Annotated in this window: 55 protein-coding genes and 1 other RNA gene (1 of these 56 running past the window's edge); 20 read left to right on the forward strand and 36 right to left on the reverse strand. The window is 61.4% G+C overall.

All coding sequences use genetic code 11. The annotated features are described in order from the left end of the window. Positions 1–31 precede the first annotated feature (31 nt). The 8 genes from CFII68_RS08335 to CFII68_RS08300 all read right to left on the reverse strand — a co-directional run bounded on the left by CFII68_RS08335 (position 32) and on the right by CFII68_RS08300 (position 9,197). The gene (locus CFII68_RS08335) at positions 32–919 is read right to left on the reverse strand and encodes an ABC transporter permease subunit (RefSeq protein WP_018610564.1); all 888 of its coding nucleotides are present in this window, start codon (positions 917–919) and stop codon (positions 32–34) included. Beyond that, positions 916–1,836 carry an ABC transporter permease subunit gene (locus tag CFII68_RS08330; protein ID WP_018610566.1) on the reverse strand — a complete coding sequence of 307 codons (921 nt, stop codon included), beginning with the start codon at positions 1,834–1,836 and terminating at the stop codon, positions 916–918. Before CFII68_RS08330 ends, CFII68_RS08335 begins: the two co-directional genes overlap by 4 nt. Further along, positions 1,833–2,975, reverse strand: coding sequence for an ABC transporter ATP-binding protein (locus CFII68_RS08325; protein WP_014340741.1), 1,143 nt, complete (start codon positions 2,973–2,975; stop codon positions 1,833–1,835). The genes CFII68_RS08330 and CFII68_RS08325 overlap by 4 nt, the downstream gene beginning before the upstream one ends. Positions 2,976–3,036: 61 nt before the next feature. Further along, positions 3,037–4,134: a polyamine ABC transporter substrate-binding protein gene (locus CFII68_RS08320; protein ID WP_018610569.1), complete on the reverse strand. Its 1,098-nt coding sequence runs from the start codon at positions 4,132–4,134 to the stop codon at positions 3,037–3,039. Between the two features lie 184 nt (positions 4,135–4,318). Further along, positions 4,319–5,416, reverse strand: a complete 1,098-nt coding sequence (locus tag CFII68_RS08315; protein WP_018610571.1) for a polyamine ABC transporter substrate-binding protein — start codon at positions 5,414–5,416, stop codon at positions 4,319–4,321. A 182-nt stretch (positions 5,417–5,598) separates the two neighbouring features. Then, a complete protein-coding gene (locus CFII68_RS08310; protein WP_018610573.1) occupies positions 5,599–6,963 on the reverse strand; it encodes an aspartate aminotransferase family protein in 1,365 nt (454 codons plus the stop codon). Between the two features lie 58 nt (positions 6,964–7,021). Continuing rightward, positions 7,022–8,380, reverse strand: coding sequence for a glutamine synthetase family protein (locus CFII68_RS08305; protein ID WP_018610575.1), 1,359 nt, complete (start codon positions 8,378–8,380; stop codon positions 7,022–7,024). Positions 8,381–8,420: 40 nt separating this feature from the next. Continuing rightward, positions 8,421–9,197, reverse strand: a complete 777-nt coding sequence (locus CFII68_RS08300; protein ID WP_018610577.1) for a gamma-glutamyl-gamma-aminobutyrate hydrolase family protein — start codon at positions 9,195–9,197, stop codon at positions 8,421–8,423. A 278-nt stretch (positions 9,198–9,475) separates the two neighbouring features. Between CFII68_RS08300 and CFII68_RS08295 the strand changes: the two genes are divergently transcribed. Beyond that, entirely contained in the window at positions 9,476–10,852 is a 1,377-nt protein-coding gene (locus CFII68_RS08295; RefSeq protein ID WP_003177396.1) for a glutamine synthetase family protein, read from the forward strand. Positions 10,853–11,138: 286 nt separating this feature from the next. Continuing rightward, positions 11,139–11,774 (forward strand): TetR/AcrR family transcriptional regulator, encoded by a 636-nt coding sequence (locus CFII68_RS08290; RefSeq protein ID WP_018610580.1) that lies wholly within the window; start codon positions 11,139–11,141, stop codon positions 11,772–11,774. Positions 11,775–12,023: 249 nt separating this feature from the next. Here CFII68_RS08290 and CFII68_RS08285 read toward each other — a convergent pair whose 3' ends face one another. The 10 genes from CFII68_RS08285 to argE all read right to left on the reverse strand — a co-directional run bounded on the left by CFII68_RS08285 (position 12,024) and on the right by argE (position 22,351). After that, on the reverse strand, positions 12,024–12,239 hold the full coding sequence (locus tag CFII68_RS08285) for a molybdopterin-binding protein (protein WP_003177394.1): 216 nt from the start codon (positions 12,237–12,239) through the stop codon (positions 12,024–12,026). A gap of 25 nt (positions 12,240–12,264) precedes the next feature. Then, entirely contained in the window at positions 12,265–13,071 is an 807-nt protein-coding gene (ssuB, locus tag CFII68_RS08280) for an aliphatic sulfonates ABC transporter ATP-binding protein (RefSeq protein WP_003206644.1), read from the reverse strand. Beyond that, positions 13,068–13,850 (reverse strand): aliphatic sulfonate ABC transporter permease SsuC, encoded by a 783-nt coding sequence (ssuC, locus tag CFII68_RS08275; protein ID WP_018610592.1) that lies wholly within the window; start codon positions 13,848–13,850, stop codon positions 13,068–13,070. The genes ssuB and ssuC overlap by 4 nt, the downstream gene beginning before the upstream one ends. A 7-nt stretch (positions 13,851–13,857) precedes the next feature. Beyond that, positions 13,858–15,006, reverse strand: coding sequence for an FMNH2-dependent alkanesulfonate monooxygenase (ssuD, locus tag CFII68_RS08270; RefSeq protein ID WP_018610594.1), 1,149 nt, complete (start codon positions 15,004–15,006; stop codon positions 13,858–13,860). Between the two features lie 24 nt (positions 15,007–15,030). Continuing rightward, the gene (locus CFII68_RS08265; RefSeq protein ID WP_018610595.1) at positions 15,031–15,996 is read right to left on the reverse strand and encodes a sulfonate ABC transporter substrate-binding protein; all 966 of its coding nucleotides are present in this window, start codon (positions 15,994–15,996) and stop codon (positions 15,031–15,033) included. A gap of 90 nt (positions 15,997–16,086) precedes the next feature. After that, a complete protein-coding gene (ssuE, locus tag CFII68_RS08260; RefSeq protein ID WP_018610597.1) occupies positions 16,087–16,680 on the reverse strand; it encodes an NADPH-dependent FMN reductase in 594 nt (197 codons plus the stop codon). Positions 16,681–17,026: 346 nt separating this feature from the next. Beyond that, positions 17,027–17,665, reverse strand: a complete 639-nt coding sequence (locus CFII68_RS08255; RefSeq protein ID WP_018610599.1) for a peroxiredoxin — start codon at positions 17,663–17,665, stop codon at positions 17,027–17,029. A 285-nt stretch (positions 17,666–17,950) separates the two neighbouring features. Continuing rightward, the gene (locus CFII68_RS08250; RefSeq protein ID WP_018610601.1) at positions 17,951–19,282 is read right to left on the reverse strand and encodes an OprD family outer membrane porin; all 1,332 of its coding nucleotides are present in this window, start codon (positions 19,280–19,282) and stop codon (positions 17,951–17,953) included. A gap of 473 nt (positions 19,283–19,755) precedes the next feature. Then, the gene (gene argA, locus CFII68_RS08245) at positions 19,756–21,054 is read right to left on the reverse strand and encodes an amino-acid N-acetyltransferase (protein ID WP_018610603.1); all 1,299 of its coding nucleotides are present in this window, start codon (positions 21,052–21,054) and stop codon (positions 19,756–19,758) included. A gap of 139 nt (positions 21,055–21,193) precedes the next feature. Continuing rightward, entirely contained in the window at positions 21,194–22,351 is a 1,158-nt protein-coding gene (argE, locus tag CFII68_RS08240) for an acetylornithine deacetylase (RefSeq protein WP_018610605.1), read from the reverse strand. 147 nt (positions 22,352–22,498) lie between these two features. Between argE and CFII68_RS08235 the strand changes: the two genes are divergently transcribed. Next, positions 22,499–23,866 carry an inorganic triphosphatase gene (locus tag CFII68_RS08235; RefSeq protein WP_018610607.1) on the forward strand — a complete coding sequence of 456 codons (1,368 nt, stop codon included), beginning with the start codon at positions 22,499–22,501 and terminating at the stop codon, positions 23,864–23,866. 152 nt (positions 23,867–24,018) lie between these two features. Here the strand turns inward: CFII68_RS08235 and CFII68_RS08230 are convergent, their stop codons facing one another. Further along, positions 24,019–24,489 (reverse strand): Lrp/AsnC family transcriptional regulator, encoded by a 471-nt coding sequence (locus tag CFII68_RS08230; RefSeq protein ID WP_018610608.1) that lies wholly within the window; start codon positions 24,487–24,489, stop codon positions 24,019–24,021. A 126-nt stretch (positions 24,490–24,615) separates the two neighbouring features. On the opposite strand from CFII68_RS08230, the gene CFII68_RS08225 reads away from it, so the two are divergent. The 5 genes from CFII68_RS08225 to CFII68_RS08205 all read left to right on the forward strand — a co-directional run bounded on the left by CFII68_RS08225 (position 24,616) and on the right by CFII68_RS08205 (position 28,835). Next, positions 24,616–24,954 carry a hypothetical protein gene (locus CFII68_RS08225; RefSeq protein WP_018610611.1) on the forward strand — a complete coding sequence of 113 codons (339 nt, stop codon included), beginning with the start codon at positions 24,616–24,618 and terminating at the stop codon, positions 24,952–24,954. A 144-nt stretch (positions 24,955–25,098) separates the two neighbouring features. Beyond that, positions 25,099–26,883: a GspE/PulE family protein gene (locus tag CFII68_RS08220; protein ID WP_014340767.1), complete on the forward strand. Its 1,785-nt coding sequence runs from the start codon at positions 25,099–25,101 to the stop codon at positions 26,881–26,883. A gap of 186 nt (positions 26,884–27,069) precedes the next feature. Continuing rightward, positions 27,070–27,990 carry an SPFH domain-containing protein gene (locus CFII68_RS08215; RefSeq protein ID WP_014340768.1) on the forward strand — a complete coding sequence of 307 codons (921 nt, stop codon included), beginning with the start codon at positions 27,070–27,072 and terminating at the stop codon, positions 27,988–27,990. Between the two features lie 9 nt (positions 27,991–27,999). After that, positions 28,000–28,449: an NfeD family protein gene (locus CFII68_RS08210; RefSeq protein ID WP_018610614.1), complete on the forward strand. Its 450-nt coding sequence runs from the start codon at positions 28,000–28,002 to the stop codon at positions 28,447–28,449. A 65-nt stretch (positions 28,450–28,514) separates the two neighbouring features. Beyond that, entirely contained in the window at positions 28,515–28,835 is a 321-nt protein-coding gene (locus CFII68_RS08205; RefSeq protein ID WP_172436019.1) for a DUF2388 domain-containing protein, read from the forward strand. 183 nt (positions 28,836–29,018) lie between these two features. Here CFII68_RS08205 and gcvH read toward each other — a convergent pair whose 3' ends face one another. From gcvH to CFII68_RS08165, 8 genes are all read right to left on the reverse strand, one after another. Beyond that, positions 29,019–29,402, reverse strand: a complete 384-nt coding sequence (gene gcvH, locus CFII68_RS08200; protein WP_018610618.1) for a glycine cleavage system protein GcvH — start codon at positions 29,400–29,402, stop codon at positions 29,019–29,021. A 52-nt stretch (positions 29,403–29,454) separates the two neighbouring features. Further along, the gene (gene gcvT / locus CFII68_RS08195; protein WP_018610620.1) at positions 29,455–30,537 is read right to left on the reverse strand and encodes a glycine cleavage system aminomethyltransferase GcvT; all 1,083 of its coding nucleotides are present in this window, start codon (positions 30,535–30,537) and stop codon (positions 29,455–29,457) included. Between the two features lie 156 nt (positions 30,538–30,693). After that, entirely contained in the window at positions 30,694–32,310 is a 1,617-nt protein-coding gene (locus CFII68_RS08190) for an iron ABC transporter permease (RefSeq protein ID WP_018610623.1), read from the reverse strand. Between the two features lie 217 nt (positions 32,311–32,527). After that, positions 32,528–33,532: an extracellular solute-binding protein gene (locus tag CFII68_RS08185; RefSeq protein ID WP_018610625.1), complete on the reverse strand. Its 1,005-nt coding sequence runs from the start codon at positions 33,530–33,532 to the stop codon at positions 32,528–32,530. A 244-nt stretch (positions 33,533–33,776) separates the two neighbouring features. Then, positions 33,777–34,994, reverse strand: coding sequence for a 2-octaprenyl-3-methyl-6-methoxy-1,4-benzoquinol hydroxylase (locus tag CFII68_RS08180; protein WP_174553539.1), 1,218 nt, complete (start codon positions 34,992–34,994; stop codon positions 33,777–33,779). Between the two features lie 67 nt (positions 34,995–35,061). Then, complete coding sequence (ubiH, locus tag CFII68_RS08175; protein WP_018610627.1) at positions 35,062–36,249, reverse strand: 2-octaprenyl-6-methoxyphenyl hydroxylase; 1,188 nt, start codon at positions 36,247–36,249, stop codon at positions 35,062–35,064. After that, complete coding sequence (gene pepP, locus CFII68_RS08170; protein ID WP_018610628.1) at positions 36,246–37,577, reverse strand: Xaa-Pro aminopeptidase; 1,332 nt, start codon at positions 37,575–37,577, stop codon at positions 36,246–36,248. Before pepP ends, ubiH begins: the two co-directional genes overlap by 4 nt. 25 nt (positions 37,578–37,602) lie before the next feature. Continuing rightward, positions 37,603–38,157: a YecA family protein gene (locus CFII68_RS08165; RefSeq protein WP_018610631.1), complete on the reverse strand. Its 555-nt coding sequence runs from the start codon at positions 38,155–38,157 to the stop codon at positions 37,603–37,605. Positions 38,158–38,286: 129 nt separating this feature from the next. On the opposite strand from CFII68_RS08165, the gene CFII68_RS08160 reads away from it, so the two are divergent. The 4 genes from CFII68_RS08160 to CFII68_RS08150 all read left to right on the forward strand — a co-directional run bounded on the left by CFII68_RS08160 (position 38,287) and on the right by CFII68_RS08150 (position 39,740). After that, positions 38,287–38,496, forward strand: coding sequence for a TIGR02449 family protein (locus CFII68_RS08160; RefSeq protein WP_003177365.1), 210 nt, complete (start codon positions 38,287–38,289; stop codon positions 38,494–38,496). Then, positions 38,493–38,810, forward strand: a complete 318-nt coding sequence (locus tag CFII68_RS08155; protein ID WP_003177364.1) for a cell division protein ZapA — start codon at positions 38,493–38,495, stop codon at positions 38,808–38,810. The genes CFII68_RS08160 and CFII68_RS08155 overlap by 4 nt, the downstream gene beginning before the upstream one ends. 30 nt (positions 38,811–38,840) lie before the next feature. Beyond that, positions 38,841–39,020, forward strand: a non-coding RNA gene (gene ssrS, locus CFII68_RS27005) — 6S RNA. A gap of 114 nt (positions 39,021–39,134) precedes the next feature. Next, positions 39,135–39,740, forward strand: coding sequence for a 5-formyltetrahydrofolate cyclo-ligase (locus CFII68_RS08150; RefSeq protein ID WP_018610635.1), 606 nt, complete (start codon positions 39,135–39,137; stop codon positions 39,738–39,740). A 35-nt stretch (positions 39,741–39,775) separates the two neighbouring features. On the opposite strand, the gene CFII68_RS27750 is transcribed toward CFII68_RS08150, so the two are convergent. Continuing rightward, a complete protein-coding gene (locus CFII68_RS27750) occupies positions 39,776–39,922 on the reverse strand; it encodes a hypothetical protein (RefSeq protein WP_018610636.1) in 147 nt (48 codons plus the stop codon). A gap of 195 nt (positions 39,923–40,117) precedes the next feature. Between CFII68_RS27750 and CFII68_RS08145 the strand changes: the two genes are divergently transcribed. The 4 genes from CFII68_RS08145 to CFII68_RS08130 all read left to right on the forward strand — a co-directional run bounded on the left by CFII68_RS08145 (position 40,118) and on the right by CFII68_RS08130 (position 45,452). Continuing rightward, positions 40,118–40,567 (forward strand): EVE domain-containing protein, encoded by a 450-nt coding sequence (locus CFII68_RS08145; RefSeq protein WP_018610638.1) that lies wholly within the window; start codon positions 40,118–40,120, stop codon positions 40,565–40,567. A gap of 81 nt (positions 40,568–40,648) precedes the next feature. Beyond that, positions 40,649–41,614 (forward strand): HlyD family secretion protein, encoded by a 966-nt coding sequence (locus tag CFII68_RS08140; RefSeq protein WP_018610640.1) that lies wholly within the window; start codon positions 40,649–40,651, stop codon positions 41,612–41,614. Next, entirely contained in the window at positions 41,611–44,334 is a 2,724-nt protein-coding gene (gene rbbA, locus CFII68_RS08135) for a ribosome-associated ATPase/putative transporter RbbA (RefSeq protein ID WP_018610642.1), read from the forward strand. The genes CFII68_RS08140 and rbbA overlap by 4 nt, the downstream gene beginning before the upstream one ends. Beyond that, positions 44,334–45,452: an ABC transporter permease gene (locus CFII68_RS08130; protein ID WP_018610644.1), complete on the forward strand. Its 1,119-nt coding sequence runs from the start codon at positions 44,334–44,336 to the stop codon at positions 45,450–45,452. The genes rbbA and CFII68_RS08130 overlap by 1 nt, the downstream gene beginning before the upstream one ends. A 67-nt stretch (positions 45,453–45,519) precedes the next feature. On the opposite strand, the gene CFII68_RS08125 is transcribed toward CFII68_RS08130, so the two are convergent. After that, complete coding sequence (locus CFII68_RS08125; RefSeq protein ID WP_018610646.1) at positions 45,520–45,936, reverse strand: flagellar basal body-associated protein FliL; 417 nt, start codon at positions 45,934–45,936, stop codon at positions 45,520–45,522. Between the two features lie 151 nt (positions 45,937–46,087). On the opposite strand from CFII68_RS08125, the gene CFII68_RS08120 reads away from it, so the two are divergent. Then, entirely contained in the window at positions 46,088–47,065 is a 978-nt protein-coding gene (locus CFII68_RS08120) for an NADPH:quinone oxidoreductase family protein (RefSeq protein WP_018610648.1), read from the forward strand. A 50-nt stretch (positions 47,066–47,115) separates the two neighbouring features. On the opposite strand, the gene CFII68_RS08115 is transcribed toward CFII68_RS08120, so the two are convergent. After that, on the reverse strand, positions 47,116–47,703 hold the full coding sequence (locus CFII68_RS08115; RefSeq protein WP_235862421.1) for an energy transducer TonB: 588 nt from the start codon (positions 47,701–47,703) through the stop codon (positions 47,116–47,118). Positions 47,704–48,043: 340 nt separating this feature from the next. Between CFII68_RS08115 and glpT the strand changes: the two genes are divergently transcribed. Then, the gene (gene glpT / locus CFII68_RS08110; protein ID WP_018610652.1) at positions 48,044–49,393 is read left to right on the forward strand and encodes a glycerol-3-phosphate transporter; all 1,350 of its coding nucleotides are present in this window, start codon (positions 48,044–48,046) and stop codon (positions 49,391–49,393) included. Here the strand turns inward: glpT and CFII68_RS08105 are convergent. The 6 genes from CFII68_RS08105 to CFII68_RS08080 all read right to left on the reverse strand — a co-directional run bounded on the left by CFII68_RS08105 (position 49,369) and on the right by CFII68_RS08080 (position 55,577). Continuing rightward, positions 49,369–50,037, reverse strand: coding sequence for a gamma-glutamylcyclotransferase (locus CFII68_RS08105; protein WP_018610654.1), 669 nt, complete (start codon positions 50,035–50,037; stop codon positions 49,369–49,371). The two genes, glpT and CFII68_RS08105, sit on opposite strands and share 25 nt — an antisense overlap. Before the next feature lie 322 nt (positions 50,038–50,359). Further along, positions 50,360–51,328, reverse strand: coding sequence for a CDP-6-deoxy-delta-3,4-glucoseen reductase (locus CFII68_RS08100; protein WP_018610657.1), 969 nt, complete (start codon positions 51,326–51,328; stop codon positions 50,360–50,362). Beyond that, entirely contained in the window at positions 51,328–52,794 is a 1,467-nt protein-coding gene (gene ubiD, locus CFII68_RS08095; protein ID WP_014340789.1) for a 4-hydroxy-3-polyprenylbenzoate decarboxylase, read from the reverse strand. Before ubiD ends, CFII68_RS08100 begins: the two co-directional genes overlap by 1 nt. Positions 52,795–52,918: 124 nt before the next feature. Further along, positions 52,919–54,178, reverse strand: coding sequence for a transcription termination factor Rho (gene rho, locus CFII68_RS08090; RefSeq protein WP_003177350.1), 1,260 nt, complete (start codon positions 54,176–54,178; stop codon positions 52,919–52,921). Positions 54,179–54,419: 241 nt separating this feature from the next. Continuing rightward, complete coding sequence (gene trxA / locus CFII68_RS08085; RefSeq protein WP_018610661.1) at positions 54,420–54,749, reverse strand: thioredoxin TrxA; 330 nt, start codon at positions 54,747–54,749, stop codon at positions 54,420–54,422. A gap of 120 nt (positions 54,750–54,869) precedes the next feature. Further along, positions 54,870–55,577, reverse strand: coding sequence for a FadR/GntR family transcriptional regulator (locus CFII68_RS08080; RefSeq protein ID WP_018610663.1), 708 nt, complete (start codon positions 55,575–55,577; stop codon positions 54,870–54,872). Between the two features lie 254 nt (positions 55,578–55,831). Between CFII68_RS08080 and CFII68_RS08075 the strand changes: the two genes are divergently transcribed. Then, positions 55,832–56,617, forward strand: coding sequence for a transporter substrate-binding domain-containing protein (locus CFII68_RS08075; protein WP_018610665.1), 786 nt, complete (start codon positions 55,832–55,834; stop codon positions 56,615–56,617). Positions 56,618–56,638: 21 nt separating this feature from the next. After that, positions 56,639–56,663, forward strand: partial view of an amino acid ABC transporter permease gene (locus tag CFII68_RS08070; RefSeq protein ID WP_018610667.1) — the 5' portion only. It continues 656 nt past the right edge of the window; 25 of the gene's 681 nt are visible here — the first part of the coding sequence; the start codon lies at positions 56,639–56,641; its stop codon lies off the right edge, out of view.

Raw genomic sequence — 56,663 nt, forward strand, 5'->3', positions numbered from 1 at the left:
CGCTTTCGCGAGCAAGCCCGCTCCCACAGATTCAGACCGGCGAGGTCTCGGGCCGGCGTACTTCCGGTTGTTTCCAGGAGTCGGCGGCGCTTTCTTCGATGGCTTGCTGGATCGCGCGCTTGCGATTCTCTTCGGCGCGGCGGCTGAAGTACCAGACCAGGAAAGTCACCAGTGACACCGCCAGCAGGATCAGGCTCGCCACGGCGTTGATTTCCGGTTTCACCCCCAGGCGCACCGCCGAGAAGACTTCCATCGGCAAGGTCGTCGAGCCGGGACCGGAGACGAAGCTCGCCAGTACCAGGTCATCCAGAGACAATGCGAACGACATCATGCCCCCCGCCGCCAGTGACGGCGCGATCATCGGGATGGTGATCAGGAAGAACACCTTCCACGGCCGCGCACCGAGGTCCATGGCCGCCTCTTCGATGGACAGGTCCAGCTCACGCAAGCGTGCCGAGACCACCACCGCCACATAGGCCGCGCAGAACGTCGTGTGGGCAATCCAGATCGTGACGATGCCACGCTCCTGGGGCCAGCCGATCATCTGGGCCATGGCCACGAACAGCAGCAACAGCGACAGGCCAGTGATGACTTCCGGCATCACCAACGGCGCGGTGACCAGGCCGCCGAACAGCGTGCGGCCCTTGAAGTGGGTGATGCGGGTCAGCACGAAAGCCGCCAGCGTACCCAGGGCCACCGCGGCAATCGCCGTGTAGCAGGCGATCTCCAGCGAGCGCACCACCGACCCCATCAGCTGGCTGTTGTCCAGCAGGCCGACGTACCACTTGATCGACCAGCCGCCCCACACCGTCACCAGTTTCGAGGCGTTGAACGAGTAGATCACCAGGATCAACATCGGCGCGTAGATGAACATAAAACCCAGCACCAGCATCAGGCTTGAAAAACTGAAGCGCTTCATTCCTTGCCCTCCATTTCTTTGGCCTGACTGCGGTTGAACAGGATGATGGGCACGATCAGGATCGCCAGCATCACCACCGCCAGGGCGGATGCCACCGGCCAGTCTCGGTTATTGAAGAATTCCTGCCACAGCACTTTGCCGATCATCAGGGTTTCCGGACCACCCAGCAATTCCGGAATCACAAACTCGCCCACCACGGGGATGAACACCAGCATGCAGCCGGCGACGATGCCGTTCTTGGACAGCGGCACGGTGATTTTCCAGAAGCTGTTGAAGGTACTCGAACCCAGGTCCGACGCGGCCTCCAGCAAGCTGGAGTCGTGCTTCACCAGGTTGGCATACAACGGCAGGATCATGAACGGCAGATAGGAGTAGACGACCCCGATATACACCGCCAGGTTGGTGTTGAGGATCTGCAGCGGTTCGCTGATCCACCCCATGCTCAGCAAAAAGCCGTTGAGCAGGCCGTTGTTGCTGAGGATCCCCATCCACGCGTAGACCCGGATCAAAATCGCGGTCCAGGTCGGCATCATGATCAGCAGCACCAGCACCGTCTGCATCTCTTTGCGCGCATTGGCGATGCCATAGGCCATCGGATAACCGATCAGCAAGCACAGGACGGTGCTGATCAGCGCCATCTTCAGCGAGCCTAGGTAGGCGGCGATGTACAGCTCGTCCTCGCTCAGCATCGCGTAGTTGGCGAGGTTGAGCAGCACCTGCAGCTTCTGGTCGACGTAGCTGTAGATCTCGGTGTACGGCGGAATGGCGACGTCGGCTTCGGCGAAGCTGATCTTCAGGACGATGAAGAACGGCAGCATGAAGAACAGGAACAGCCAGATGAAGGGCACCCCGATGACCAGTTGGCGGCCACCGGGAGTTATTCGATCGAGTCGGCGTTTGAGTTTGCGCAGGTTCATGAGCGAAGCACCACGCCGCTGTCGTCTTCCCACCAGACGAACACCTGGTCGCCCCAGGTCGGACGCTGGCCACGGCGTTCGGCGTTGGCGACGAAGGACTGCACCAGCTTGCCACTCGGCAACTCGACGTAGAACACCGAGTGGCCGCCCAGGTAGGCGATGTCATGGACCTTGCCGCTGGACCAGTTGTGCTCACAGGTCGGCTGCTCGGACGTGACCAGCAGCTTTTCCGGGCGAATGGCGTAGGTCACGGACTTGTCCTGCACCGAGGTGCTGATGCCGTGGCCCACGTAGATGTTGCGGTCCAGGTCCTTGCAGGTCAGCACCGCGTGGCCTTCGGCGTCGTCCACCACTTCGGTCTCGAAGATGTTGACGTTGCCAATGAACTCGCAGACCAGCCGGCTGGTCGGGGTTTCGTAGATGTCGATCGGGCTGCCGATCTGGGCGATCCAGCCCAGGTGCATGATCGCGATGCGTTCGGCCATGGTCATGGCCTCTTCCTGGTCGTGGGTCACCATGACGCAGGTCACGCCGACCCGCTCGATGATCTCCACCAGCTCAAGCTGCATTTGCGAGCGCAGCTTCTTGTCCAGGGCGCCCATTGGCTCGTCGAGCAACAACAGCTTCGGGCGCTTGGCCAGGGAACGGGCCAGGGCCACGCGTTGACGCTGGCCGCCGGAGAGCTGGTGCGGCTTGCGCTTGGCGTATTGGCTCATCTGCACCAGCTTGAGCATTTCAGCCACGCGGGCATCGACCTCGGCTTTCGGGATCTTGTCCTGCTGCAGGCCGAAGGCGATGTTCTGCGCCACAGTCATGTGGGGGAACAAAGCGTAGGACTGGAACATCATGTTGATCGGCCGCTCGTAAGGCGGCATGTCGGTGATGTCCACGCCATCGAGGAAAATCCGTCCCTCGGTGGGCCGCTCGAAACCGGCCAGCATGCGCAGCAAGGTGGATTTGCCCGATCCCGAACCGCCGAGCAAGGCAAATATCTCGCCTTTCTTGATTTCCAGGGACACATCGTCCACGGCAATCGTCTCGTCGAACTTTTTCGTGACCCGGTCGATTTTGACCAACACCTGCTTGGGTGTCTGGTCGCCCTCGAGGGCTTTCTTATAGGCGCCGGAGGCAACTGCCATTTACGAAACTCCCACAGAATTTGCAGTTCGCCCCACGTGGACGAACCTAAGAGTGTTGACGTTATTTACCCGACTTGACCTTGGTCCAGCTGCGGGTCATGAGTCGTTGGATCTTGGGCGGCAACTCGGAGTTGACGTAGAGCTTGTCGACGACCGCTTGCGGTGGGTAAACCGCTTCGTCGGTGCGTACTTTCTGATCCATCAGCTCGCCAGCCTTCGGGTTCGGGTTGGCATAACCGACAACGTCGCTGACCTGGGCAATCACCTCAGGCTTGAGCACATAGTTGATGAACGCGTGCGCTTGCTTGACGTTGGTGGCGTCACGCGGGATCGCCAGCATGTCGAACCAGAGGTTGCCGCCTTCCTTGGGGATCACGTAGGCGATTTCGACGCCCTTGCCGGCTTCGCTGGCGCGTTCACGGGCCTGGAAGATGTCACCGGAGAAACCGGCGGCCACGCAGATCTCGCCATTGGCCAGGTCGGAGATGTACTTGGAGGAGTTGAAGTAGGTCACGTAAGGCCGGATCTTGAGGAGCTGAGCCTCGGCCTTCTTGTAGTCTTCAGGGTCTTCGCTGTTGGGGTTCAGGCCCAGGTAATTGAGCATCGCCGGGATCATCTCGTCGCCCGAGTCGAGGAACGAAACACCGCAGCTGGACAGCTTCTTGATGTTTTCCGGCTCGAACAGCATGGCCCACGAATCGATCTTGTCGACGCCCAGGACTGCCTTGATCTTCTCGACGTTGTAGCCAATGCCGTTGGTGCCCCATAGGTAAGGCACGGCGTACTGGTTGCCCGGGTCGTTCTTTTCCAGGCGTTTGAGCAGCACAGGGTCGAGGTTGGCGTAGTTGGGCAACTGCGCCTTGTCGAGCTTCTGGAACGCCCCGGCCTTGATCTGCTTGCCCAGGAAGTGGTTGGACGGCACCACCACGTCATAACCGGTACGCCCGGCCAGCAACTTGCCTTCCAGGGTTTCGTTGGAGTCGAACACGTCATACACCGGCTTGATGCCAGTGGCTTTTTCGAAATCCGCCAGGGTGGTCTCGCCGATGTAGTCCGACCAATTATAAATATGCACGGTGGAGGCGGCCTGGACGCTGACGGCGAGCGTCAGGCCGGCACCGACCAGCAAGGCGTTACGTAACAAAGAAAAGACTGGCACGTGGAGGTCCTCTTAAATAGTTGGGCCCAAGTTGCCCCCGTTACTTGGCCAAGAGAGGCCCTGCAACAAAACCGGCGCGCAACTTACCCTCGATAAACCGATCCAGCAAAACTTTTAGTTATTTAATTGCTCCTGTTGCCGCCGCCGCGATGGCAGCGACAACAGGAGGATGCTTCAGGCCGGCTTATTTACCGGATTTGATCTTGGTCCAGCTGCGGGTCATGATCCGCTGGGTCGCGGCGGGCAGGTCGGCAATCGCGTAAAGCTTGGCTTGCACGTCTGCCGGCGGGTAGATGCCCGGATCGCTGGTGATTTCCTTGCTGACCAGCGGCGTGGAGGCCGCGTTGCCGTTCGGGAAGCTCACGGTGTCGGTGATTTCAGCCATGATTTCCGGCTTATGCAGGAAGGTCATGAACTTGTAGGCACCCTCGACGTTCTCGGCATCCTTGGGGATGGCGACCATGTCGAAGAAGCTGCCAGCACCTTCCTTCGGAATGTTGTAGCTGACTTTAACCTTGCCGCCGGCTTCGGCCGCGCGGGACTTGGCCTGGTAGATGTCGCCCGAGTAGCCGACCGCTACGCAGATGTTGCCGTTGGCCAGGTCGGAGATGTACTTGGAGGAGTGGAAGTAGCCGATCGAAGGACGGATCTTGAGGAACAGTGCCTCGGCTTCAGCCAGTTGTTTCTTGTCCTGGCTGTCGGTCGGGTAGCCCAGGTAGTGCAGTGCCACCGGGATCATCTCGGTCGGCGAGTCGAGGAAGCTGATGCCACAGGCTTTCAGCTTGGCCGCGTTTTCCGGTTTGAACAGCAGGTCCCACGAGTTGGTCGGTGCGTCGGCACCCAGCGCGGCCTTGACCTTCTCGGCGTTGAAACCAATGCCGATCGAACCCCACATGTACGGGAAGGCGTGTTCGTTACCCGGGTCGCTCACGGAAACGGCCTTGAGCAGGTCGGTGTTCAGGTTTTTCCAGTTGGGCAACTTGGACTTGTCGAGTTTCTGGTAGACCCCGGCCTTGATCTGCTTGGCCAGGAAGTTGTTCGACGGCACCACGATGTCGTAACCGGATTTGCCGGCCAGCAACTTGGCTTCCAGGGTTTCGTTGCTATCGAACACGTCGTAGACGACTTTGATCCCCGACTCTTTCTCGAACTTGGCGACGGTGTCCGGCGCAATGTAGTCGGACCAGTTATAGACGTGCAGCACTTTGTCGTCCGCCTGAACAGCGCCCGCCATCACGCCCATCAGGGACATGGCGAGGAGGGTCTTGCCAGCTATCTTCATACCTAATGCCTTCATGAAAAAATGCTCCAGTTATTCTTCTTAGCCACAGTTCAGTAGCCAGCTCGCGGGCAACTTGAACGGTCGGTAGTCTGGCAAGGTACAGGCCAGGCTTTCAACACAAGCCCAGCCTTTTATTCTCGCTGGGCGAGGCCCTTGCAGGCACCTCGCTCAGAGCCTAGCACTTAGCCTTGCAACGCACTGAGCGTCAGGTCCAGGCACTGCCGCGCCTTGGTCACCAATTCATCGATCTCGGCCTTGCTGATCACCAGCGGCGGCGCAATGATCATGGTGTCGCCCACCGCGCGCATGATCAGCCCGTTATCGAAGCAGAACTGCCGGCAGATCATGCCCACGCCCTTGCCTTCGTAGCGCTTGCGCGTGGCCTTGTCCTGAACCAGCTCGATCGCCCCCAGCAAACCGACACCGCGCACTTCACCCACCAGCGGATGATCGTTCAGTTCCCGCAAACGCTGCTGCAAATAGGGTGCCGTTTCAGCATGGACGCGCTCGATGATTTTTTCGTCGCGCAGGATGCGGATGTTTTCCAGGGCCACTGCCGCGGCCACCGGGTGACCGGAATAGGTAAACCCGTGGTTGAAGTCGCCGCCTTCGTTGAGCACCGCGACCACGTCGTCACGCACGATCAGCCCGCCCATGGGGATGTAGCCGGAGGTCAGGCCCTTGGCGATGGTCATCATGTGCGGTTTCAACCCGTAATGGTCGGTACCGAACCACTCACCGGTACGGCCGAAGCCACAGATCACTTCGTCGGCCACGAACAGGATGTCGTACTTGGCGAGGATTTCCTTCATGCGCGGCCAGTAGCTGTCCGGCGGCACGATCACGCCGCCGGCGCCCTGGATCGGCTCGGCGATGAAGGCACCGACGTTGTCCACGCCGAGCTCCAGGATCTTTTCTTCCAACTGGTTGGCCGCCCACACGCCGAACTCTTCGGGGCTCATGTCGCCGCCTTCGCCGAACCAATAAGGCTGGGCGATGTGGACAATGCCCGGGATCGGCAAGTCGCCCTGTTCATGCATATAGGTCATGCCGCCCAGGCTCGCGCCGGCCACGGTCGAACCGTGATAACCGTTCTTGCGGCTGATGATGACTTTCTTGTTCGGTTGGCCCTTGATCGCCCAATAGTGGCGGACCATCCGCAGCATGGTGTCGTTGCCCTCGGAGCCGGAGCCGGTGAAGAACACGTGGTTCATGCCTTCAGGGGCGATGTCGGCGATGGCTTTGGACAATTCCAGCACCGGCGGGTGGGCGGTCTGGAAGAACAGGTTGTAGTACGGCAGCTCGCGCATCTGTTGGCTGGCGGCGTCGGCCAGTTCCTCGCGGCCATAACCGACAGCCACGCACCAGAGGCCGGCCATGCCGTCGAGGATCTTGTTGCCTTCACTGTCCCAGAGGTAGACGCCCTTGGCGTGAGTGATGATGCGCGGGCCTTTCTCTTTGAGCTGCTTGAAGTCGCTGAACGGCGCCAGGTGGTGATCGTTGCTCAGGGCCTGCCATTCACGGGTTTGCGGGTTATTGCGGGTCATGCCAATTCTCCTGTTATCGGTGAGGGCGAAGCTGCCTGAAGCAGCCCCGCCCGGCGCTTCAGACGGCAAAGAGCAGGAATTCCCGCTCCCACGAACTGATCACGCGCTTGAAGTTTTCATGCTCGGCCCGCTTGACCGCGACGTAGCCTGTGATGAATTTCTTGCCCAGGTATTTCTCGATGGTGGTGCTGTTTTCCATGCGTTCCAGGGCGTCTTCGATGGTCAGCGGCAAACGCAGGTTGCGGCGTTCGTAGCCTCGGCCCACCACCGGCGCGCTCGGGTTGATGCCTTCGACCATACCGATGAAGCCACACAGCAGGCTGGCGGCAATCGCCAGGTACGGGTTGGCATCGGCGCCCGGCAAGCGGTTTTCCACCCGACGGTTCTGCGGCCCGGCATCCGGCACGCGCAAGCCCACGGTGCGGTTCTCTTCGCCCCACTCCACGTTCACCGGCGCCGACGTGTCCGGCAGGAAGCGGCGGAACGAGTTGACGTTGGGGGCGAACAGCGGCAACAGCTCGGGGATGAATTTCTGCAGGCCACCGATGTGGTGCAGGAACAGATCGCTCATGGTCCCGTCTTCATTGGAGAAGACGTTCTTGCCGGTTTCCTTGTCGATGATGCTCTGGTGCAAGTGCATCGCACTGCCCGGCTCGCCGGTCATGGGCTTGGCCATGAAGGTGGCAGCCACGTCGTGCTTGAGTGCCGCTTCGCGCATAGTGCGCTTGAACACCAGGATCTGGTCGGCCAGGGACAGGGCATCGCCATGACGGAAATTGATTTCCATCTGCGCCGTGCCGTCCTCGTGGATCAGGGTATCGAGGTCCAGCTCCTGCAGTTCGCACCAGTCGTAGACGTCTTCGAACAGCGGGTCGAATTCGTTGGCCGCTTCGATCGAGAAAGACTGCCGGCCGGTTTCCGGGCGGCCGGAGCGGCCAACGGGCGGTTGCAGCGGAAAGTCCGGGTCGTCGCTGCGCTTGGTCAGGTAGAACTCCATTTCCGGTGCGACGATCGGCTGCCAACCCTTGTCGGCGTAGAGCTTGAGTACTTTCTTGAGCACGTTGCGCGGCGACAGCTCGATGGGGTTGCCCTGCTTGTCGTAGGCGTCGTGGATGACCTGGGCTGTGGGCTCGATGGCCCAGGGCACAAGGAATACTGCGTTCTCGTCCGGGCGGCAGATCATGTCGATGTCGGCAGGGTCGAGCAGTTCGTAATAGATGTCGTCTTCGACATAGTCGCCCGTCACGGTCTGGAGCAGAACGCTCTCGGGCAGGCGCATGCCTTTCTCGGCGATGAACTTGTTGGTCGGCGAGATCTTGCCCCGGGTGATACCGGTGAGGTCGCCAATCATGCATTCGACTTCTGTGATCTTGTGGTCTTTCAACCAATCGGTGAGCTGGTCGAGGTTGTTACTCATAAATGCCTCTAGGCGTGAGTTTCCTGACTGCTATTAGTCGTCAGGCGTTGTTTGACGCATCGGCGTCGCGTTGTGCTGCCCTTGCTCGGCAGGCATCGCCAAATGCCTGGAAAATCGCAAGGTAGTGCGGGTTAGAGCTTACCTCCCATTCGGGGTGCCATTGCACACCTAAAGCAAAAGCCTTGCCTTCTGGCACCGAAACAGCCTCGATCAGGCCGTCGGGGGCCACCGCTTCGGCTCGCAACCCAGGTGCCAGGCGCTCGATGCCTTGGCTGTGGATCGAGTTGACCTCCATTAGCTGGGGCAGCCCCAGGCCTGCCAGTACACCGCCAGGCTGGATATGCACGGCGTGGGCAGGACCGTATTGGACATCCACCGCTTGAGTATCGTCTTCACGATGATCGATGAAGGTTCCGACTTCGTGAACTTTCTGATGCAGGCTGCCGCCAAAGGCTACGTTCATCTCCTGGAAACCTCGGCAAATGCCCAGCAACGGGATGCCCGCATCAACAGCGGCGCGGATCAGCGGCAGGGTGGTGGCGTCCCGTGCAGGATCATGAGCAGTGCCTGGCGCACTGGCCGGGCCCTGGTAATGAAAAGGTTCTACATTGGAAGGAGAGCCGGTAAAGAGAATACCGTCCAGGGCGTCCAGAATATCGGACGGCGGGAACAGATCCGCCAGGGACGGAAGCAGCACTGGCAGGCCCTTGGCGGCTGTCGCGACAGCCCGGGAATATTTATCGCCACTGATGTGATAAGCATGCAGACCAATCTGCCTGGAGCAGGTGGTGACGCCGATTAACGGCAGGCGAGACATGAAGCACCCCGGTATTATTGCTGTTATGGGTTTGAATCGAGCTTAGCCTTGTTCATTTTTTTACACAACACCCCCGTAAAAAATACAACACGGCCCGCTCAAGCCCGCGGGCGCCAAGACCCTTAAAGGGAAAAAAACGCCCTAAATTGCCTCAAAAAAGCCTTGAAGGTGCTTTTTTAGGGCAAAAAAGGCCCTGCTTGACTTCGGCATGCCGTTCGGGTTGACTGGCTTTCGAAGAGATCAATGATTGATATTTTTAACAACAAAGGTGTTGCATCATGTCGGTACCCCCGCGTGCCGTTCAGCTTAACGAAGCGAACGCGTTCCTTAAGGAACATCCTGAGGTTCTGTACGTTGACCTTCTGATTGCGGATATGAATGGTGTGGTGCGCGGCAAGCGCATAGAACGCACCAGCCTCCACAAGGTTTACGAGAAAGGCATCAACCTGCCGGCCTCTTTATTTGCCCTGGATATCAACGGCTCTACGGTGGAAAGCACCGGCCTGGGTCTGGACATCGGCGATGCCGACCGGATCTGCTATCCAATCCCTGACACCCTGTGCAACGAGCCTTGGCAGAAGCGCCCCACTGCGCAACTGTTGATGACCATGCACGAACTCGAAGGCGAGCCTTTCTTCGCCGACCCGCGTGAAGTCCTGCGCCAAGTCGTGACCAAGTTCGATGAACTGGGCCTGACTATCTGCGCCGCATTCGAGCTGGAGTTCTACCTGATCGACCAGGAGAACGTGAATGGACGCCCACAACCGCCTCGCTCGCCGATCTCCGGCAAACGCCCGCACTCGACCCAGGTCTACCTGATCGATGACCTCGACGAATACGTCGATTGCCTCCAGGACATTCTGGAAGGGGCCAAGGAGCAAGGCATTCCCGCCGACGCCATCGTCAAGGAAAGTGCCCCGGCGCAGTTCGAAGTGAACCTGCACCACGTGGCCGATCCGATCAAGGCCTGCGACTATGCGGTCCTGCTCAAGCGTCTGATCAAGAACATCGCCTACGACCATGAAATGGACACCACCTTCATGGCCAAGCCTTATCCGGGCCAGGCGGGTAATGGTCTGCACGTCCACATCTCGATTCTTGATAAAGATGGCAAGAATATTTTTGCCAGCGAGGATCCCGAGCAGAACGCCGCACTGCGTCACGCGATCGGCGGTGTGCTCGAGACCCTGCCCGCGCAGATGGCTTTCCTCTGCCCTAACGTCAACTCCTACCGTCGTTTCGGCGCACAGTTCTACGTGCCGAACTCGCCGACCTGGGGCCTGGACAACCGCACCGTGGCCTTGCGCGTCCCTACCGGTTCGGCCGATGCCGTGCGCCTGGAACACCGCGTCGCCGGCGCCGATGCCAACCCGTACCTGCTGATGGCCGCCGTGCTGGCGGGCGTACACCATGGCCTGACCAACAAGATCGAGCCCGGTGCGCCGGTGGAAGGCAACAGCTACGAGCAGAACGAGCAAAGCCTGCCGAACAACTTGCGCGATGCCCTGCGCGAGCTGGACGACAGCGAAGTCATGGCCAAGTACATCGACCCGAAATACATCGATATATTCGTGGCCTGCAAGGAAAGCGAGCTGGAGGAGTTCGAACACTCCATCTCCGACCTCGAGTACAACTGGTACCTGCATACCGTGTAAGCGGTTGCGGTAAACAAGAAACGCCGCAGGCCTTATGGCCTGCGGCGTTTTTTTGTATCTGGGGGGATGGCCGCCTTCGGCGGATCGCGAGCAAGCTCAGCTCCCACAGGGGTTCTTCGTGATCATTTGGTCTCATTCACAAAGCTCCCACAGGGGGGCTTTGTGATCATTTGGTCTGATTCACAATGTATTGCTCTGTGGGAGCAAGGCTTGCCCGCGATGAGGGCCGGGAAGACAACACAGGACCCGACTCGTACAATGCCCGGCAGCCCCGCAGGAGACGTCCATGACGCGCATCGCCACCCCCCGCAAACCCCGCGCACGCAGCCAGGCCCGGATCGACACCATTCTTGATGCCGCCCGTACGCTGCTTGCCGCCGAAGGTGTGGCCAGCCTGTCGATCTACAGCGTCGCCGAGCGCGCCGGGATCCCGCCCTCTTCCGTGTACCACTTCTTCGCCAGCGTCCCGGCCCTGCTCGAAGCCCTGACCGCCGACATCCACGCCGCCTTTCGCGCCGGCCTGCAAGCACCGATTGATCATGCGGCGTTGAACCACTGGCACGACCTGTCACGGCTGGTGGAGCAGCGCATGCTCACCATCTACAGCCAGGACGCCGCCGCTCGCCAACTGATCCTGGCCCAGCACGGCCTGACCGAAGTCATCCAGGCCGACCGCCAGCACGACCTCGAGCTGGGCGACCTGATGCATAAGGTGTTCAACCACCATTTCGAGCTGCCGAGCTTGCCCAAAGACGTCGACGTATTCGCCCTGGCCATGGAACTGGGCGACCGCGTCTACGCCCGCTCGGTACAACAACACGGCCAGATCACCCCGCGCATGGCCGAAGAAGGCATGCGGGTGTTCGATGCGTACCTGGGGTTGTACCTGCCGCCGTATCTGCCCAAGCGTGAAGCGCCCTGATCCATGTGGCGAGGGGATTTAGCGAAACGTCGCACCGCCCCGTTGGGCTGCGCAGCAGCCCTAAAGCAGTGAACTCATCTTCCTGGCACATCGAGTTGCCTGGTTTGGGGCCGCTTCGCAGCCCAGCGGGGATAAATCCCCTCGCCACAAAGTCCCCCTCCAGCTTCACCAACGCTAATTCACAAGCTGCCAAAAAACCAAAAAGCCCCGAAGGGCTCACGCCGTCCGGGGCTGCGGGTGACGCATCGCTCACAACTTGGCGATAGACACCTCGGTGGATTTGACGAAGGCAATCACTTCGCTGCCGATCGCCAGTTCCAGCTCCTTGACCGAGCGGGTAGTGATGACCGACGTGACGATGCCCGACGCGGTCTGCACGTCGATTTCCGACAGCACGTCGCCTTCGACGATTTCCTTGATGGTGCCTTTGAACTGGTTGCGTACGTTGATGGCTTTGATAGTCATGGTGTCGATTCCTGTCTGGATGAAGTTATTGCGCCCAACGCAGTTGCGTGGGCAAGGGTGAAACGGGTTCGGGTTCCGGCGGTTGGCCGGGCAAGGACAGAACACGGTTGAGAACTTCGGTTTCCAGGCTCGCCAGGCGATGAGAGCCGCGGACCCGTGGGCGTGGCAGGTCGATGGGCAGGTCGAGGCCGATCTGGCCGTCCTCGATCAGGATCACCCGATCGGCAATCGCTACCGCCTCGCTGACGTCGTGGGTCACCAGCAACACCGTGAAGCCGTGCTGCTGCCAGAGGTTTTCGATCAGTTGCTGCATCTCGATACGGGTCAGTGCATCCAGCGCCCCCAAGGGTTCGTCGAGCAACAACAGGCGTGGCTGATGAATCAGCGCGCGGGCCAGGGCCACTCGTTGTTTCTGCCCGCCGGACAACGCCGCCGGCCACTCATGGGCGCGGTCGGCCAAACCGACGGCTTCCAGTGCCTGCAACGCCTGCGGGCGCCAGTTGCCCTTGAGCCCGAGGCCGACGTTGTCGATGACTTTTTTCCAGGGCAGCAAACGCGCTTCCTGGAACATCAACCGCGTGTCCTGTTGCGCGGCACTCAGCGGCGCCGAGCCCGCCAACAGTTGACCATCGGTGGGTTGATCGAGCCCGGCCAGCAACCGCAGCAAGGTACTTTTGCCACAGCCGCTGCGACCGACCACGGCCACGAACTGCCCGGCCGGGATATGCAGGTCGATGTCGCGCAACACCTGGCGTGTGCCGAAGGTTTTTTGCAGCTTGCGCACCGCCAGCGGAATGCCACGCAGCAGGCGCGGAGGTTGTTGGGCGGTCATGCGGCACCTCCCTTGTTCACTTGGTAGGCCGGGTGCCAACGCAGCCAGACCCGCTCAAGCCCACGAGCGGCAAGGTCAGCCAATTTGCCCAGCACGGCATACAGAAGAATCGCCAGCACCACCACATCGGTCTGCAGGAACTCCCGGGCATTCATCGCCAGATAGCCGATGCCGGCGCTGGCCGAGATGGTTTCCGCCACGATCAGCGTCAGCCACATGAAACCCAGGGCAAAGCGCACGCCCACCAGGATCGAAGGCAGGGCGCCAGGCAGGATCACCTGGCGAAACAGCCTGAAGCCGGACAAGCCGTAGCTGCGGGACATTTCCACCAGCGCCGGGTCGACGTTGCGAATGCCGTGGTAGGTGTTGAGGTAGATCGGGAACAGCGTGCCCAGGGCCACCAGGAAAATTTTCGCCGACTCATCAATGCCAAACCACAGGATCACCAACGGAATCAGCGCCAGGTGCGGGATGTTCCGGACCATTTGCACGGAACTGTCCAGCAGACGTTCGCCCCATTTCGACAAACCGGTGATGAAGCCCAGGGCCAGGCCGATGCCACCGCCGATCAGAAAGCCCACCGCAGCCCGCCAACCGCTGATCGCCAGGTGCGTCCAGATCTCGCCGCTGCGCACCAGGTTGACCCCGGCCTCGATCACGGCCACGGGTGCTGGCAGGATCCGCGTGGACAACCAACCGGCCGACACCGACAGTTGCCATACCGCCAGCAACAGCAGTGGCACCGCCCAGGGCGCGAGGGTGTGGATGATTTTCTTCATGGCCGCCTCAGCTCTGGGACGCGGCTTTGGGAAGAATATCGTTGGCGACCATTTCACCGAACGGGCTCACATAGCCCTGGCTTTTCGGTAATTCCGGGCGCTCGACGTCCAGGTGGGGGAACAACAGTTCCGCCACGCGATAGGACTCTTCCAGGTGTGGATAACCGGAGAAGATAAAGGTGTCGATGCCAAGGTCAGCGTATTCCTTGACCCGCGCCGCCACGGTCGGACCATCGCCCACCAGCGCCGTACCGGCCCCGCCGCGAACCAGGCCGACGCCGGCCCAGAGGTTGGGGCTGACTTCCAGCTTGTCGCGACGGCCACCGTGCAGGGCGGCCATGCGTTGCTGGCCCACCGAATCGAAGCGCGCCAGGGACGCCTGGGCACGGGCGATGGTGTCGTCGTCCAGGTGAGAGATCAGCCGGTCGGCCGCTTGCCAGGCTTCGGCGTTGGTTTCCCGCACGATCACATGCAGGCGGATGCCGAAGCGTACCGTGCGCCCCAATTTCGCAGCCTTGGCCCGTACTTGTTCGATCTTTTGCGCGACGGCTGCTGGCGGCTCGCCCCAGGTCAGCACCATTTCCACCTGCTCGGCTGCCAAATCCTGGGCGGCTTCCGACGAGCCACCGAAATACAGCGGCGGACGCGGTTGCTGAATCGGTGGGTAGAGCAGCTTGGCGCCCTTCACACTGATGTGCTCACCGTCGTAATCCACGGTTTCGCCTTCCAGCACCCGGCGCCAGATGCGGGTGAATTCCACCGACGCCTGGTAGCGTTGCTCGTGGTCGAGGAACAGCCCATCGCCGGCCAACTCATCCGGGTCGCCACCGGTCACCAGGTTGAACAGCGCACGTCCGCCGGACAACCGGTCCAGGGTCGCAGCCTGACGCGCTGCCACCGTCGGGGAAATGATCCCGGGGCGCAGGGCAACGAGGAACTTCAGGCGTTGGGTCACCGGAATCAACGAAGCGGCCACCAGCCAGGAGTCCTCGCAGGAACGCCCGGTGGGGATCAACACGCCGCCGAAACCCAGTCGATCCGCCGCTTGGGCGACCTGCTGCAGGTAACCGTGATCAACGGCACGGGCGCCTTCGGCAGTGCCAAGGTAATGGCCGTCGCCGTGGGTAGGCAGGAACCAGAAAATATTGAGGCTCATGGAGTGGTCTCCTAAGGGATCGAATTACTGCGCGTTCGCAACGGCCGCCGGCGGCGTCCAGATCACGTCCTTGATGCTCAAGGGTTTGGGAATCAATTTGAGCTGATAGAAGCTGTCGGCGATTTTCTGCTGCGCCGCCACCACCTCCGGCGTGAGGAACAACGCCCCGTAGCCTTGGCGTTTCACCGCCGTCAGGGTGATGTCCGCCGGTAGGCCAAGCAGCGGCGATACTTGCTTGGTCACGTCTTCAGGGTTGGCCTTGGACCACTCCCCCACTGCCCGCACCTCCTCCACCAGCGTCGTGATGACCTGGGGATTTTTTTGCGCATAGGGTTTGGTGGCGAGGTAGAACTGGTGGTTATCGACGATGCCTTTGCCGTCACGCAGGGTGCGTGCCTGCAACTGCTGTTCCGCGGCCGCCTGGTACGGATCCCAGATCACCCAGGCGTCCACGCTGCCACGTTCGAACGCGGCGCGGGCGTCGGCCGGCGGCAGGAAAATGGTCTGGATGTCGGAATATTTCAGGCCGGCATCCTCCAGCGCCCGCACCAGCAGGTAGTGGACATTGGAGCCTTTGTTCAGCACGACTTTCTTGCCCTTGAGGTCTTGCACCGACTGGATGGCAGAGCCTTTGGGCACCAGGATCGCTTCGCTGGTGGGCGCCGGTGGTTCGTAGGCGACATAAAGCAGGTCGGCCCCTGCGGCCTGGGCAAACACCGGCGGGGTTTCACCGGTCACGCCAAAGTCGATGGAGCCGACGTTCAAGCCTTCAAGCAGCTGCGGGCCGCCGGGGAACTCGGTCCATTGCACGTCCACGCCTTGGGCTGCGAGGCGTTTTTCCAATGTTCCCTTGGCTTTGAGCAGCACCAGGGTGCCGTACTTCTGATAACCGATCCGCAAGGTCTCGGCTTGAGCTTGAGTAATGACGCCGAGGGACACAGCCGCAGCAAACAGAGCGACCAGCCCGCGACGCAAAATGACAGTGCGCATGGCGCCTCTCCTTTTTGCTGTGGGGTTTTGGCTGCACCTGCTGGGCCGTTGGCGGCTGAGTAAGGTGAGTTGAATCAGGGTGTTCGGGGTTCAAATGCTCCAGCGAGCACTCAACAAACGTTCGTTCAATACACTGGGGTCCAGCGGCCTGGGCCGACGGGCCATGGCGCTGAAAAACTGTTCCAGCGCCTCGTCCAGACGCTGTTGCAATGCTGGTGTCAATTGCGCCTGGGCACTGCCTTCGCCATAAGCGATCTGGCTGTCCTCGGCAAAGATCCCATGGAGCATTTCCTGGGCCTTGAGCGCAGACAACACCGGCTTGAGGGCGTAATCCACCGCCAACATGTGGGCGATACTGCCGCCGGTTGCCATCGGCAACACCACTTTATGGGCCAGGGCGCGCTCAGGCAGCAGATCCAGCACAGTCTTCAGCGCACCGGAAAAAGACGCCTTGTACACCGGCGTGGCAATCACCAAACCGTCGGCATTTTCGATCTGGGCCAGCAGGTCGACCACCTTCGGGCTGTCGAAGCGGGCATGGAGCAGATCTTCGGCCGGGAAGTCGCGCACCTGATAGCTCACCACTTCCACACCTTGCTGCTGCAACCAGCGTTGCGACCGCTCCAGCAGCACCCCGGAGCGGGAGCGTTGGCTGGGGCTGCCACCGAGTAAGACGACCAACATGCCTGCTATTCCTTAACTGTCACGTGCGATTCGCGGTGGGCGATCTCGCTGCATGGGTCAAACCATAACAGGGGATTCATATATCTTTAAATCATATTTATTCATTTGGTTATGCAATTGGGAGATATAGAACTCGTTCTCTTTAAGCAATAAAAAAAGGCCGTCGAAACGGCCAAAACCCTTGGTGCACAGTCATCTATGCAGGAGCGCGCTTGACTGATCGTTCCCACGCTCTGCGTGGGAACGCCTCAACGGACGCTCCGCGTTCGGCTTTGGGACGCAGAGCGTCCCTGGCTGCATTCCCACGCAGAGCGTGGGAACGATCATTGCGGGCTCAGGTTTTGCTTCAGCGGTTGGGCTGCGGGGTCAGGCGCAGGTAAGGCTTCACGGCGCGGTAGCCCTTGGGAAAGCGCTGCTTGAGTTCCTCTTCATCCTTGAGCGACGGCACGATCACCACTTCATCACCGTCCTGCCAGTTGGCCGGGGTGGCGACTTTGTAGTTGTCGGTCAGTTGGAGCGAGTCGATCACCCGCAGGATTTCGTTGAAATTGCGCCCGGTGCTGGCCGGGTAGGTGATGGTCAGGCGGATTTTCTTGTTCGGGTCGATCACGAACAGTGAGCGCACGGTCAAGGTGTCGCTGGCGTTGGGATGGATCAGGTCGTACAGGTCCGACACCTTGCGGTCGGCATCGGCCAGGATCGGAAAATTGACCACGGCGTTCTGGGTCTCGTTGATGTCCTCGATCCACTTGTGGTGCGAGTCCACCGGGTCGACCGAAAGGGCAATGGCCTTGACCCCGCGCTGGGCGAACTGGTCCTTGAGCTTGGCGGTCAGGCCCAACTCGGTGGTGCACACGGGTGTGAAATCCGCCGGGTGGGAAAACAGCACCCCCCAGCTGTCGCCGAGCCATTCGTGAAAGCGAATCTTGCCGGCGCTGGAATCCTGTTCGAAGTCGGGGGCGATATCGCCGAGTCTGAGGCTCATGGTGCGGCTCCTGGATGAGGTTGTTGTGAGCCCAACTTTGCACCGGTTTGGATTGCTTTAAAAAGAATAAATATCCATTTATCTAGATCTATAGGGAATATAAAAAACTGTTCACTGGCGCCACAACGCATAGCGGCCCAAGATCATTTCCGAGGTTTCGAGAAGGCCTCGAGTTGCTGAAAAGAGGAGAAGGTTCGGGGAAGGCTACAGGGGTGGGCCAGACCCGAAACGCAAAAGCCCCGCCCGGCGAGCTGCCGGGCGGGGCTTTTTTTACTTCGCTACGTCTTACATGAAGTTGTAAGTGTAGTTGAAGATCAGGCGGGTCTGATCACGGTCGGCGCCAGAACCGCTACCGGTACCGCGATAAGAACCATGACGCAGGGTGGTGCCGAAACCTTTCAGAGCACCTTGCTGGACGACGTAATCCAAGCGCATGTCGCGTTCCCACTCGGACGAATCGCTTCCACCTGCGGTGCGGGACTTAATGTCGTCGCCACGCAAGTAGGCGACTGCAGCCTTAAGACCCGGAACGCCGAGACTAGTGAAGTCGTACGAGTATTGACCAAACGTAGTGTTCTCACCTGCACGGATGAACTGATGGATCATGCTGTCGGTGAACAGGTAGAAGCTCGAACCACCGGCGCCTTCGTTGCGACCGCTGTCATTGAGCAGGCTACCCTGGCTCAGGTAGACGAAACCGCCGTCATCACCGACTTGCTGGTGACCCAACAGGAACGCACTGCCACCCAGGGTGTAGGTGAACATGGCACTCCAAGTCTTGTTGTCGACCACACCTCGTTCTTTCTCGTAACCACCGTTGTTATCAAACTGATAGCCCGCATCGCCGTTGCGGCCATCCGAGCTACTGTCGAAGTAACGCAGGTCAGTCTTGAACGACTGTCCTTCGCTGATCGGGAACACGTGGACCGCGCCCAAGAAGTGCTGTTTGTAGTAATCCTGCAGATTGGCGTAGTAGTACTGCAGGGTCAGGTCCTTGGTGACCTTCCAATCAGCACCGGCGTAACGGAACTGGTTGCTGTCTTCAGTACCGCCTGCCACAGCCAGGCCAGTGCTGTTAGTCCCGGCACGGCCCACGGCGTGTTCCAGCTGGCCGGCGTTGAACGTCACGTTGTCCAGATCCTTGGAGGTGATGGTGCCACCTTCAAAGGTTTGCGGCAGCAGACGGCCATCGTTGGCGACCAGGATCGGCAGGTTAGGCTGCAGTGCGCCACCTAGGTGAGCCTCGGTCTTGGAGAACAACGCCTTCACGTTACCCGACACACGGCTCCAGCTGTGTTCGGCAGAACCGTCGGAGTCGCTTGGGGAGAAAGAGTTGTTGTCCGGGTGCTGACCTTTGCCACCATCGAGGTGAAGACCAACCAACGCCTGGGCATCGAGACCAAAACCAACGACACCTTGGGTGAAGCCAGACTTGTAGTCGAACTTCAGGCCAGTGGCCGCTTCACGCTGATCGTTAACGCCTTCTCGGTTATCGTTGTCAAAATACATGGTGCGAGAACTGACAGACGCCTTGCTGTCTTCGATAAAACCGGCGGCGCCTGCCTGCTGCGCCAGAACCCCAACGGCCACAGCCAGGGCCAAGGTGGACTTGTTCATGCTTCGCTCCTCTCGTTTTCTAATTCTTGTGTGTCTTTGGCTCCGGATCGAACGCCCGGAATCCGCGGATGCGCGATTAGCGCCAGACCGTGACTAACAAGTCAATCGTAAGCATTTATCACTACGACTATGGTCTAACCCCTCTACATCGGCCCGCAGGATAATGGATTCTTTATAATCCCAAAAAGAATTGTTTCAGCAGTTTTCAGCTCATTTGGAAATATAGCCGCCATCCAAGCTTCGTCAACCGTGACCCGGCGTATCGGCCAGCCTGCTGATTACTGAATGGTTTTCTGTCGGGGCCTCCCAAAAAGGAAATCCCCGGCGTAGAGGCATGCTCTTGATGCTCATTGGCTACGCGCCGGGAACTGCGAAGGTTGCGATCTTGATCGCTATGCGTCTGACGATTCATTGTCTGAAATCAAAAAGACGCAACCTGCGACAGTCCCACGCAGGTAGGAATGACCAGGGGGTTACAGGGCCTTTTCGAAGATCTTCGAATTACGCTGATAGTTGTAGAGCGACGCCCGCGCCGCCGGCAGGCGCTCGACACTGCTGGGTTCAAAGCCACGTTCGCGGAACCAGTGGGCAGTTCGGGTCGTCAGTACGAACAGCGTTTTGAGCCCTTGGGCGCGGGCCCGGGTTTCGATCCGTTCCAGCAGTTCATCGCCGCGGCCACCGTGGCGGTATTCCGGATTCACCGCCAGGCAGGCCAGTTCCCCGGCGTCCGAATCGGCAATCTGGTACAACGCCGCACAAGCGATGATCATGCCTTCGCGCTCGACCACGCTGAACTGTTCGATTTCGCGCTCCAGCACTTCGCGGGAGCGACGCACCAGAATCCCCTGTTCTTCCAGCGGGCTGATCAGGTCCAGCAGGCCGCCGACGTCTTCGATGGCCGCTTCGCGCACCACCTCGAATTGCTCCTGGGCCACCAGCGTACCGCTGCCATCGCGGGTGAACAGTTCGGCCAGCAGCGCACCGTTCTCGGCATAGCTGACGATATGGCTGCGGGCGACGCCGCCCCGACAGGCCTGGGCCGCCGCGTCCAGCAATTCGGCCTGATAGTCGCTGCCCAGGCGTTGCATGTGGGCCGGGACCTGTTGCGGGCGCAACTCGCGCACCAACCGCCCGTCTTCACCAATAAGCCCCTGCTCGGCACCGAACAGCAGCAGTTTGTCGGCCGCCAGGTCGATGGCTGCGCGGGTGGCAACGTCTTCACAAGCCAGGTTGAATATCTCGCCGGTGGGCGAATAACCCAACGGCGACAGCAGCACGATGGAGCGCTCGTCCAGCAGGCGATTGATGCCCTTGCGATCGACCCGGCGCACTTCACCGGTGTGGTGATAATCCACGCCTTCGAGCACACCGATGGGACGCGCGGTGACCAGGTTGCCGCTGGCGACCCGCAGCCGCGAGCCCTGCATGGGCGAAGAGGCCATGTCCATGGACAGGCGCGCCTCGATGGCGATGCGCAACTGGCCGACCGCGTCGATCACACACTCCAGCGTCGCCGCATCGGTGATGCGCATGCCGTGGTGGTAATGGGGCGTGAGGCCCCGTGCAGCAAGGCGGGTCTCGATCTGCGGGCGCGAACCATGGACCAGCACCAGGCGCACGCCGAGGCTGTGCAGCAGCACCAGGTCATGGACGATGTTGCCGAAATTAGGGTGTTCCACCCCGTCGCCGGGCAGCATGACGATGAAGGTGCAATCGCGGTGGGCGTTGATGTAGGGCGAAGCGTGACGAAGCCAATTGACGTATTCGGGCATGAACCTGGACCTGTAATAAATAACAGCCAAAACAAAGACGAAACAGAACGCACAACGGGGCTGGTGGTTATCGTCGGAACAGGCTTGGCGACACGCGCGCTCTCCTCATGTGATGAATACGGCCCCGCAAGGGCGCAATTTAACCGGCCGTGGCCGGCGTCAGGCAGTAATGGCCGATCAACTGCCGCAACAACTGTACGGTAGGTTGCAAACGTGACATTTCAAGGTACTCGCCCGGCTGGTGGGCGCAGGCGATATCGCCAGGGCCGAGCACCAGGGTTTCGCAGCCAAGGCGCTGAAGATAAGGCGCTTCGGTGCCAAACGCCACTGCTTCGGCACGATGGCCGGTGAGTCGCTCGGCCACCCGTACCAGCTCGCAGTCTTCGGCCTGCTCGAAGGGTGGCACTTCGGGGAACAGCGGTGCGTAGTCGATCTTGACTTTATGGCGTTCGGCGATGGGGTCCAACTTCTGTTGGATCGCCGCCCGCAGCACCTGCGGATCCATGCCCGGCAACGGGCGCAGGTCGAATTCCATGGAGCACTGGCCGCAGATGCGGTTGGGATTGTCGCCACCATGGATGCAACCGAAGTTCAGCGTCGGTTGTGGCACGGTGAACTGCGGATTACGGAACTCACGCTGCCATTGCAGGCGCAGGCCGCGCAATTCGCCCATGGCATCGTGCATGGCTTCCAGCGCGCTGTGGCCCAGGCTCGGATCGGAGGAATGGCCGCTGCGCCCGAGAATGTCGATGCGCTCCATCATCACGCCTTTGTGCAGGCGAATCGGCCGCAGGCCGGTCGGCTCACCGATCACCGCCGCGCGCCCCAGTGGTCGGCCGGCATCGGCCAGGGCCCGGGCGCCGGCCATGGAGCTTTCTTCGTCACAGGTCGCGAGGATCAGCAGCGGTTGCTTGAACGGTTGGTCCAGCAGCGGCTTGACCGCTTCGATGACCAAGGCGAAAAAACCCTTCATGTCACAACTGCCCAGGCCCACCCAGCGGCCATCGACCTCGGTGAGCTTCAGCGGATCGGTCTGCCACAACGCGCCGTCGAACGGCACCGTGTCGCTGTGGCCAGCCAGTACCAGGCCGCCGGGGCCGCTGCCGAAGCTGGCCAGCAGGTTGAATTTGCCAGGACTGACCTGCTGGATATCACAGCAGAACCCCAGCTCAGTGAGCCAGCCTGCCAGCAGCTCGATCACGGCACTGTTGGACTGGTCCAGCCCAGGCTGGGTACAACTGACCGAAGGTGCGGCGATCAGGGCAGCGAATTGATCTTTCATGGATGGCAAAGGCATCGCTGACTCCGGGCTTACAGATTGACGTTCATCATAGAACCATCTGGCCCCAGGAATAAACCTAGGGCGGGTGAGTCCTGTACACTGCACGGCCTTGGCAGCCACACCTTCCCCCGGCTGCACACCCGATCCCTGGATTTTCCGGCCATGCAGAAAGAAACCGAAATCAAACTCCGCGTCAGCCGCGAGACCCTGGCAGCCTTGCGCGAGCATCCGCTGCTGAAAAAACGCAACAAGAGTGGCTGGGAACGCCACGAACTGATGAACCAGTATTTCGACACGCCGGAGCGTGACCTGGCCCAGGCCAAGGTCGCCCTGCGCCTGCGTCGCGACGGCGAAGAGGTGATCCAGACCCTCAAGACCCGCGGCCAGAGCGTCGCCGGCCTGTCCGAGCGCAACGAATACGACTGGCACCTGCCCAAGGCCAAGCTCGACCTGAAGAAGCTCGACGGCGAATGCTGGCCCGAGGCCTTGGCCGAACTGGACAAGAAAACCCTCAAGGCCATCTTCACCACCGATTTCGTTCGCGAGCGCGCTGAAATCGCCTGGGGCCGTGGCAAAAGCAAGGTGGTCATCGAAGCCGCCCTGGACCTGGGCCACGTGGTGGTCGGCAAGCAGAAGGAAGAAATCTGCGAACTGGAGCTGGAACTGCGCGAAGGCGAGCCTGCCGCCCTGCTGGAACTGGCCGCCGAGCTGGCCGCGACCCTGCCCTTGATGCCCTGCGACATCAGCAAGGCCGAGCGTGGCTATCGCCTGTATGACGCGGGTAGCTACGCCCTGAGCCTGCCGGCGCCACAACTGACCGCCGAAACGCCGCTGGATGACGCCTTCGCCGCGCTGAGCTGGCATCTGCTCGGCAGCAGCCAACGCCTGGCCGAGCAATACCGTTTCAACGGCCACTGGCGCCTGCTGCAGGACTGGGTGGAAAACCTCGCCGAACTGCGTGCCCTGCTCAGCAGCCTCGGCCAGGCCGCGCCGCGCCAGTCGACCCACGACTTGCGCCTGGCCCTGGACGCGCTGCTGGAAGACTGGCGCCCACTGGTCCAAGCCGGCCTGGATGACGAAGACGTGCGCAAGGCGGCGCCGGAACAGTTCCTTGAAGAGCTGCAAGACCCGCGCTGGGGCCTGTTTTCCCTCAACACTTCACGCTGGCTGCTGGCGCGCAGCTGGGCCGCCGAGCGCAACACCCGTGGCAATCGCCAGGGCGCGGCGCAACTGGGCAGCTGGCTGCCGCGCCTGCTGGGCGAAGAATCCTCGTCCCTGCAACTGCAACGCTATCAGCAGCAGCCGGAAGACCTCGCCGAGCAACTGCCGCGCATCGAACGTATCCAGGGCTGGCTACACCACGCCCGCCATGTGCTGGAGATCCCGGAAATGGATCGCCTCTATGGTGAACTGAACAAACTGGCGCAACTGGCCAACCAACCGATCACCGACGAAACGCTGGATGCCCGCAAGCAACAGGCGATTGCGGTTTACCAGAATCGGGCCTGGAAGACTTTGCTGCGCCTGTAACCGAGATATCTTCGGCGTCGGGCATATTGCTTTCGCGAGCAAGCCCGCTCCCACACTGGATCTTCAGCGAACACAACATGTGTGTACGGTAGAGGCCCATTGTGGGAGCGGGCTTGCTCGCGAAGGGGCCGGTGAATTCACCTCAGATTCAACTACCGCAGCACCGGCAAACTCGTCGTCGACTTGATCTCCGACAGCGCCACGATCGAGTTCACTTCCTGGATCCCCGGCACCATCGACAGCTTTTCGAAAAAGAATCGCTCATACGCCTCGATATCCGCCGTGACGATGCGCAACAGAAAATCCACCGCCCCCATCAGCACGTAACACTCCAGCACTTCGGGGAAGCCGCGGATCGCCTCGGTGAATTCGGTGAAGTTCGAACGGCCGTGGGCGTTGAGTTTGATTTCGGCGAAGATCTGCGTGTTGAGGCCGATTTTCTTGCGATCCAGCAGGGTCACCTGGCCGCGAATGATGCCCTCCTCCTTCATCCGCTGGATCCGCCGCCAGCACGGCGATTGAGACAAGCCGACCTGCTCGGCGATCTGCGCGCTGGACAGCGAGGCATCCTCCTGCAGCAGCGCCAGTATCCTGCGGTCGTAGCTATCCAGTTCGCTGTGCATGATCAAACCCGAAATGATTGATTTAGAGAATCAAGCGATTCAAAACATCGCCAGAATCACTCATCTTAGATAAGAAATACCCCGCCTCGCATGTAAATATTTCTCCCGCCACCAAGGAGATCGAACATGCCCTCACTCGAAGCCGTTGCCATCGCCCCGACCCGCGCCGACGTCTGGCACGCCGCCAATACCCATTGCCGGGTGCAGTACCAGATATTGGCCGAAGCCGAGCCGGATTTACTGTGCCGGGCGTTGAACCTGTTTGCCTTGCAGGGCCTGACGCCGCAGCGGGTTCATGTCGAACGCCAAGGCGATATGCTATCGCTGGACATCGTCATGGACGGGCTGAGCTGGCACCGTGCCCAGGTCATCGCTGAAAAATTACGTAACCTGATCAGCGTCTGCTCGGTGGACCTGCAAGACGCTGATATTGCGCACGTTGGGCCGGCCCACGCAGCGGGATGAGCGTCCACGGGCAAAATTTCGCAACGCATTGGTCGGGTAGTGGCCCAACGGTCTACAGCGTCGGGACTATTCTTTTGCAGACCGAGCGAGGACGCCGAGGCGTCTGTATCGCGGCTTTGCTGCAATTGTCCAATAGGAACCCGCATGTCCACCAAACACGCCACTCAGGACCGCTGGCTGGACCTCAACGATCTGCTGCGCCAACTGGTCACCCAGGGCCTCATCAGCCAGGACTCAGCCGAAACCGCGCTGAACGCCCGCCGACGCCACAGCGCCAATAGCCAGTTGCATCCGCTGGAGTTCATCGCCAACCAGCACCTGGACGACCTCAGCCGGCCCGGCAAGCGCCTGGACCTGGAGAACCTGACCCTGTGGTTGTCCCAGCAGGCCGACCAGCCCTACATGCGCATCGACCCGTTGAAAATCAACGTCGCGGCCGTGACGCCCTTGATGTCCTACGCCTTTGCCCAGCGCCACAAGATCCTTGCGGTGGCGGTCGATCGTGACGCCGTCACCGTCGCCAGCGCACAGCCCTACGTCAACAGCTGGGAAGCCGACCTGACCCACGTGCTCAAGCTGCCGATCAAGCGGGTGATCGCCAACCCGGTGGACATCCAGCGCTTGAGCGTGGAGTTCTATCGCCTGGCCAAATCGGTCAGCGGCGCCACCACGGTCGACCAGCAGCCGAGCAACCTGAGCAATTTCGAACAGTTGCTCAACCTGGGCGCCAGCGACCAGGAGCCGGACGCCAACGACGCCCACATCGTCAATATCGTCGACTGGCTGTTCCAGTACGCCTTCCAGCAGCGCGCCAGTGACATCCACATCGAACCGCGCCGCGAACAGGGCACCGTGCGATTTCGCATCGACGGCGTGCTGCACACCGTCTATCAGTTCCCGCCGCAGGTCACGATGGCAATCGTCAGCCGCCTCAAGAGCCTGGGGCGGATGAACGTCGCGGAAAAACGCAAACCCCAGGACGGCCGGGTCAAGACCAAGACCCCGGACGGCGGCGAAGTGGAATTGCGCCTGTCGACCTTGCCCACCGCGTTCGGCGAAAAAATGGTCATGCGGATTTTCGACCCGGAAGTGCTGCTCAAGGACTTCGACCAACTCGGCTTCTCCGCCGACGACCTGCGCCGCTGGCAGGACATGACCCGCCAGCCCAACGGCATCATCCTGGTGACCGGGCCTACCGGTTCCGGCAAGACCACCACGCTCTATACCACCCTCAAGAAGCTGGCAACGCCGGAAGTGAACCTCTGCACCATCGAGGACCCGATTGAAATGGTCGAGGCCTCTTTCAACCAGATGCAGGTCCAGCACAACATTGACCTGACCTTCGCTGCCGGGGTGCGGGCGCTGATGCGGCAAGACCCGGACATCATCATGATCGGTGAGATCCGCGACCTGGAGACCGCCGAGATGGCGATCCAGGCGGCGCTCACCGGGCACCTTGTGCTGTCGACACTGCACACCAACGACGCGCCGAGCGCCATCAGTCGCCTGCTGGAGCTGGGAGTGCCCCATTACCTGATCAAGGCCACCGTGCTCGGGGTCATGGCCCAGCGCCTGGTGCGCACCTTGTGCCCGCAATGCAAGGCCCCCCTGACCCTGGATGAAGATGACTGGCAAACCCTGACGCGGCCCTGGCAGGCGCCGCTGCCGAGCAATGCCCAACAGGCCGTCGGCTGCCTGGAATGCCGTGACACCGGTTACCGCGGCCGCGCCGGCGTCTACGAAATCATGCAACTGACCGACAGCGTCAAGGCCTTGATCCACCCCGACACCGACCTGCTGGCCGTGCGCCGCCAGGCGTTCAAGGAAGGCATGCGCAGCCTGCGGCTGTCGGGGGCGCAAAAGGTGGCGGCAGGCTTGACCACGGTCGAGGAAGTGCTGCGGGTGACGCCGCAGAGCGAGCAGAAGTAGCTGTGGCAGCACCTGTGGCGAGAGGCTGTGGGAGCAAGGCTTGCCCGCGATGAAAATGACGCGGTCTCCCGGGGAAGCAAGGCGCCTGCCTCGCGAGCAAGCTTTGCTCCCACAGAGTGATGATACTGGCCGCGTGCCCTACACTCAGGGCTCGCAGGTCCATCTCAATTCGCACAGGGAACCGTCATGCAGATCGGTAGCGTACTTTTACTTTTCATCGGCCTCGTGGTCGCCATCCTGTTCATGGGTTTCAAGGTCGTGCCCCAGGGCTACCAATGGACCGTCGAGCGGTTCGGCCGCTACACCAATACGCTCAAGCCCGGCCTGAACATCATCATCCCGGTGATGGATCGCATCGGGCGCAAGATCAATGTCATGGAAAGCGTGCTGGACATCCCGCCCCAGGAAGTCATCACTGCCGACAACGCCACGGTACAGATCGACGCCGTGTGTTTCTTCCAGGTGGTCAATACGGCCCAGGCGGCCTACGAGGTCAACAACCTCGAACACGCCATCCGCAACCTGCTGCAAACCAATATCCGTACCGTGCTGGGGTCCATGGAGCTGGACGCGATGCTGAGCCAGCGCGACGGTATCAACGAAAAACTGCTGCGCACCGTCGATGAAGCCACAGCGCCGTGGGGGATCAAGATCACCCGGATCGAGATCAAGGACATCAGCCCGCCGGCCGACCTCATGGCCGCCATGTCGGGGCAGATGAAAGCCGAACGTATCAAGCGTGCCCAGATCCTCGAAGCCGAGGGCCTGCGCGCGTCGGCGATTCTCACCGCCGAAGGCAAGAAGCAGGCGCAAATCCTCGAGGCCGAGGGCAGCCGCCAGGCCGCGTTCCTGGAGTCCGAGGCCCGCGAGCGCCAGGCACAAGCCGAAGCGCTGGCCACCCAGGTGGTGTCCCAGGCGATTGCCGACGGCAACGTCCAGGCCGTGAACTACTTCGTCGCGCAGAAGTACATCGATGCGCTGGGCAAACTGGCTTCCGCCAACAACAGCAAGGTGATCCTGATGCCGCTGGAAGCCAGCCAGGTCATCGGTGCGGTCGGCGGCATCGGCGAGATCGTCCGGGCCACCTTCGACAGCAAGAAAGCCTGAGGCGCGCGTATGTGGATGTTCCTGCAAAACATGTCGTACTGGGACTGGCTAGCGCTGGGCGTCATCCTGCTGATCCTTGAAGTGTTCGGCGCCGGCGGCTACTTGCTGTGGATCGGCATGGCCGCCGCGGCGGTCGGCGTGCTCACGTTCATCCTGCCGCAGATGCCGTGGGAGCTGCAGTTCCTGTTGTTCGGCCTGTTCGCCATCGCAACAGCGCTGTACTGGTGGCGACGCCAGCGCAGCGCGGTGCGCGAAAGCGATCAGCCGCACCTGAACCTGCGCGGGCAAGAGCTGATCGGCAAGGTCTTCCAGGTTCATGAGGCGATTGTCGATGGCCGCGGCAAGATCAAGGTGGCCGACAGCGTCTGGTTGGCCAAGGGGCCCGAGTCGTCCGTGGGCACGCGGGTCAGGGTGGTGGCGCAAGATGGCGCGGTGCTGCAGGTGGAACGGGCTGACTGACAAGGCATGGAACTGAATAGAGGCGCAGGTAATCCAACGTCATAGTTAACCCAGTGGAGTCACCTATCATGCGTCTCAAACTTGCTGTCGCTACCCTAGCCTTGCTGTCTCTTCCTGTTGGCTCGGCAATGGCCGACACGTTTTGGCGTAACGTCATCTCATCCGGTGCGACCACCGGTTCCACCTACCTGACCTTCAAGGATAACAAGCTGATCGTCGCGGCTCAGGACGACGCCGGCAGCTTCGTCGCCAGTGACGGCGGTATTCGTGGCCCTTACCTGGAAGCGGCGATGCAGAAAGTGCGTGCCGACAACCCAGGCCTGCAAGCCACCGACATGGAACTGGCCAACGCGATCCTGGCGAAAAACGCCGTCGCCCAGGACTGATTCCCGGCCAATAAAAAATGCCGCTCGATGGGAGCGGCATTTTTTTTGCCCGAAAATATTATCAGGCTGTACGCAGTACCCTGTGTGGGAGCGGGCTTGCTCGCGAAAGCGGTGTATCAGTCAACAACACTGAAACTGACACACCGCTTTCGCGAGCAAGCCCGCTCCCACATTGGATCCGGGTTATTCGCCGATAGCGGCCTGGTAACCTGCCGCATCGAGCAGCTTGTCCAGCTCATCCTTGTCGCTTGGCTTGAGCTTGAAGATCCAGGCGCCGTACGGATCAGAGTTGAGCAGCTCAGGCGAGCCGCTCAGCTCTTCGTTGACCGCGATCACTTCACCTGCAATTGGGGAATAGATATCGGAAGCAGCTTTGACCGACTCGACCACACCGGCCTGGTCACCTGCGCCAAAGACCTTACCGACTTCAGTCAGCTCGACAAATACCACATCGCCCAAGGCTTCCTGCGCATGATCGCTGATGCCTACGGTGACGGTACCGTCAGCTTCCAGGCGTGCCCACTCATGGCTTTCGGCAAAACGCAGTTCGGCAGAGATATCACTCATATTCTGTGTCCTCAAGAGAAAGTGTCAGCGGCCAGCGGCCCGCCGCAAAAGGTTAGATCAGGGTTTTGCCATGGCGGACGAAGGTCGGTTTGACCACCCGTACCGGGTACCACTTACCGCGAATTTCCACCTCGGCCCGGTCAGCCGTAGCCATCGGAACACGTGCCAGGGCGATCGACTTGCTAAGCGTAGGAGAAAAACTACCACTGGTGATCTCCCCTTCGCCAACATTGGCGATGCGAACCACCTGATGGGCGCGCAAGACACCCCGCTCTTCCAGCACCAGCCCGACCAGTTTGTGCTGCACACCGCTGGCAAGCTCGGCTTCCAGCGCACCGCGCCCGATGAACTGACGGCTCGCCGGTTCCCAGGCGATGCTCCAGGCCATGTTCGAGGCCAGCGGCGAAACGTCCTGGTTGATGTCCTGACCGTAGAGGTTCATGCCGGCCTCCAGGCGCAAGGTATCACGGGCGCCGAGGCCAATTGGCGAAATGCCAGCACCTACCAGGTCATTGAAGAAACTCGGGGCCTCCTGGGCGGGCAGGACGATTTCCAGGCCATCTTCGCCGGTGTAGCCGGTCCGGGCGATGAACCATTCGCCGTCGACGCGACCTTCGAAAGGCTTGAGTTGCTGGATGATTTGCCCACGCGGCTGGGTCACCAGTTCGGCAATCTTCTGCCGGGCCTGGGGGCCCTGGATCGCCAGCATCGCCAGCTCGGGGCGCTCATGCAGTTGCACGTCGTAATCACCGATCTGTGCCTGCATCCAGGCCAGATCCTGATCGCGAGTCGAGGCGTTGAAGACCAGCCGATAGCCGTCCTCGACCCGGTAGATGATCATGTCGTCGACGATGCCGCCGCGCTCATTGAGCATCGCGCTGTACAAGGCACTGCCTGTGTCTTGCAAACGATCGACGTCATTGGCCAGCAAGCGCTGCAGCCAGACCTTGGCCTGGACGCCCGCGACATCGATCACGGTCATGTGGGAGACATCGAACACTCCGCAGTCGCGACGCACCTGATGGTGTTCCTCGACTTGCGAGCCGTAGTGCAAAGGCATATCCCAACCGCCAAAATCGACCATCTTCGCGCCAAGGGCGAGATGAAGGTCATACAGAGGCGTACGCTGTCCCATGGGTTTCTCCTTCCGGGCTTGGCGAAGGTGCGGACGGACACTGCGTAGCGTGAGCGTCTGAAAAAAAGGAGTTTTCTGACGTTCTCAGTTGCCCGGTCCGACAGACGGACCGCACCGAATGCCGCGCATTGTAGCCGCATGAGGTGGGACTGACACCTAGCTGTTTCGATGGGCCGAACGTCGTATCAATCCGATGACCGGTAACAACCCCACCAGTACCAACGTCAGCGCCGGCAGCGCGGCGCGGGCCCACTCCCCTTCGCTGGTCATCTCGAAGATCCGCACCGCCAGCGTGTCCCAGCCGAACGGGCGCATCAGCAGGGTGGCGGGCATTTCCTTGAGCACATCAACGAACACCAGCAACGCCGCGCTCAAGGTGCCGGGCAACAGCAACGGCAGATACACTTTGAAAAACAGTCGTGGCCCACTGACCCCAAGGCTGCGTGCAGCCTCGGGCAAAGACGGACGAATTCGCGCCAGGCTGCTCTCCAGCGGACCGTAGGCCACGGCCAGGAAGCGCACCAGGTACGCCAGCAGCAGCGCCGACAGGCTACCCAGCAACAACGGCTTGCCTGCCCCGCCGAGCCAGCTCGACAGCGGGATGACCAGCTCACGGTCCAGGTAGCTGAACGCAAGCATGATCGACACCGCCAGCACCGAACCGGGCAAGGCATAGCCCAGGTTCGCCAGGCCGACACCGGCACGAATCGGCCGGGTCGGCGCCAGCCGCCGGGCGAACGCCAGCAGCAAGGCCACGCAAACGGTGACCAGCGCCGCCAGGCCGCCGAGGTAGAGGGTGTGGACGATCAGCCCGGCATAACGCTCATCCAGGTCGAAACGACCGCGTTGCCAGAACCACACCACCAACTGCAGCACCGGAATGACAAAGGCACAGGCGAATACCAGGAAACACCAACTGCTGGCTGCCACGGCCTTGAGACCGCGCAACGTGTACAACGCCTTGACCCGGGGCCGCTCGTTGCTGGCTCGATGAGCGCCGCGAGCCCGGCGTTCGCCGTAGAGCACCAGCATCACCGCCAGCAACAGCAGGCTGGCCAACTGGGCTGCGCTGGAGAGGCTGAAGAAGCCGTACCAGGTCTTGTAGATGGCGGTGGTGAAGGTGTCGAAGTTGAACACTGACACCGCGCCGAAATCCGCCAGGGTTTCCATCAGCGCCAGCGCCACGCCCGCACCGATGGCCGGTCGGGCCATCGGCAGCGCCACGCGCCAGAACGCCTGCCACGGCGATTGCCCGAGCACCCGGGCGGCTTCCATCAAGCCCTTGCCCTGGGCCTGGAAGGCACTGCGCGCCAGCAAATAGACGTAAGGGTAAAAGACCAGCACCAGCACCAGGATCACCCCGCCGGTGGAGCGAACCCGGGGCAGGCGCAGGCCGCTGCCGAACCATTCACGCATCAGCGTCTGCACGGGGCCGGCAAAATCCAGCAGGCCCACGAAGACAAACGCCAACACATAGGCCGGAATCGCGAACGGCAGCATCAACGCCCAGTCGAGCCAACGTCGTCCGGGGAACTCACACAGACTGGTGAGCCAGGCCAGACTGACACCCAGCAACGTCACACCGACACCCACGCCAAGGATCAACGTGAGGGTGTTGCCCAACAAGCGTGGCATTTGCGTATCCCACAAGTGGGACCAGATCTGTTGGTCGATGCTCTGCCAGGACAGTAACAAGACGCTAAGGGGCAGCAGGACCAGCGCGGCGATGGCGAAGACCAGGGGATACCAGCGGCGTTGGGCGGGGTGGGCCAAGGAATACTCTCGTTAAACAAACGGTCATGTGGCGAGGGAGCTTGCTCCCGCTGGGCTCTGTAGGAGCTGGCGAAGCCTGCGATCTTTTGATCTTTTGATCTTTTGATCTTTCGCTTGAGATTCAAGTGTCTGGGGAAAGATCGCAGCCTCGTTACACTCGACAGCTCCTACACAGCTCCTACAGGCCCGGCGGGAGCGAGCTCCCTCACCACAGGTCTCAGTTCCAGCCAGCGCGATCCATCAGGCGAATGGCTTCGGCCTGGCGCTTACCCGCGACTTCCACCGGCAGGGTATCAGCCTTGAACTTGCCCCAGGCTGCCACTTCCTTGGACGGCTCGACTTTCGGGTTGGCCGGGAATTCCTGGTTCACGTCGGCGAAGATGTTTTGCGCTTCCGCCGTAGTCATCCACTCCACCAGTTTCTTCGCGGCTTCCGGATGCGGTGCATGCTTGGTCAGGCCAATGCCCGAGAGGTTGATGTGCACGCCGCGGTCGGCCTGGTTCGGCCAGAACAGCTTCACCTTCAGGTCCGGCTTCTGCTGGTGCAGGCGGCCATAGTAGTAGGTGTTGACGATGCCGACATCGCACTGGCCAGCGTTGATTGCTTCAAGCAGCGCGGTGTCGTCGGAGAACACGTCGGTGGACAGGTTCTTGACCCAGCCCTTGAGGATTTCCTCGGTTTTTTCCGCCCCATGGGTTTCGATCAGCGTGGCGGTCAGGGACTGGTTGTAGACCTTCTTCGAGGTCCGCAGGCACAGGCGGCCTTCCCACTCTTTGCCAGCCAGCGCTTCATAGGTGGTCAATTCGCTGGTTTTGACCCGTTCGGTGGAGTAGACAATGGTCCGCGCCCGCAGGCTCAAGCCGGTCCAGGCGTGGGAAGAGGCGCGATACTGGGACGGGATGTTGGCGTCGATCACCGGCGACGTGAACGGCTGGAGAATGCCCATCTGCTCGGCTTGCCAGAGGTTGCCGGCGTCGACGGTGAGCAGCAGGTCGGCAGTGGCGTTCTCGCCTTCGGCCTTGATCCGCTGCATCAGCGGCGCTTCCTTGTCGGTGATGAACTTCACCGACACGCCGGTTTTCTTGGTGTAGGCATCGAAGACCGGCTTGATCAGTTCATCGATACGCGAGGAGTAGACCACCACCTCATCGGCGGCCTGGGCGGCAGTGGTGCCGATCAGGGTCAAGGCGAGGGCGGACAGCAGGCGCTTGGTTGCCAACATGGTAGCGGTCTCTGGATGGTGAGCGAAGCGCAAATGATAAGGACTCACATTTGGCATCTCAATCGAACAATGGTTGGACACATTTCCAAATGTTGCAGCTTTGAGATCTGCCGTGTTTTGCGTCCGCCATCGCGGGCAAGCCTTGCTCCCACAAAAGCTTGTCCCACATTGCACACCTGTGGTGTGCAAGAGTTTGTGGGAGCAAGGCTTGCCCGCGATAGGGCCATAAGCCCCAATACACCTCTCAGGCCTTGGCCAAATCCGGCAAATCCCCAATCAACCCCAGCGCCTCGCGCACGAACAACGCCTTGGCCTCAGGCATGCGGTCCACCAGCTTCAGCCCGGTGTTACGCAACCAGCGCACCGGCAGTGGATCGGCCTGGAACAAGCGCTCGAACCCCTCCATCGCCGCCATCAGCGCCAGGTTATGGGGCATGCGTCGCCGCTCGTAGCGGCTCAGCACCTTCACGTCTGCCAGTCGTTCGCCACGCCCGGCGGCCTGCAACAGCACTTCGGCCAGCACGGCGGCATCGAGGAAGCCCAGGTTCACGCCCTGCCCGGCCAACGGATGAATGGTATGGGCCGCGTCGCCGATCAACGCCAGCCCTTCGGCCACATAGCGCTTGGCATGTCGTTGGCGCAGCGGCACGCACAGGCGCGGGTCGGCACTCAGTACCGTACCGAGCTGGCCTTCGAAGGCCCGTTCCAGTTCGCTGCAGAATTGAGTTTCATCGAGCGCCATCAAGCGCTGCGCTTCACCGGGGGTGGTGGACCAGACGATCGAGCACCAATCGTGCTGACCGTCACGCTCAAGTGGCAGGAACGCCAGCGGACCGTTGTCGGTAAACCGTTGCCAGGCCGTCATTCGATGCGGCCGGGCGCTGCGCACGCTGGTGACGATGGCATGGTGCAGGTAATCCCATTCGCGCGTGGCGACGCCGGTCAGGCGGCGCACAGCGGAATTCGCGCCATCGGCAGCGATGACCAGGGGCGCGCGCAACGTGCGGCCATCGGCCAGGGTCAGCAGCCAGTCGTCACCGGAACGACGCATCTGTTCCAGCCGGGCATTGGCCAGCAGGCCCAGGTCGCAGTCATGCAGTCGATCCAGCAAGGCGTCCTGCACAACACGGTTTTCAACGATGTGCCCAAGCGCCTCGGCGTGCAGGCTGGCGGCCGAGAAATGGATCTGCCCGGTGCCGCTGCCGTCCCAGACGTGCATGTCGGTATAGGGGCTGGCGCGGCGGGCGGTGATGCCGTCCCAGACGCCCAGGCGATCGAGGATCCGCTGGCTGGCCGTCGACAAGGCACTGACCCGGGGCTCGAACGCGGCCTGGGGATCGAAGGGTTTGACGCTCATCGGGCTGCCGTCGAGCAACAGCACTTGCAGGCCACTGCCCTGCAACGCCAGCGCCAGGGCGCTGCCGACCATACCGGCGCCGACAATCAGCAGATCTGCACGCAATTCCATGCTCTAAGCCTGTTTTGCTGGCGACATCAGCCGCCCATGAAAAGAAATGACAGCCCCAGCCTCAAGCATCGGGACGCGTCCCCAGCCCCATGGCCTGACGGGCGAACCAGCGCTTGGCCGGCGGCAGCAAGTCGAGGCCCAACAGGCCGAGGTTACGGCCCAGGGACACCAACGGCAGGTTGCTGGCGAACAGCCGCGTGACCTGGTCGGAAAAGCCCACGGTCAAGGCCTGATCCATTCGCTGACGCTCGCGATAGGCTTGCAACACGGCAAAATCCCCCGGCTCGCTTTCGCTGTCGAGCAGAGCATCGGCAAGAGCCTGGGCATCGCGCAGGGACAAGTTGAACCCCTGCCCGGCAATCGGGTGCAGGCTGTGGGCGGCGTTGCCCAGGATCGCCAGGTGCGGACGGACCTGTTCTTCGGCCTCCACCAGCGCCAGCGGGTACAGATGTCGCACGCCCACCTGTTTCAGGGTGCCCAGGCGATAGCCGAATACACCCTGCAATTCACTGAGGAAACTGTGCTCGTCGAGGGCCGCCAGCCGTTGTGCGTCCATGCCCTGGCGGGTCCAGACCAGCGCGCAACGATTCTCCGGCAGCGGCAGCAAGGCCATCGGGCCGTCATCGGTAAAACGTTCGAAGGCCATGCCGTTGTGGGCTTCGCTGGGGGTGATGTTGGCGATCAAGGCGCTCTGGTCGTAGGGTCGACTGCGCACGCCGATACCCAACTGCTCGCGCAGGCCGGAGCGGCCGCCATCGGCCAGTACGGCAAGGTCGCATTCCAGGGTGGTTTCGTCGTCGAGGGTCAGGCGATAACCGCCGACCAGCGGTTCCATCCGGGTGACCTGCGCCGGGCAACGCCAACTGACCACCTCCGGGTCCAGGCCTTGCCACAGGCACTGGCCGAGCCAGGCGTTTTCCACCACGTAGCCCAGCGCCGGCACGCCCTCTTCCATGGCCGACAACCGCGCCGTGGAAAACCGCCCGCGGTCGGACACATGGATCTGCTTGATCGGCTCGGCGCGGCGGGAAATTTCCTGCCAGACACCCAGGCGTTGATAAATCTGCCGGGCGCCATAGGACAATGCCGAGGACCGGGCATCGTAGCTTGGCTGCCAAGCGTCGCCGGGGGCGAAGGGCTCGATCAACATGATCTTCCAGCCCCGGGCCTTGGCACCGGCCTGCAGGGCCAGCGCCAGGCTCGCGCCGACCAGGCCGCCGCCGACGATCGCCAGATTGACCCGGCTCATGCCGCTTGCGTCCGGGCGGCCATCAGGGCCTCGATGTCGGCGACCGTCTTCGGTACGCCGTGGCTCAGGATTTCACAACCGGTTTTGGTCACTACCACGTCATCCTCGATACGCACGCCAATGCCGCGCCATTTTTTCGCGACGCTGCGGTTGTTCGGGCCGATGTAGATGCCCGGCTCCACCGTCAGCGTCATGCCGACCTCAAGTACCCGCCACTCGCCGCCCACCCGGTATTCACCCACGTCGTGCACGTCCATGCCCAGCCAGTGGCCAGCGCGGTGCATGTAGAACGCCCGGTAGGCTTCGCTGGCGATCAACGCGTCCACCTCACCCTCCAGCAGCCCAAGGCGCACCAACCCCTCGGTAATCACCCGCACCGTCGCTTCGTGGGCCTGGTTCCAATGTTTGTCCGGCGCGATCTGGGCAAACGCGGCTTCCTGGGCAGCCAGCACTACTTCGTAGATTGCCTTCTGCTCGGGCGAAAACTTGCCACTGACCGGCCAGGTACGGGTGATATCGCTGGCGTAGCAGTCGATTTCACAGCCGGCGTCGATCAACACCAGGTCGCCATCCTTGAGCAGCGCGTCGTTCTGCTGGTAGTGCAGGATGCAGCTGTTGCGCCCCGCCGCGACGATCGAACCATAGGCCGGCATCTTCGCCCCGCCCTTGCGGAACTCATAGTCCAGCTCGGCTTCCAGGCTGAACTCATGCAGCCCCGGGCGCGCCGCCTGCATCGCTCGGATGTGCGCCTGGGCGGAAATCCGCGCCGCTTCGCGCATCACTTTCACTTCTGCCGCCGATTTATACAGGCGCATGTCATGCAGCAGATGATCCAGGGCAACGAATTCGTTCGGCGGCTGGGCGCCGAGGTGGGCCTTGGAGCGAATCACGTTGATCCATTCCATCAGGTGCCGGTCGAATTCCGGGTTGCTGCCCATGGCCGAATACACCCGGTCGCGGCCTTCGATCAGGCCCGGCAGGATGTCGTCGATGTCGGTGATGGGAAACGCGTCGTCGGCACCGTAGTCACGGATCGCCCCTTCCTGGCCGGCGCGCAGGCCGTCCCACAACTCACGTTCGGCGTTGCGCTCGCGGCAAAAGAGGATGTATTCGCCATGGGCGCGGCCCGGCATCAGCACCAGCACCGCTTGCGGCTCGGGAAAGCCGCTGAGGTACTGGAAGTCGCTGTCCTGGCGGTAGACGTGCTCGACGTCGCGGTTGCGGATCGCAACGGCGGCGGCGGGCAGGATTGCGATGCTGTTGGGTTCCATCTGCGCCATCAGGGCCTTGCGGCGACGGCTGTATTCCGATTTCGGGATATGAATCATGGGCAGACGGGGTTCCCTCTAAAAATTAATGCAAGGACGGCTTGGCGGCCGCTGCATCGGTTTTCTTGGTCTCGGTGAACAGCAGCAACGGTGCGACCCGCAGGTACTCCATCACTTCCATGTAGTCGCTTTCGCCGTCATCGGATTCTTCCAGGGCATCCTGGACCTGGGAGATCGCGGCCAGGTCCTGCAACACTTCCTTGGCCTCTTCACTCAGCGCGTATTCGCGGCGGGTCAGGCCGAAGCCGGCGAGGAAGCCCTGGCACCACTGGCCCAGCGCCGCGGCGCGTTCAGCCAAAGGAGCGTCGTCAGTGGGCAGCAGCAGGACGACGGTCATGTCGTCGCTGGTCAGCTCGCCCTTGACCATTTCCTGCAGGCCGATAAGCGCGTTGCGGACGTTGTCCGCTGGCTCGCCTTCCAGCAGTTCGGCGGCGTCGGCCAACCAGCCGGCGGCATCGAAACCGGCGCCGGCGCAACTGCGACCGAGCAGCAGGCCATGCAGTTCGGCGGGCGAGACAGGATGACCGCTGGTGCTCAGCAGGGTGGCGAATGCTTGATACGGGGAATTCTGAATGGGCATGGGCAGCTAGGCGCCAGACGGCGCTATGTCTAGAATGGAGGCCTTGTATCCTACATCGACAGACTCGCCAAGACTATCAGAGGCTGTGCGACTCATACCCTCCATCAGACACAATCTTCAGTGGACACAATGGAAGACACCGACCTGCAAGCGCTGATGGCCAGACTCGAACTGCTAATTGACCGGGTCGAGCAACTTAAGAGCCAAAACGGACTCCTATTAGCTCAGGAAAAAACCTGGCGCGAGGAACGCGCGCACCTCATTGAAAAAAACGAAATCGCCCGGCGTAAGGTCGAATCGATGATTTCGCGCCTCAAGGCCCTGGAGCAAGACTCATGAGTTCAAGCAATAGCGTTACCGTGCAGATCCTCGACAAAGAATATTCAATCATCTGCCCCCAGGAAGAGCGTAGCAACCTGGTGAGCGCCGCCCGTTACCTGGACGGCAAGATGCGCGAGATCCGCAGCAGCGGCAAAGTCATCGGTGCCGACCGCATCGCGGTGATGGCCGCCTTGAACATCACCCACGACCTGTTGCATCGCCAGGATACGCCTGACCTGCAGGTCAGCGGCTCGACCCGTGAACAGGTGCGCGACCTGCTCGATCGGGTGGATCTGGTGCTCGCCACCGATCCAGACGTCAGCAAAGGCTGATTCGCGAGACTGCCTGGGGTATACTCGCATCACTCCCTGGGGTGCTTGCCAGTTGGTGATGTCCCTGAGCCGATACGCACAACCACGGGGGTTGCACGTTGGGGCCGGTGTGCATGTCCGCTTGACGGAAAGCCTTAACGCCCCCTGCAACTTCCACCTTGAACTTTCGGGTTCAAGGGCTAAGCCGACAGCGGTTCATCCGGGGAGCCTGATTCCAGACAATGCCAGTCCATGTGGACTGGCATTGTCGTTTCCGGCGCCGGCATTTCTGAGCAGCCTGTTTTGCGGTTACGCTGTGGCATCGCCACTGCGTGAAGCACTGATATGACCGAACCTGCGCTGCTGCCCCGCCCGCAACTTCGACGCCTGCTGCGCCAGGCCCGTCGTGCCCTGACGCCCGCCCAGCAACGGCAAGCCGCCCGCGGACTGTACAAACAACTGGCCCAGCATCCGCTGTTTCGCCGCGCGAAGCACATCGCCCTGTACCTGCCCAACGACGGCGAGATCGACCCACGCCTGCTGCTGCGCGCAGCCCAACGCCGGGGCAAGGCCACTTACCTGCCGGTGCTCAGCCCGTGGCCGCAGACCAAGATGGTGTTCCAGCGCATCCACCCCGGCGAAAAAATGCAGCCCAATCGGTTTCGCATCCCCGAGCCACGCAAGAACATCGCCCGGCAACGCAAGGTCTGGACGCTGGACCTGGTGTTGTTGCCATTGGTGGGGTTTGACGATGCGGGCGGGCGGCTGGGCATGGGCGGCGGCTTTTATGACCGCAGCCTGGCGTATCTGGCGCGACGCAAGCAGTGGCGCAAGCCGACGCTATTGGGGCTGGCCCATGAATGCCAGAAAGTCGAACGATTGGCGCAGGCAAGCTGGGACGTGCCGCTGCAGGGAACGATCAGCGACAGGCATTGGTATATCGCAGGATAGACGCCGCGGTAGTCAGCGGCGCCAGGAAAGCGGGTTCAGCGTTTGAGCGATGGCGCGGGCTGGGTGATTTCCACCGGCGCATCGGCCTTGTTGGCCCACAGGCTTTGGGCGTAACCCGTGGTCACGACACCCAGACCGAACAGAATGACCAAGATCCACAACAAATCCGGTTTGCGTTTCATCGATTGCCCCCCTCAAGGCACATCACACACGATGACAGCAGCGGTTTTCTTATTGGCCGTGCAGCAGCGTCAAGCTTGGAAGGCCGGCATTTTGCGGCAACCGGCCCCGACACGCAAACTCTGGCGTCAACCGACTGTCGGTTTGTCATAAAATCGCTGAACTATTTTTTTCAACACCGCCAAGGAGTAGCAATCATGGCCTATTGGCTGATGAAATCCGAGCCCGACGAATTATCCATCCAAGGTTTGGAAACGCTCGGCCAGGCACGCTGGGACGGGGTTCGCAACTACCAGGCGCGCAATTTCCTGCGGGCCATGGCGGAGGGCGATGCGTTCTTTTTCTACCACTCCAGTTGCCCCGAGCCAGGCATTGCCGGGATCGGCCGGATTGTCCGCGCAGCCTACCCCGACCCGACAGCGCTGGAACCCGACAGTCATTACTTCGACCCCAAGGCCGGCCCGGACAAAAACCCCTGGAGCGCGATCGACGTGGCCCATGTCGAAACGTTTCCCCATGTGCTGAAGCTCGACTACCTCAAGCAACAGACCGCCCTGGCTGAAATGCCACTGGTGCAAAAAGGCTCGCGACTGTCGGTGATGCCCGTCACGGCCGAACAATGGGCCGCGGTGATTGCCCTGCGCTGATCGCCAATGAGTTGATGGATATCAAGCTGGATCGGCCATTGATCGCGCAGACTTCGATGCTATAGCCGCAGGATGCCGGACATGTCGACGAACCATCGTACCTCGCGTTTTTTTGCCTTTGCCTTGATGGCCGTGTTGCTGGCCGCCGGCGGTTTCGGCTACTGGAAGTCACGCCACGATCGCCTGCCGGAAGGCTTGAGCATGGGCAACGGCCGCCTTGAGGCCACCGAGGTCCAGATCGCCAGCAAGACGCCCGGGCGCCTGGCCGAAGTTCATGTCGACGAAGGCGACAACGTCATCAAGGGCCAAGTGCTGGCGCGCATGGACACCCGCACCCTGGAGGCCCAGCGCAACCAGGCCGAAGCCGAAGTCGTGCGTGCCCGGCAGAACCTCGCGGCCACCGAAGCCAACGTGCAGTTGCGCCAGAGCGAACAATTGCTCGCCCATCAGGAGCTCAAGCGGACCCAGGAACTGTTCAAGCGCGGTTACGCCAGCGGCCAGGTCATCGACCAGCAACAAGCCCGCGTCGACACCGCCAACGCCGCGGTCAACGCCGCCCGGGCCCAGGTATCGGCAGCGAATGCGGCCATCGGCGCGACCCTGGCCCAAGTGGCGCAGCTCACCAGTGAAATAGATGACAGCACGTTGCGGGCACCCCTCGACGGCGTGATCCAGTTGCGCCTGGCCGAGCCGGGTGAAGTACTGGGCGCCGGCGGCCGGGTGTTGCTGATGATCGATCCGAACGACCAATACATGAATCTCTACCTGCCGGCCTCGGTGGCCGGGAAACTCGCGGTGGGCGATCAAGCGCGCCTGCTGCTCGACGCCCTGCCCGAGCGACCGCTGCCGGCCAAGGTCAGCTTCGTCGCGGCCAAATCCCAGTTCACCCCGAAAGAAGTCGAGACCCGTGATGAGCGCCAGAAACTGGTGTTCCGCGTCAAGGTACACCTGACCCAACCCGGCGAAGTGCCCCAGGCCAAACCCGGCATGCCCGGCGCCGGCTATGTGCGCACCGCCCCCATCGATTGGCCGGCCAACCTGCAATGAGCAGCGCCCTCGGCGAGGCATTGCACGCTTCGGGCATCGAGCATCGCTACGGCCAGCAGGTAGCGTTGAGCGATATCGCCTTCAGCCTGCCCGTCGGCACTCGCTGCGGCCTGATCGGCCCGGACAGCGCCGGCAAATCGAGCCTGTTGGGGCTGATTGCCGGGGTGAAAAAACTCCAGCACGGCCAACTGGACGTGCTCGGCGCCTCGATCGACGACCGACGCCATCGCAATACCCTCTACCGACGCATTGCCTTCATGCCCCAAGGGCTGGGGGGCAACCTTTACCCGGACCTGTCGATACGCGAGAACATCCGCTTCTTCGGCACGCTGTTCGGGTTATCGCGGACAGACTGCGAACAACGCATGGGCACCTTGCTGCTGGCCACCGATCTGCAGCGTTTTGCCGATCGTCCGGCGGGCAAACTGTCCGGCGGCATGAAACAGAAGCTCGGCCTGTGTTGCGCGCTGATCCATGAACCGGACCTGCTGATTCTCGACGAACCCACCACCGGCGTAGACCCGCTGTCCCGGCGACGCTTCTGGGAACTGATAGAAGACGTGCGCCGACAACGCCCGCAACTGACCCTGCTGGTCGCCACCGCGTACATGGAAGAGGCCGAACAATTCGAGCATTGCCTGATGCTCGACAACGGTCGCCTGATCGCCAAGGGCTTGAGTGCGGAGCTGGCCAAGGTCACCCCGGACGGCAAGCTCGACTCGGCCTTCACCCACTTCCAGGGCGACAGCGGCCGCGATGCCGAACCGCTGGTGATTCCCCCCAGGAGCGCCGGCACTGCCGACATCGCCATCGAAGCCCACGACCTCACCTTGCGCTTCGGCGATTTCACCGCCGTCGACAACGTCAGCTTCGCGATTGGTCGCGGTGAGATCTTTGGCTTCCTGGGTTCCAACGGTTGCGGCAAGACCACCACCATGAAGGTGCTGACCGGGCTGATCCCCGCCAGCGAAGGCAGTGCCCGGCTGCTGGGCAACCCGGTCAACGCCAAGGACCTCGCCACCCGCAAGCGGGTGGGTTTCATGTCCCAGAGTTTCTCGCTGTACGGCGAACTGAGCGTGCGCCAGAACCTGGAACTGCACGCCAAGCTCTTCGACCTGCCCACGACGGACAGTCGCCAGCGCATCGACGAACTGATCCAGCGCTTCAATCTCCAGGCACTGGCGGAGCAGCCTTCCGGCGCGCTGCCACTGGGCCTGCGCCAGCGTTTGTCCTTGGCGGTGGCGGTGCTGCATCGCCCGGAAGTGCTGATCCTCGATGAGCCGACCTCGGGTGTCGACCCGGCTGCGCGGGATGATTTCTGGCGGCTGCTGATCGAGTTGTCTCGCGAACAGGGCGTGACGATTTTCCTTTCCACGCATTTCATGAACGAGGCCCAGCGCTGCGATCGCATTTCGCTGATGCACGCCGGCAAGGTCCTGGCTTGTGACACGCCGGCAGCCTTGCAGGCGCAGTTCAACGGCCAGACGCTGGAAGCCGCGTTCGTCACCTGCCTGGAAAAAGCCCAGGGCGAGACGCAGCAAGACGCCGCCCCCGTGACCCTCGACAGTGCCGACGCCCCCCGGGACCGGCGCGGCCTGAGCCTCGGTCGCCTGTGGGCCGTTGCCAGCCGGGAGGGCAAGGAGCTGCTGCGCGACAAAGTGCGGATGGCGTTCGCCCTGCTGGGGGCGTTGTTCATGATGGTGGTGTTCGGCTTCGGTATTTCCCTCGATGTGGAGAAACTGGCCTTCGCCGTGTATGACCAGGATCAGAGCCCGCAAAGCCGTGCCTACCTGGAAGCGTTCCGCGGCTCACGCTACTTCGAAGAGCAGCCGATCATCCGCGACGCAAAGGAGCTGCACCGACGCTTGCAGCGCTCGGAGATCAAACTGGCCCTGGAAATCCCTCCCGGTTTCGGTCGTGACCTTTACGCCGGCCGCCAGCCGACGGTGGGCGCCTGGCTGGACGGCGGCATACCGTTTCGAGCCGAGACCAGTCGCAACTACGTCCAGGCCGTGCACCAGGCCAACCTTGAGCAATTGACTGAATTCAGCAACCGCGCGCCGACCCGGCAACCCGGCGCGACACTGGAGACACGCTTTCGTTATAACCAGGACGTGGTCAGCGTCAACGCCATTGGCCCCGGGGTCATGGCGCTGATCCTGGCGTTCATCCCGGCCATGTTGACGGCGCTGGGCATCGTGCGGGAGAAGGAACTGGGCTCGATCACCAATTTCTACGCCACGCCGCTGACCCGCCTGGAGTTCCTGCTCGGCAAACAAGTGCCCTACCTGGCGGTCAGCCTGATCAACCTCGCCCTGCTGACAGCGATGAACCGCTGGCTGTTCGGTGTGCCGTTCAAAGGCAGCGGCCTGACGCTGGCGGTGGGCGGCCTGCTCTATGTGCTGGCAACCACCAGCATGGGAATGCTGATCTCGGCGTTCACCCGCACCCAGATCGCGGCGATCCTCGGCACCATGATCATCACCAGCCTGCCGACCATCCAGTTTTCAGGGCTGATCGTGCCGCGTTCGTCCCTCGAAGGGGCCGCCTCGGTGATGGGCCAGTTGTTTCCCGCCGGTTACTTCCTGGATATCGCCGTCGGCACCTTCACCAAGGCCCTGGATCTGCGCCAGCTATGGCCGCAATGCCTGGCGCTGGGCGGGTTTTTCCTGGGCTTCACCGGGCTCAGCCTGATCATGCTGAAAAAGCAGGAGGCCTGATGCACACGCTTTCACATATCTGGCGTCTGGGGCTCAAGGAGCTGACCAGCCTGCGCTACGACTCCGTCCTGCTGCTGTTTTTGGGCTACGCCTTCACGGTGGCGATCTACATGCCGGCCGCCGGCTCGGTGATCGGCGTCCACAACGCCAGTGTCGCAATGGTGGACGAAGACCAGAGCCATCTTTCGCGCCAATTGGCCCAGGTCCTGCAACCGCCGGAGTTCCAGCACCCGGCGGCCTTGCCCTATGCCGAACTGGACAAGGTCATGGACAGTGGCCGCTACACTTTTGTCATTAACGTGCCCGCCAACTTCCAGGCCGACCTGCTCGCCGGACGCGAACCAACGCTGCAACTCAACGTCGACGCCACGGCCATGAGCCAGGCGTTCATGGGCGCCGGCTACATCGGACGGATTTTCCAGCAGGAACTGACGACCTACGCCGGCCAGGCACAAACGAGCGAAGCAACACCCGTGAGGCTGACCACGCGTTCGCTGTTCAATACCAACCTGGAAGGTGGCTGGTTCCTGGCGGTGATCCAGATCGTCAACAACATCACGATCCTGGCGATCATCCTGACGGGGACCGCGCTGCTGCGCGAGCGCGAACACGGCACCCTCGACCACTTGCTGGTGCTGCCGCTGACGGCATTGGAAATCATGCTGGCGAAAATCTGGAGCAACCTGCTGGTGGTGGTGCTGTGCACCTGGGTGTCGCTGGAAATCATCGTCAAGTTCGCCCTGGGGGTTCCACTCGCCGGCTCCATGGTGCTCTTCCTGCTGGTGACCGCACTCTACCTGTTCGCCAGCACCTCACTGGGCATCTTCCTCGCCACCCTGGCCCGTTCGACGCCGCAATTCGGTTTGCTGGCGATCCCGGTCATCATCCCGATGCTGCTGTTGTCAGGCGGCAGTACACCGCTGGACAGCATGCCGCAATGGTTGCAATGGGTGATGCAGGGCTCGCCCTCGACGCATTTCGTCAGCCTCAGCGCGGCGATTCTGTTCCGAGATGCCGGCACTGGCGTGATCTGGCCGGACCTGCTGGCGCTGGCGGCCATCGGGCTATTGTTCTTTGCAATCGCCCTGGCCCGGTTTCGGAAAAGCCTGGCGTCTTGACGAAAAAAAGCAGCCTTGGGCAGCGCCAGGAGATCCGGGCACTGCCAAAGGCTGCGATCGAGCCGGTTTACTGAATGATCAGGTTGTTGAACAACAGGTCATCGACCATCGGCTTGCCGGTTTCGTCGTTCATCACCTGCTGGGTCTGCTTCAACGCTTCCTGGCGCAGCTTTTCCTTGGCTTCCAGGTTATTCATGGCCTCGGTGGTCTGCTGGGCGAACAGCGCCACCAACTGGTTGCGAATCAGTGGCTCGTTGGCCTTGACCGCCGCAGCGGCGGCGTCACCGGTCACGCGCAGGGCCACGTCGGCCTTGTAGACCTTCAGTTTCGCCGTACCGTCGAGCCCATAGTTGCCGACAAAGGGTGGGCTGAGGGTGATGTAGCTGACCTTCGGCGCCTCGCCTTCCTTCGCTTCCTTGCCCTCTTCGGCCATCGCTGCCACAGGCAACGACAGGGCCAGCATCAACATGATCCACGCTTTCACAATTGATTTCCTCATCCGGTTTGCGGCCCAGCATACCGACCCGCCGTTCAAGCACAAGCTTATGGCCGGCTATCAGGGCGGGGCATGCTCGTTGACCCGTTGTCTCTCACACCTACACTTATCGGCCATCACTCCCAAAGGAATAGCCCTGATGAAAGCCGTGCTGTGCAAAGAATTCGGCCCCGCCGAATCGCTGGTGCTGGAAGACGTCGCCAGCCCCGTCGCCAAGAAGAACGAAGTGCTGCTGGACGTGCATGCCGCCGGGGTGAATTTCCCTGACACGCTGATCATCGAGGGCAAATACCAATTCAAGCCACCCTTCCCGTTCTCCCCCGGCGGCGAAGCGGCGGGCGTCGTCAGACAGGTGGGTGAGAAAATCAGTCATTTGAAAGTCGGCGACCGGGTGATGGCGTTGACCGGCTGGGGTAGCTTTGCCGAGCAGGTGGCGGTACCTGGCTACAACGTGTTGCCGATCCCTGCGTCCATGGACTTCAACACCGCCGCCGCCTTCAGCATGACGTACGGCACCTCGATGCATGCCCTCAAGCAACGGGCGAACCTGCAACCCGGCGAAACCCTGCTGGTGCTCGGCGCATCCGGTGGTGTCGGCCTGGCGGCAGTGGAGATCGGCAAAGCCATGGGCGCCCGGGTGATCGCCGCTGCCAGCAGCGCGGAGAAACTCGCCGTGGCGAAGGCGGCCGGCGCCGACGAATTGATCAACTACAACGAAACCAGCCTGAAGGATGAAATCAAGCGCCTCACCGACGGCCAGGGTGCCGATGTGATCTACGATCCGGTGGGTGGCGACCTGTTCGACCAGGCCATCCGCGCCATCGCCTGGAACGGCCGGTTGCTGGTGGTGGGCTTTGCCAGCGGACGCATCCCCGAACTGCCGGTGAACCTGGCCCTGCTCAAAGGCGCCGCCGTGGTGGGCGTGTTCTGGGGCTCCTTCGCCCAACGCCAGCCCCAGGACAACGCCGCCAACTTCCAGCAATTGTTCGGCTGGTTTGCCGAGGGCAAGCTCAAGCCGCTGGTGTCCCAGGTCTATCCGCTGAGCAACGCTGCCCAGGCGATCAATGACCTGGGGCAGCGCAAGGCGGTGGGGAAGGTGGTTGTGCAGGTGCGCTGAATGCGTCAAAGCGGTCAGGCCTCCAACCGCCGGACCGCTATTGACCCGCACTAAAGCAACTCACGAATCTCCTCCGGCAGCATCCGCACATACCGTGCCGCCGGAAAACTCCCGCAACGCTGCACGATCGAGGGCAGGAGCCTGTTGAACCGGGCGATCAAGGCCAGGCGCTCGGTTTCCGGTAGCTGTTTGACGAGAAATACATTGGATAAATAGAGGCGTGTGTAGTGGAACGGGAGCAAGTCCTGCACCCATAGCTGGCCCTTGGCGTGTGCGTTGATGTCCGAGCACTTCCAAGTCTTGATCCATTTATTGGCATCCAGTGGTAAGCCATCCAGGCGGAACTCGAAGGGCACTATAACGTGCGTCTGCGCTGGGTGTTCGTGATCCACCGTCCATGGCTTGAAGCGCCATTGGCTCACGGCCTCCCGTGCGGCCTCGGCGAAATCCGGATGATCGCTGTGCAGAATCGCGATCTCATCGACACGACCATCGGCATGCACCGTGAAGCCGACCCGGGCCACACCCGCGATGCCCTTCCCGACCAGAGTCGTCGGGTAATCCGGCTTGGGATTGTGTTCGGGCACCAACAACACATCCGCTGCCCCGCTCGTACCGGACAAGCACAGCAACAGCATCACCACACACCACCTCATGCCCTTACCCCTCACCTGAATGCCAGACCTGGCAAAGATATAAAGAGTAGAGGCCGCGGCCTTGGGGCTGAATAGCGAGACTTCCCATTTGGGTGAAGGACGTTTCCCACTGTCCTGCCCCGCAGCCACCGATGCGCCGCATGAAAAAAGCCTGTGGCGACATTTCCTACAACGGCGTTCGCCGATGCCTGAGCGACATGTTCGTTTAAGAACATTCAATCAGAAAAATTTCGCTTTTTAAGCGATAAGAACCAATGCTATTTTCGGTAACGAAACTGTAACATTCGCATCCGCCGCCATAACAAGAACCAGGAGCACTTGAATGTTTGCTTTCTTTCGACCTGCTGTACACCAGGCAACCCTGCCTGAAGAAAAAATAGACAGCACCTACCGACGCCTTCGTTGGCAGATCTTCGCCGGGATCTTCATTGGCTACGCCGGCTATTACCTGCTGCGCAAGAACTTCTCCCTGGCCATGCCATACCTGATCGACGAGGGTTACACCCGTGGTCAGTTGGGCCTGGCCATGTCGGCCATCGCCATCGCCTATGGGCTGTCGAAGTTCCTGATGGGCCTGGTGTCCGACCGTTCCAACCCACGTTACTTCCTGCCCTTCGGCTTGCTGGTCTCGGCGGGGGTGATGTTCGTGTTCGGTTTCGCGCCTTGGGCAACGTCCAGCGTGACCATGATGTTCATCCTGCTGTTCATCAACGGCTGGGCCCAAGGCATGGGCTGGCCGCCCAGCGGACGGACCATGGTGCATTGGTGGTCGCAGAAAGAACGCGGCGGCGTGGTGTCGGTGTGGAACGTGGCGCACAACGTCGGCGGCGGCCTGATCGGCCCGTTGTTCCTATTGGGGATGGGCTGGTTCAATGATTGGCACGCGGCATTCTATGTGCCCGCTGCTGTCGCACTCGTCGTTGCGGTGTTTGCCTTCGTGACCATGCGCGACACCCCACAATCGGTGGGCCTGCCGCCGATCGAGAAATACAAGAACGACTACCCGGAAGGCTACGACGACAGTCACGAGAACGAATTCAGCGCCAAGGAAATCTTCGTCAAATACGTGCTGCGCAACAAAATGCTCTGGTACATCGCCATGGCCAACGTGTTTGTCTACCTGCTGCGCTACGGCGTGCTGGACTGGGCGCCGACCTACCTCAAGGAAGCCAAGGGCTTCACGGTGGACAAGAGTTCCTGGGCCTATTTCTTCTACGAGTGGGCGGGCATTCCCGGCACGCTGCTGTGTGGCTGGATGTCGGACAAGATCTTCCGCGGCAACCGTGGCCTGACCGGCATGGTGTTCATGGCCCTGGTGACCGTGGCGACGCTGGTGTACTGGCTGAACCCGGCCGGCAACCCGACCGTCGACATGATCGCCCTGGTTTCCATCGGCTTCCTGATCTACGGCCCGGTGATGCTGATCGGTTTGCAGGCACTGGAACTGGCACCGAAGAAGGCCGCGGGTACCGCCGCAGGCTTCACCGGTTTGTTCGGTTACCTGGGTGGTTCGGTCGCGGCCAGTGCCGCCATGGGCTACACCGTGGACCATTTTGGCTGGGACGGTGGTTTTGTGCTGTTGATCGGTGCCTGCCTGCTGGCGATGGCCTTCCTTGCGCCAACCCTGTGGCACAAGCAGATCGCCAGTCAGAGCCGCGAAGCGATCGCCTGATCCAGCGCTGATTTGCAGCGCTTGAGCCGCGCCTCCAGATTCCGGTCTGGCATGGCGTGGCTGCGCAGGGCGTGGATGGTCTGCTCGACGTAATCGCGAGTGGTGCCGTAACGCCCACAGGCGCTTTCGAACACCTGGCTCAGCACATGGTCCGGCAGGTTGCCGGCATAGCTGGGCAGGTGTCGCTCCAGGACAAACCCCAAGGCTTGCACCCGGCTGCCATCCTCGAGACGGCAACTGAGCCAGTGTGGGCGATAGGACGGGACCGGCATCTCGCGCTGCCACAGGGCAAACAGCGAGTCCTCGAGATTCTCCTCCGGCAACCGGTAGGCGAAACCGCTGCACGAACCGCCGCGATCCAGCCCGAACACCAGCCCCGGCAACTCCGGTGTACCGCGGTGTTCGTGGGACCACAGGTACAAACCGCGATGATAACCATGGACCCGGCCGCGCATCCGCTCCACCGCCGTGCATTCGGGCCGCCAGATCAATGAACCGTACGCAAACAGCCAGACCGGACCGCCCTGGTGAAGGCTCATGGTCAATTGCATCGAGGCGAGCAATTGCTCACGGGTCAGTTGCGGACCCAGGTCGAGCCTTGGCGGGTACAAGGCACAGGCAATGGCGGATTCGATAGCGGTCATGGCCGGTAGCGGTTGGCTCCTCGCGGGTCAAAGAGTTAGGTCGCGCGCCGTCATGATGCTGGCGCACATAGAGATCAAGGCAAGTTGGATGCCACTCCTGCCTATGATGTTGGCATATACCTTAACGACATCCAGTGCGCGCGCTAAATATCGAATCGATATATCGTCAGGCCTATAACCCCGTGGGAGCAAGGCTTGCCCGCGATGAAAGCGATGCGATCTTTCAAAGATCGAGGTGCCTGTTTCGCGAGCAAGCTTTGCTCCCACAAAGCACAACCCCTTGCGACAAAAAAGCAGACCTCAAGCAAATTTCAAGAGTGGCTCAAGCCCGCGGCGCATACGCAAACACGTCGGCGCGCATTTGATGGGCGTCCATGCCGGCTTCCACCAGCGCATCGAGCGTGGCGTAGATCATGGCCGGCGAGCCGCTGGCGTAGACGTGCACGCCGGAAAGATCGCTGATGTCCTCGCACACGGCTTCGTGGAGCATGCCGCAGCGCCCTTCCCAGCTGCACAAATCGCTGACGACTTTGTGCAGGAACAGGTTCGGCAGCTTTTTCCATTCATCCCAATGCTCGATTTCATAGAAATCTTCCGGCCGCCGCACGCCCCAATACAGGTGCACCGGGTGCTTGAACCCCGCCGCCCGGCAATGCTCGATCAGGCTGTGCATCTGCGCCATGCCGGTTCCGGCGGCGATCAGTACCAACGGGCCATCGGGCAGTTCGGACAAATGCGTGTCGCCAAAAGGCATTTCGATACGCACGCTGGGGTTGCGTCGCAGTTGTTCCAGCAGCGCCTGTGCACTGCTTTCGCGCACCAAAACATGCAATTGCAGCTCACGTCCGGAATGCGGCGCCGAGGCCAGGGAGAAGGCCGATTTTTCGCCGTTCTCCCGTTCGATCATCAGGTACTGCCCGGCGTGATAGCGTGGCGGCTTGCCGGCCGGCGCACGCAGGCGCACTCGCCAGACATCGCCCCCCACGTCGGCGCACTCGACCACCTGGCACGCCAGGTTGCGTACCGGCAGCTCACCCGGCGACAGCACGCCATCCCATAACACCACGCAGTCCTCCAGCGGCTCGGCGATGCAGGTGAAGATCTCACCGTGATCGCGCACCTCGCCCGCCTGTTCCACACGGCCCTCCACCAACAACGCGCCACAGACGTGGCAGTTGCCGTTGCGGCAGCTTTGCGGGCATTCATAGCCCAGGCGCCGCGCGCCATCGAGAATCCGCTCGGCGGGCCGGATCTCCAGCACCGCCCCGGAAGGCTGCAAGGTTACACGCATCAATCTATTCCTAACTGATTCCAGATGGCATCGATCCGTTGGGTAACGGCTTCATCCTTGACGATAACCCGGCCCCACTCACGGGTGGTTTCACCGGGCCATTTATGCGTGGCATCGAGCCCCATCTTCGACCCCAGGCCAGACACCGGCGAGGCGAAGTCGAGGTAATCGATCGGCGTATTCTCGATCATCACCGTGTCGCGCTTGGGGTCCATGCGCGTGGTGATGGCCCAGATCACATCGTTCCAGTCCCGTGCGTTGATATCGTCGTCGGTGACGATAACGAACTTGGTGTACATGAACTGTCGCAAAAACGACCAGACACCGAGCATCACCCGCTTGGCATGCCCCGGATACGACTTCTTCATGGTCACCACGGCCATGCGATACGAACAGCCTTCCGGCGGCAAATAGAAATCGGTGATTTCCGGAAACTGCTTCTGCAGGATCGGCACGAACACTTCATTGAGCGCCACGCCGAGAATAGCCGGCTCATCGGGCGGACGGCCGGTATAGGTGCTGTGGTAAATCGGCTTGATCCGATGGGTGATGCGCTCGACGGTGAACACCGGGAAGCTGTCGACTTCGTTGTAGTAGCCGGTGTGGTCGCCATACGGACCTTCATCGGCCATTTCGCCAGGATGGATCACCCCTTCAAGGATGATCTCGGCGGTGGCCGGCACTTGCAGGTCGTTGCCGCGGCATTTCACCAGCTCGGTGCGGTTGCCCCGCAACAGGCCGGCGAATGCATATTCGGAAAGGCTGTCGGGCACGGGCGTGACGGCGCCGAGGATGGTCGCCGGGTCCGCGCCCAGGGCCACCGACACTGGGAATGGCTGGCCGGGGTGTTTTTCACACCACTCACGGTAGTCCAGGGCACCGCCGCGATGGCTCAGCCAGCGCATGATGACCTTGTTGCGGCCAATCACTTGCTGACGATAGATGCCCAGGTTCTGGCGATCCTTGTTCGGGCCCTTGGTGACGGTCAGGCCCCAGGTGATCAGCGGCCCCACGTCGCCCGGCCAGCAGGTCTGCACCGGGAGCATGGCCAGGTCGACATCGTCGCCTTCGATCACCACTTCCTGGCAGATCGCGTCCTTGACGACTTTCGGCGCCATGGCAATGATCTTGCGGAAAATCGGCAGCTTGGACCAAGCATCCTTCAGGCCTTTCGGCGGCTCGGGTTCCTTGAGGAACGCCAGCAGCTTGCCGATTTCGCGCAGTTCGCTGACCGCTTCGGCGCCCATGCCCAGGGCCACGCGTTCCGGCGTGCCGAACAGGTTGCCCAGCACCGGAATGTCATAACCCGTCGGGTTTTCGAACAACAGCGCCGGGCCTTTTGCGCGCAGGGTGCGGTCGCAGACCTCGGTCATTTCCAGGACGGGGGACACCGGCACCTGGATGCGCTTGAGTTCGCCGCGCTGTTCCAGCCCGCTGATAAAGTCGCGCAAGTCGCGATACTGCATGCAAAAGCCTCATGGTGGCCGTGGCGTTCGGGGGCCCGAGTTTAACGCCGCCCGTCCAGAATAGTGAATGCACAGATAGCAAAAAGCCGGGTTTCCCCGGCTCTTGCTGGCCTGTCTTGGCGATTTACTTGCGTTTCATCGACAGGAAGAACTCATCGTTGGTCTTGGTCGCCTTCAGCTTGTCGACCAGGAACTCGATGGCAGCGACTTCATCCATCGGATGCAGCAACTTGCGCAGGATCCACATGCGCTGCAACTCGTCGTCGGCGGTCAGCAACTCTTCGCGGCGCGTGCCGGAGCGGTTGATGTTGATGGCCGGGAACACACGCTTCTCGGCGATACGACGATCCAGAGGCAGCTCCATGTTGCCGGTGCCCTTGAATTCCTCGTAGATCACTTCGTCCATCTTCGAACCGGTTTCAACCAGCGCGGTGGCGATGATGGTCAGCGAACCGCCTTCCTCGATGTTCCGTGCGGCACCGAAGAAACGCTTCGGTTTTTCCAGCGCGTGGGCATCGACACCACCGGTCAGCACCTTGCCGGAGCTCGGGATCACGGTGTTGTAGGCACGGGCCAGACGGGTGATGGAGTCCAGCAGGATCACCACGTCCTTCTTGTGCTCGACCAGGCGCTTGGCCTTCTCGATCACCATTTCGGCAACCTGCACGTGGCGGGTCGGCGGCTCGTCGAACGTCGAGGCGACCACTTCGCCGCGCACGGTGCGCTGCATTTCGGTCACTTCTTCCGGACGCTCGTCGATCAGCAACACGATCAGGTGAACTTCAGGGTTGTTACGGGCGATGTTGGCCGCGATGTTCTGCAGCATGATCGTCTTGCCCGCTTTCGGCGGTGCCACGATCAGGCCACGCTGGCCTTTGCCGATGGGTGCGCACAGGTCGATGACACGACCGGTGAGGTCTTCGGTGGAACCGTTGCCGGCTTCCATCTTCATGCGTACGGTCGGGAACAGCGGCGTCAGGTTCTCGAAGAGAATCTTGTTCTTCGCGTTTTCCGGACGATCGAAGTTGATCGTGTCGACCTTCAGCAGTGCGAAGTAACGCTCGCCTTCCTTCGGAGGGCGGATCTTGCCAACGATGGTGTCACCGGTGCGCAAGTTGAAGCGACGGATCTGGCTCGGCGAGACGTAGATATCGTCTGGGCCGGCAAGATAGGAAGCGTCTGCGGAGCGAAGGAAGCCGAAGCCGTCCTGGAGAATCTCCAGCACGCCATCACCGGAGATTTCCTCGCCGCTTTTCGCGTGCTTCTTGAGCAGGGAGAAAATCACGTCCTGCTTGCGCGAACGGGCCATATTTTCTATGCCCATCTGTTCGGCCAATTCGAGCAGTTCGGTAATCGGCTTTTGCTTGAGTTCAGTCAGATTCATATAGGAATGACGTAATCATTTATGGAGGGGGGAAATTAAGCTTTTGGCTTAATGAGGCCGCGCCGCGGAGAAGGCGACAGGATCGCGTACTTATTCGAAAGGAGAGCGTCGGCGACGGCTTGCAGGGGGCACTGGAGAAACCAGTGCGGGGCCGAATGTAACACCTGGGTTTGCGAGCGTCTAGCCCTGAATAACGAAAAAGCCCCGCGATTTGCGGGGCTTTTTCAATGGCATTCGACGCTTAGATGTTGGCGTCGATGAAAGCAGCCAGTTGCGACTTCGACAGCGCGCCAACCTTGGTAGCTTCGACGTTGCCGTTCTTGAACAGCATCAGGGTCGGGATACCACGTACGCCGTGCTTGGCCGGAGTCTCCTGGTTTTCGTCGATGTTCAGCTTGGCGATGGTCAGCTTACCTGCGTAGGTGGTAGCAATATCGTCCAGGACCGGGGCGATCATTTTGCAGGGACCGCACCACTCAGCCCAATAGTCGACCAGTACCAGGCCTTCGGCCTTGAGTACGTCAGCCTCGAAGCTAGCGTCGCTAACGTGTTTGATAAGCTCGTTGCTCATGGAAGTCTCCGGGTAATCAGCAAAAAAACGTGGCCCATCATAGCTGCCCTTCCAAGGTTCAGGAAGCTTGAGTTGATTGAGTCTCGCTATGGCGACAGATGTATTTGGGTATAGCCCAAGTCACGAGGCAACAGGCGCCACGAAGGAAATCCCGGTACGCAGTGCGGCGTTACGTACATGTTCCTGCATGGCTTTTTGCGCAGCCCCCGAAGCGCGGCGAGCCAAGGCGCGAAGGATCTTGCGATGCTCCTGCCAGGTTTCCATCGCCCGCTCCGCCCGGATGAACGGTAGTTTCTGGCTTTCCAGGAAGATATCGGCGCTGGCGGTGAGGATGCTCAGCATCGCCTGATTACCGCTGGCCAGCAGGATTCGTCGATGAAATTCGAAATCCAGTCGCGCGGCGGCGTCGAAATCCCCGACCTTCAACTCCCGGCGCATGGCTTCGATATTGTCTTGCAGCGTGTCGAGCTCGTCGGCGCTCAGCGTTACCGCCGCCAACCCCGCCGCGAAGCCCTCCAGGGCGTAGCGCAATTGGAAGATATCCACCGGCGAGGCCTGGGCCGCGAACGGCCAGCCCGGCGCCGATTCGCTGCGTGGAGCCTCTACCGGTGCCTGCACGAACACCCCCTTGCCCGGCTGCACGCTGATCATGCCCAGGGCACTGAGGGAGGACAGCGCTTCGCGCAGCGACGCCCGGCTCACGCCCAGTTGCAGCGCCAGGTCCCGTTGCGACGGCAGCGCATCGCCCGGGCCGAAGCCTTCATCGACGATCAGTTTGCGGATGGCTTGCAGGGCCACTTCAGGAACGGCGCGAGCGATGGAATTCATGATTTTTCAGACGAACCGGGCCAGTGAGCGGCTAGTTGTAAAGCTATTCGTCGCCCCCGGCAAGTCGTGCCCCAGCAGGGTTCGACGACAAATGCCGACGCCCGATAACGGTGCGAAACGCGGCGCAACTGTTCAGACCAGTAAGACCGCTCCCCACCAGCAAAACCGTGGCTTTGGCCGATTAAAAGCCGCCTTGGCATGGCCTGTGCTCTGTCCGAACGCAGAAATCACATCACCGATTGCGGAGATTCGCCATGATTCAGCGTTGCAGCGCCCTGCTCACAGCCCTGTTTGCCAGCCTGATGCTCTGTCAGCTGCCCGCCCACGCCGACGGCCTGGAAGACGTGGTCAAGCGTGGCACCCTCAAGGTCGCCGTGCCCCAGGACTTCCCGCCATTCGGTTCGGTAGGCCCGGACATGAAACCCCGCGGCCTGGACATCGACACCGCAAAACTGCTGGCCGACCAGCTCAAGGTCAAGCTTGAACTGACGCCGGTCAACAGCACCAACCGCATCCCCTTCCTGACCACCGGCAAGGTCGACCTGGTGATTTCCAGCCTGGGCAAGAACCCGGAGCGGGAAAAGGTCATCGACTTCTCCAGTGCCTACGCGCCGTTCTACCTGGCCGTGTTCGGCCCGCCTGACGCCGCGATCAACACCCTGGACGACCTCAAGGGCAAGACCATCAGCGTCACCCGTGGCGCCATCGAAGACATCGAGCTGACCAAGGTCGCCCCCGAAGGCACCACCATCAAGCGCTTCGAAGACAACAACTCGACCATCGCCGCCTACCTGGCCGGCCAGGTGGACCTGATCGCCAGCGGCAACGTGGTGATGGTCGCCATCAGCGAACGCAACCCCAAGCGTGTTCCGGCGCTGAAGGTGAAACTCAAGGACTCGCCGGTGTACGTGGGCGTGAACAAGAACGAGCCGGCGCTGTTGGACAAGGTCAACCAGATCCTCGCCACCGCCAAGACCGATGGCAGCCTGGAGAAAAACTCCCAGACCTGGCTCAAGCAGCCGCTGCCGGCCGATCTCTGACCGTCGCTTGAGAGGCTGAGCATGGCTTATCAGTTCGATTTTCTAC

This window comes from Pseudomonas sp. CFII68 (assembly GCF_000416195.1).
GTDB lineage: Bacteria > Pseudomonadota > Gammaproteobacteria > Pseudomonadales > Pseudomonadaceae > Aquipseudomonas > Aquipseudomonas kilonensis.

Coding starts and splice junctions, on each gene's coding strand:
- CFII68_RS08335 (WP_018610564.1), bottom strand. CDS start 919: ATGAAGCGCTTCAGTTTTTCAAGCCTGATGCTGGTGCTGGGTTTTATG.
- CFII68_RS08330 (WP_018610566.1), bottom strand. CDS start 1,836: ATGAACCTGCGCAAACTCAAACGCCGACTCGATCGAATAACTCCCGGT.
- CFII68_RS08325 (WP_014340741.1), bottom strand. CDS start 2,975: ATGGCAGTTGCCTCCGGCGCCTATAAGAAAGCCCTCGAGGGCGACCAG.
- CFII68_RS08315 (WP_018610571.1), bottom strand. CDS start 5,416: ATGAAGATAGCTGGCAAGACCCTCCTCGCCATGTCCCTGATGGGCGTG.
- CFII68_RS08310 (WP_018610573.1), bottom strand. CDS start 6,963: ATGACCCGCAATAACCCGCAAACCCGTGAATGGCAGGCCCTGAGCAAC.
- CFII68_RS08305 (WP_018610575.1), bottom strand. CDS start 8,380: ATGAGTAACAACCTCGACCAGCTCACCGATTGGTTGAAAGACCACAAG.
- CFII68_RS08300 (WP_018610577.1), bottom strand. CDS start 9,197: ATGTCTCGCCTGCCGTTAATCGGCGTCACCACCTGCTCCAGGCAGATT.
- CFII68_RS08295 (WP_003177396.1), top strand. CDS start 9,476: ATGTCGGTACCCCCGCGTGCCGTTCAGCTTAACGAAGCGAACGCGTTC.
- CFII68_RS08290 (WP_018610580.1), top strand. CDS start 11,139: ATGACGCGCATCGCCACCCCCCGCAAACCCCGCGCACGCAGCCAGGCC.
- CFII68_RS08285 (WP_003177394.1), bottom strand. CDS start 12,239: ATGACTATCAAAGCCATCAACGTACGCAACCAGTTCAAAGGCACCATC.
- ssuB (WP_003206644.1), bottom strand. CDS start 13,071: ATGACCGCCCAACAACCTCCGCGCCTGCTGCGTGGCATTCCGCTGGCG.
- ssuC (WP_018610592.1), bottom strand. CDS start 13,850: ATGAAGAAAATCATCCACACCCTCGCGCCCTGGGCGGTGCCACTGCTG.
- ssuD (WP_018610594.1), bottom strand. CDS start 15,006: ATGAGCCTCAATATTTTCTGGTTCCTGCCTACCCACGGCGACGGCCAT.
- CFII68_RS08265 (WP_018610595.1), bottom strand. CDS start 15,996: ATGCGCACTGTCATTTTGCGTCGCGGGCTGGTCGCTCTGTTTGCTGCG.
- ssuE (WP_018610597.1), bottom strand. CDS start 16,680: ATGTTGGTCGTCTTACTCGGTGGCAGCCCCAGCCAACGCTCCCGCTCC.
- CFII68_RS08255 (WP_018610599.1), bottom strand. CDS start 17,665: ATGAGCCTCAGACTCGGCGATATCGCCCCCGACTTCGAACAGGATTCC.
- CFII68_RS08250 (WP_018610601.1), bottom strand. CDS start 19,282: ATGAACAAGTCCACCTTGGCCCTGGCTGTGGCCGTTGGGGTTCTGGCG.
- argA (WP_018610603.1), bottom strand. CDS start 21,054: ATGCCCGAATACGTCAATTGGCTTCGTCACGCTTCGCCCTACATCAAC.
- argE (WP_018610605.1), bottom strand. CDS start 22,351: ATGCCTTTGCCATCCATGAAAGATCAATTCGCTGCCCTGATCGCCGCA.
- CFII68_RS08235 (WP_018610607.1), top strand. CDS start 22,499: ATGCAGAAAGAAACCGAAATCAAACTCCGCGTCAGCCGCGAGACCCTG.
- CFII68_RS08230 (WP_018610608.1), bottom strand. CDS start 24,489: ATGCACAGCGAACTGGATAGCTACGACCGCAGGATACTGGCGCTGCTG.
- CFII68_RS08225 (WP_018610611.1), top strand. CDS start 24,616: ATGCCCTCACTCGAAGCCGTTGCCATCGCCCCGACCCGCGCCGACGTC.
- CFII68_RS08220 (WP_014340767.1), top strand. CDS start 25,099: ATGTCCACCAAACACGCCACTCAGGACCGCTGGCTGGACCTCAACGAT.
- CFII68_RS08215 (WP_014340768.1), top strand. CDS start 27,070: ATGCAGATCGGTAGCGTACTTTTACTTTTCATCGGCCTCGTGGTCGCC.
- CFII68_RS08210 (WP_018610614.1), top strand. CDS start 28,000: ATGTGGATGTTCCTGCAAAACATGTCGTACTGGGACTGGCTAGCGCTG.
- gcvH (WP_018610618.1), bottom strand. CDS start 29,402: ATGAGTGATATCTCTGCCGAACTGCGTTTTGCCGAAAGCCATGAGTGG.
- gcvT (WP_018610620.1), bottom strand. CDS start 30,537: ATGGGACAGCGTACGCCTCTGTATGACCTTCATCTCGCCCTTGGCGCG.
- CFII68_RS08185 (WP_018610625.1), bottom strand. CDS start 33,532: ATGTTGGCAACCAAGCGCCTGCTGTCCGCCCTCGCCTTGACCCTGATC.
- ubiH (WP_018610627.1), bottom strand. CDS start 36,249: ATGAGCCGGGTCAATCTGGCGATCGTCGGCGGCGGCCTGGTCGGCGCG.
- pepP (WP_018610628.1), bottom strand. CDS start 37,577: ATGATTCATATCCCGAAATCGGAATACAGCCGTCGCCGCAAGGCCCTG.
- CFII68_RS08165 (WP_018610631.1), bottom strand. CDS start 38,157: ATGCCCATTCAGAATTCCCCGTATCAAGCATTCGCCACCCTGCTGAGC.
- CFII68_RS08160 (WP_003177365.1), top strand. CDS start 38,287: ATGGAAGACACCGACCTGCAAGCGCTGATGGCCAGACTCGAACTGCTA.
- CFII68_RS08155 (WP_003177364.1), top strand. CDS start 38,493: ATGAGTTCAAGCAATAGCGTTACCGTGCAGATCCTCGACAAAGAATAT.
- CFII68_RS08150 (WP_018610635.1), top strand. CDS start 39,135: ATGACCGAACCTGCGCTGCTGCCCCGCCCGCAACTTCGACGCCTGCTG.
- CFII68_RS27750 (WP_018610636.1), bottom strand. CDS start 39,922: ATGAAACGCAAACCGGATTTGTTGTGGATCTTGGTCATTCTGTTCGGT.
- CFII68_RS08145 (WP_018610638.1), top strand. CDS start 40,118: ATGGCCTATTGGCTGATGAAATCCGAGCCCGACGAATTATCCATCCAA.
- CFII68_RS08140 (WP_018610640.1), top strand. CDS start 40,649: ATGTCGACGAACCATCGTACCTCGCGTTTTTTTGCCTTTGCCTTGATG.
- rbbA (WP_018610642.1), top strand. CDS start 41,611: ATGAGCAGCGCCCTCGGCGAGGCATTGCACGCTTCGGGCATCGAGCAT.
- CFII68_RS08130 (WP_018610644.1), top strand. CDS start 44,334: ATGCACACGCTTTCACATATCTGGCGTCTGGGGCTCAAGGAGCTGACC.
- CFII68_RS08120 (WP_018610648.1), top strand. CDS start 46,088: ATGAAAGCCGTGCTGTGCAAAGAATTCGGCCCCGCCGAATCGCTGGTG.
- CFII68_RS08115 (WP_235862421.1), bottom strand. CDS start 47,703: ATGCTGTTGCTGTGCTTGTCCGGTACGAGCGGGGCAGCGGATGTGTTG.
- glpT (WP_018610652.1), top strand. CDS start 48,044: ATGTTTGCTTTCTTTCGACCTGCTGTACACCAGGCAACCCTGCCTGAA.
- CFII68_RS08105 (WP_018610654.1), bottom strand. CDS start 50,037: ATGACCGCTATCGAATCCGCCATTGCCTGTGCCTTGTACCCGCCAAGG.
- CFII68_RS08100 (WP_018610657.1), bottom strand. CDS start 51,328: ATGCGTGTAACCTTGCAGCCTTCCGGGGCGGTGCTGGAGATCCGGCCC.
- ubiD (WP_014340789.1), bottom strand. CDS start 52,794: ATGCAGTATCGCGACTTGCGCGACTTTATCAGCGGGCTGGAACAGCGC.
- rho (WP_003177350.1), bottom strand. CDS start 54,178: ATGAATCTGACTGAACTCAAGCAAAAGCCGATTACCGAACTGCTCGAA.
- trxA (WP_018610661.1), bottom strand. CDS start 54,749: ATGAGCAACGAGCTTATCAAACACGTTAGCGACGCTAGCTTCGAGGCT.
- CFII68_RS08080 (WP_018610663.1), bottom strand. CDS start 55,577: ATGAATTCCATCGCTCGCGCCGTTCCTGAAGTGGCCCTGCAAGCCATC.
- CFII68_RS08075 (WP_018610665.1), top strand. CDS start 55,832: ATGATTCAGCGTTGCAGCGCCCTGCTCACAGCCCTGTTTGCCAGCCTG.